Below are 56058 nucleotides of genomic sequence, written 5' to 3'. Positions count from 1 at the left end.
GGACGTCGAGGCTGAGATCAAGGCGCTGGATGTCGATCCGACAGAGATCACCAAGGAGCTGGAAACGCTTGCCTTCGACACAGTCCTCCGGCACCGGAAGATCAAGCACCTGACAACAGGCTACGAGTATTCCTTCAGCCGCAAACTGGACGACCATCTGCTCGGCCGGGAATATGAGCTTTCGATCAACATCATCAGTCCATTCAACGACGATGCCGCCGCTCCAGATGCCGTGCGCATGCGCAACATGGGGCGCGAGGAGCTTGCGATCGTGCTGCAGCCGGATGTGCGGTTCATTCGGGATCTGACCCTCTTCCGGCAGACCGACAAGTTCATCCGGCAGTCGCGCAGCGGGTCACCTCAGCCCGGGCGTGACCGGATTATTCTTGAGAAGGGTGAGCAAAACGGCCGCCGCGCGAAGGATCTGGAACTTCGGCTGCGGAAACTCATGGCCGCCGCTCGGCTCTTCGTCCGGGGTGATGAACTGGACATCGGCGGCGACGATCCCCAGGATCGCGTCGTCAAGGCATTCCAGGCGCTTGTCGACAAGGTCTATGTCAACCTGCCGATGCTGAGGGGCGTGAACTACGTCGAGGCAGACATCGCCAAGGCCGCGAGTCCGACGTCCACTCTGTTTGGCGAAGCTGGTACCGGCCTGACAGAAGCCGAGCAAGATGTGCTGAACCACATTCAGAGCCAGGCACGCAACGGCGTGAAGGTCTCGGCCAAGTATCTGACCGAACGCTTCGGCGCGAAGCCCTATGGCTGGCCGACGGTCGCCACCCTGTGCCTCACCGCGAGCCTTTCCGGCAAAGGCAAGTGCGAGGCCCGCTCGGACGGCACGCCACTGGAAGGGGCCGAACTGGCCCGGGCGCTGAACAATAGCCACATGCTGGGCAATATCCTCCTGACCCCGCAACTGGAGTTCACGGCATCCCAGATCCGTGCGGCCAAGGACCTCTACAAGGAGCTCTTCGGCCTGCCTGCCGACGGTTCCGATGCGCGGGTTCTCGGCGGCGAATGGGCGGAAAGCATCCGCAAGCTGGCGGACGAACTGAGCCGGCTCGTCACCGAAAACTACAAGTACCCGTTCGTGGCGGCGCTGGAGCCCTTGCGGGATCAGGTTGTCGCCATGGTCGGCAAACCCGCTGCCTGGTACATCACCGAACCGGTCAAGCAGGAAGATGCGCTGCTGAATGCCAAGGAGAACATCCTCGACAAGATCCGCAGTTTCATGGGCGGGGCTCAGCGGGAAATCTATGACGACGTTCGCGACTTCCTGCAGGCACAAGAGGCCAACATCAGCTATGTCGATGCCGTGGCCGGGGAAAAGCTGCGTGCCGCTCTGCGCGACCCCGACTGCTACAAGGGCACGGCGATCCAGGCGCTGAAGTCCGACCTTTACGCTCTGAAGGACAAGGTCGAACTCGATGTCCTGAAGGAGCGCAAGGCGGTCATCGCCGCCGTCGATGAATGCGCCGACAAGGTCGCCCAGACGGCCGAGTTCCACGCCCTCACCCCCGAGCATCAGGACAAGATCCGCCGCAGTCTCGCCACGCACAAGGCGGGTCTCGATGCGGTCACTATGATCCCGATCCTGCGCGACCGGGCGAATGGTGCGCGCTCCGGGCTGATGCAGCAGATTCTGGCGGACATCGCGCGGATGACCCAGCCCCCCGCGCCCGCTCCGGCCGACCCCGGCATGAAGGACCGGCCCGCCCCGGCGCCACGGCCGCCGTCCTACGTCAACGCCTCGGACATCAAGGTGGCCTATCCGCGCCCCTACCTCGCCGAGGAAGCTGATGTCGACCAATACGTCAATGAACTGCGCAAGACCCTGATGGCCGAGATCGCCGCGGGCAAGAAGGTGATCGTCTGATGGATACCAACGCCCTCAAGAAATTCGCGCAAGCCGCGCGCAATCTTCTGATCGATCAGGTCACCGCGAAGCTTGCCGTCGTCATCGACCCGGCATCCTCCGCCCGACGCGAGAATCCCGCGGCGATGAAGAAGCTCGACGCCGCCATCGCGCAGACCGGCAAGGCGCAGGTCATCGAACAGGTCGCCTACACCTGGTTCAACCGCTTCACCGCGCTCCGATTCATGGACGTGAACGGCTACACCAATCCGCGCGTCGTCTCGCCCGAGGGCGACGCCACGCGGCCCGAGATCCTGGCCGAGGCGATGGCGGGCAACCTGCCCGAAGGCGCGCCCGCAACCATCGCGGCCCTTCTTGACGGCCGCAGCCCCAGCCGCGACCCGCAGGGCGAGGCCTATCGCCTGCTGCTGGTCCATGCCTGCAACGCATGGCACAAGCCCATGCCCTTCCTGTTCGAGAAGGTGGGCGACTACACCGAACTCCTGATGCCCGAGGATCTGCTCTCGCCGACCTCGATCCTCGCCCGCCTGCGCGACGCCATGCCCGAGGACGACTGCAAGGACGTGGAGATCATCGGCTGGCTCTACCAGTTCTACATCTCCGAGAAGAAGGATCAGGTCTTCGCGGGCCTCAAGAAGAACCAGAAGATCACGGCCGAGAACATCCCGGCTGCCACCCAGCTCTTCACCCCGCACTGGATCGTCCGCTACCTGGTGGAGAACTCGCTGGGGCGGCTGTGGCTGCTGAACCGGCCGGGGTCGAGGCTGGCCGAGCGGATGGACTACTACATCGCGCCGGAAGAGCCCGAGACGGACTTCCTCAAGATCGGCAAGCCCGAGGAGATCAAGGTCTGCGATCCGGCCTGCGGGTCGGGGCACATGCTGACCTATGCCTTCGACCTGCTCTACGCGATCTACGAGGAAGAAGGGTATGAGGCCGACAGGATCCCCGCGCTGATCCTGCAGCACAACCTGACGGGGGTGGAGATTGACGACCGCGCGGGGGCGCTGGCGGCCTTTGCGCTGGCGATGAAGGCGGCGGCGCGGCTGGGGCGGCGGCGGTTCCTGCGGATGGAGGCGAAGCCCGACATCTGCGTGCTGCAGAACGTCACCTTCACCCCGGCCGAGATGCAGGACGTGGCCGCCGTGGTGGGGCGCGACTTGTTCTCGAGCGCGCTGCGCGAGACGCTGGGGCAGTTCGGGCAAGCCAAGAACTTCGGCTCGCTGATCGTGCCGAAGCTGCGCGACCCGGCAGAGACGCTGCGGGTGGGAGAGGCGCGGGATTTCGGCGGCGACCTGCTGCTGAAGGAGGTGCAGGAGCGCGTCGTGGCCGTGCTGCGCATGGCCGAGGCGCTGTCGCCGAAGTATCACGTGGTGGTGGCCAACCCACCATATGCGGGAGCGAGGGGCGTCAATGACAGCTTAGCAGGCTTCCTTAAAGCCAACTACGAACCAGCAAAACACGACATCTTTTCTGCCTTCATCGTTCGAATAAAGGAGATGATTACGCACACGGGCAGTGCAGGTATAATGTGTCCAAATGTTTGGATGTACATTTCTTCATATGAAGAACTTCGCCGAATACTTCTGCGCGATGGGTCTCTACATTGTCTTGTTGAACTTCCACTTTCTGGATTCAAGGGTGCCACAGTGCAAATCTGCGCTTTCGCCTTTGATCGCAAGAAGCCGACTCGCGAGTCAAAGTTCATTCGGCTGGTCGACTTCTCTGGCGGCGATTCAGAAATGGCAAAGTTCACAGCGAACGCCGTAGGTGGCGTTGCCGACCATTACTCTTTCTCCATCAAACAAGAAAGCTTCAGCGCAGTCCCGACGGCGATTTTTGCGTACTGGCTATCCCCGCACTCGCTCAGCCTGTTTGGTTCATCGGAAGAACTCAGAAAGATTGCCGAGCCCCGTCAAGGGCTTGCGACAAGTGACAATGGCCGTTTCCTGCGTGCTTGGCATGAAGTTGAGTCCGAAAAGATATTTCTTGGCGCCACAGGGCAAGACGAAGCCACCGAAAGCAGAAGAAAGTGGTTTCCGTACAATAAAGGTGGAGCCTTTAGGCGATGGTATGGAAATAACGAATTCCTAATTAACTGGGAGGATTCTGGACGAGAGGTCATGGCATATGCTGCTGATCTTTATGGAAGTCCTACAAGAACCATCAAGAATATTCAGTACTATTTCCGAAGTGGAATAACTTGGACTTACATTAACAGTACATACCTTGGAATGCGGCACTCGCCTTCTGGGTTCATATTCGACGTTGCCGGCTCCAGTGTCTTTCCGCCAACGAACTTGCATTGGCCTCTTCTTGGTTACCTTTGCTCTTCGGTGGCAAAGAAATTCATCGATGTCATCAATCCAACGCTTAACATCCAAGCAGGTAGCGTTGGTCGGCTTCCTATTGTTATGGAGGGCCTTTCTGCGGTTGATCCATCTGCTCCGAAATCTGCCGTGGCCGCCTCGAAGCGGGATTGGGACGCCTATGAAACCTCCTGGGATTTCACCACGCTGCCGCTTCTCTCGCCCGACCATCGGGCCGGGACGCTGGAAGCCACCTACGCTCACCTGCGCGCCCACTGGCAGGGCATGACGCGCGAGATGCAGCGGCTGGAGGAAGAGAACAACCGCATCTTCATCGACGCCTATGGTCTGCAGGACGAGCTGACCCCCGAGGTGCCGATCGAAGAGATCACCCTCACCTGCAACCCTGCCTATCGCTATGGCGTGAAGGGCACTGCGGAAGAGCGCGAAAAACGCCTCCTTGCCGACACCATGGCCGAGTTCCTGTCCTACGCCGTGGGCTGCATGTTCGGCCGCTACAGCCTGGATGCGCCGGGCCTGATCCTTGCCAATCAGGGCGAAGGGCTGGCCGATTACCTTTCCCGCGTGCCCGAGCCCAGTTTCCTGCCCGACGAGGACAACGTCATCCCCGTGCTGGATGCCGACTGGTTCGCCGACGACATCGTGGACCGCTTCCGCAAGTTCCTGCGCGTGACCTTCGGCGAGGCGCATTTCCGCGAGAACCTCGCCTTCATCGAGGCGCAGATCGGCGACATCCGTAAGTATTTCACCAAGGGTTTCTACGACGACCACGTGAAGCGCTACAAGAAGCGCCCGATCTACTGGATGTTCTCCAGCCCCAAGGGCACGTTCCAGGCGCTGATCTACATGCACCGCTACCGGCCCGACACCGTCTCGGTCCTGCTGAACGACTACCTGCGCGAGTTCATCCGCAAGCTGGAGGCCGAGCGCGCGCGTCTGGAAAAGCTGTCCGACGACCCCGCCGCCACGCAGACCCAGCGGACAAAGGCACTGAAGGACGTGGGCGTGATCGCCAAGCAGCTCGCCGAGCTGGAGGAATGGGAGCGCGAGGTGATCTTCCCGCTGGCGCAGGCCAAGATCGAGATCGACCTGGATGACGGGGTGAAGCGGAACTACCCGCTGTTCGGCGCGGCCCTGAAGCCGATCAAGGGGCTGGAGGCCGCGGATGAGTGACCGCATCGCCGCCAGCCTGCGGCAGCTGTTCGAGGACAAGCGGCTCGTCTTCTGGTACGACGCCGACCGCGACATGCGGGCGGAGTTCGACGCTGTCGATCTGCCCGGCGTGACCAAGCTGGAGATCGCGAACAACGAGTTCGGGCTGAAGTACCGGATCCTGCGGCAGGAGCCGAAGGGCAAGTTCCTGCTGTTCAAGGACGGGCCCGAGCCCGAGATGACCGACAACTGGCTTCAGGACCTGCAGCTGGCCTCGGCCGTGTTCAAGGCCGACCAGGCGGCGATCTGGCTGGCCGAGCTGGGCCTGCCGCTGCAGTTCGAGAATGTGGTGCGCGCGCATATCGAGTTCTTCCGCGCCAAGGCCCGCGTCGAGGCGCTGAAGCGGCTGATGCAGGCGTCCGACACCCAGACCCAGATGCGCCTGCGCATGCTCGCCGTCTGCGCGGGCGCCGAGGGCGGGCTGGACACGGTGATCGAGGCACTGCTGGGTGAGCTGGCCGCAGGCCGCGACGACGCCCTGCGGCTGATCGAGCGCTCGGGGCTGACGGATTTCCTCTGGAAGCAGGTCGGCCAGGCCTATGGCTACAAGCCGGATGAGCCGGATTTCGAGGACTTCGCCATCACGCTGTTCCAGTCGGCTTATGCGCGCGTTCTGGGGGAGGACGGGGCGCTGAACGGCGAGGCGTTGCTGGTCTTCCGCCGCTGGAAGAACAACCGCCATTGGGCAGATGCCTTCGAGGTGCTGTCGGCCCGGTATCAGGAGCTGCTGAAGATCCCCGCCGATCTCTCGACCCGCGATTTCCGCACCCTGGTGGGCGTCGATCATTTCGAGGAGATCGACCGCCAGATCATCCGCGAGATCGTCCGCGCGATGGCGGCCCAGTCCGTCAGCGCGCCGGAAGTCCTGAACTGGGTACGCGAACGCCGGCAGAGCCACTGGTATCCGATCTACGCGGACATCTATCAAGCCATCGGTTACGCCACCGAGTTCCAGCAGGCGCTCGCAGAAGCGAACTTGGGGATGACCAGCCCGGCCGAGGGTGTGCAGCGCTATGTGACCAGCTGGTATCGGCTCGATCAGCTCTACCGCAAGTTCGTCTACCACATGCAGAAAAGCGGTCAGGCATCCCTCTTGGCCGACCTCTATGCATCTGTCGAGAACCGCTACACGAACAGCTTTGTCCTGGCGCTGAACGATGCCTGGCAGGACCAGATCGCCGGCCTCAGCGAGTGGAAGATCCCGGGCTTCGCATCGCAGAGCGATTTCTATCGAGAGCAGGCAGCAGAGTATCGCCGCAAGGACCAGAAGGTCGCGGTGATCATTTCGGACGCGCTGCGTTTCGAGGTCGGCGAGGAATGCCTGCGCCGGATCCGCGCTCTGGATCGCTTCGACGCCGAGCTCAAGCCCATGATCAGTTCGCTGCCGAGCTACACCCAACTCGGCATGGCGGCCCTCTTGCCGCACAGCACGCTTGCCCTGGCAGAAGACGGTAGCGGCGATGTCCTATCGGATGGGGAGAATACCAAGGGTCTTGCGGCCCGAGAAAAGCTGCTCGCCGCGGGGCGCAAGGGCGACAGCGCGAGGGCGTTGAAATCCGAAGACGTGATGAACATGCGCACCGAGGATGGCAAAGCGCTCTTCCGCGATCACCATATAGTATACGTGTACCACAACCGCATCGACGCCATTGGCGACAAGCTGCAAACGGAGGACAAGCTACCCGAGGCGGCTGAGGATGCCATCGACGACCTGACCAAGCTTGTGCGCAAGCTGACTTCGGCCAATTTCTCGAACATCCTGATCACCGCGGATCACGGGTTTCTCTACCAGCATCGCGCACTCGACGAGAGCGATTTTGCTATCGCCGATCCGCAGGGAACGGAGATCCTCTTCCGCAACCGACGTTTTGTGATTGGTCGTGGCCTCGCCCCGACACCAGGCATGAAGCACTTCGGCGCAGCAGGGCTGGGACTTTCCGGCGGGCTGGATGTCCTGATCCCGAATTCGATCAACCGCATGCGGGTGAAAGGAGCCGGCAGCCGTTTCGTTCATGGCGGCGCCAGCTTGCAGGAGGTGGTCATCCCGGTCATCCGGGTCGGCAAGCAGCGCGAGACGGATGTGGGCCAGGTCGACGTGCAGATCTTCGTCTCGGGCCGCAGCCTGATCTCCTCAGGTCAAACGGCGGTCACGCTCTATCAGACTCAGCCCGTCTCGGAAAAGATGCGGCCTCGGGAACTTCTGGCGGGGATCTACGCGGCCGATGGCACGCTGATCTCCGACGAATACTCGTTGTTTTTCGATTTCCGGTCCGACAATGCCCGCGAGCGGGAAATGCCGCGCAAGTTCCTCCTCTCCCGCGAGGCAGATAGGTTCAACAATCAGGACGTCATTCTGAAACTGCGTGAACGGGTCGGAAAGACCAGCCATTTCCAAGACTATGCCACCCACCGTTTCCAATTGCGGCGTGGCATGACCACCGACTTTGATTTCTGAGGAGCCTGCGGATGAGTGACCTCGACGCCAAGATCAACGAGCATTTCGCGGGCTTCGTGGTCCGAAAGGACCTGGTGAAGGCGGTAAAGGGCAACGCCATCGTCCCGTCCTATGTGTTGGAATATCTACTCGGCCAGTACTGCGCCACGGATGACGAGGCCTCGATCCAGACCGGAATCGAGACCGTGAAGGAGATCCTGCACCGGCACTACGTGCATCGCAACGAGGCGGGCCTGATCCGGTCAAACATCCGGGAGAAAGGACGCGGCAAGGTGATCGACAAGGTGTCGGTCGCGCTTAACGAAAAAACTGACTCCTATGAGGCCAGTTTTGCCAACCTTGGGATCAAGAAGGTCCTGGTGGACAGCGACACGGTCAAGAAGAACCAGAAAATGCTCGTTTCCGGGGTCTGGTCGATCGCAGACCTTGAATATGACCATAAAGAGGAGGCGAACGCGGTCCCATGGGTTCTCGCGGGGCTGAAGGCAATCCAGATGTCCAGTTTCGACTTCGACGCGTACTTGGCCGCGCGGGCGAAGTTCACGACGGATGAGTGGATCGACCTCCTGATACAGACGATCGGGTTCAACCCGGACGCGTTCGGTCGGCGCAGCAAGCTCCTCCAGCTGTTGCGGCTGATCCCTTACGTCGAGCGGAACTACAACCTGATCGAGCTTGGCCCAAAAGGGACCGGCAAGTCGCACATCTTCTCGGAGTTCTCCCCGCACGGGATCCTGATCTCCGGGGGCGAGGTGACCGTCCCGAAGTTGTTCGTGAGCAACGCCAGCGGGAAGATCGGGCTCGTTGGCTACTGGGACACGATCGCCTTCGACGAGTTCGCCGGCCGACAGAAGAAGGTCGACAAGGCGCTCGTCGACATCATGAAGAACTACTTGGCGAACAAGTCCTTCTCGCGCGGCGTAGAGACGCTCGGGGCGGAGGCGTCGATGGCGTTCATCGGGAATACCAAGCACTCCGTCGCGTACATGCTCAAGCACACGGATCTGTTCGAAGAGTTGCCCGAGAAGTATTACGATAGCGCCTTCATCGACCGACTCCACGCCTACCTGCCAGGCTGGGAGATCGACGTGATCCGGGGCGAGATGTTCGCAACCGGCTACGGGTTCATCGTCGACTACCTCGCGGAGGTGCTGCGCCACATGCGCGGGCAGGACCGATCCCTCGACTACCGGGACCTGTTCACGCTGGACGCTTCCATCTCGACCCGGGACCGGGACGGGGTGCAAAAGACTTTCTCCGGCCTGATGAAGCTCCTTTTCCCAAACGGGGGCGCAAGCCCAGAGGAAATCCGGGAGCTGCTGACACTCTCGATAGAGGGGCGAAAACGCGTCAAGGACCAGTTGATGCGGATCGACAGCACCTACCCCGAGGTCGAGTTCAGCTTCGCCGACAAGGCGGGTCGCGTAACGAAGGTACAGACCCTCGAGGAGCGAGAGCACCCGCGATGGTATCACCGCCGAAACGTCGAGGAGGTGGGCGAGGCAGTCATCGAGCCGGATTCGACCCACTTGGGTTCGAGCGCGCCCGCCTTCGCACCAGTGCAGGACGCACCGGAGAGCCGCGATCCGCCCCGACCAGCTGCGCTGGACGTCCCACGCGGCCCCCTGCCCGGTCACGTCACGTTCGCGGAGAACCAGAAGGGAATCAGCTTCGACAAGATTCTCGGCCCATGGCTCGACGGGGCGTCGGTGATCACGCTCACGGACCCCTACATCCGGGTGTATCACCAGATGCGCAACCTAATGGAACTTCTCGAGGTCGTGGCGCTACGCAAGCCGGACGGGGAGGACGTCCAGTTCCGGCTCATCACCGCCCCAGACCCGGACGACATCGAGCGCCAGACGGGCTATCTCGAGCAAATCCGGGACGGGATTGCACCGCTGGGCGTGGAGTTCAGCTGGGCCTTTGACGGGACGAGCACGATCCACGCCCGGCACCTCGTGACAGACTCTGGCTGGAAGATCCTGCTCGACCGGGGACTCGACGTGTTCCAGAGAGCAGACCTGAACAACGGGTTCAGCCCGGCCAACAGGCATCAAAGCTTTCGGCAAGTGAGGGCTTTTGAGGTGACCTACCTGCAAGAGGGAGCCAAGGCCCTGTGATGGTACCGATGATCCGTACGCCAACACCGTGTTGAAGAGCGACGTTTCGAGCAAGGACTCCCAACCGTAATAGGTGCACAATTGTGCCCATTTCCGGGCGCGACAGGGAATGGGGCTTCGTGCCACCGTCAAGGGGCAGCGACTCGCCGCTGTTCATTGACAGCGTGAATCCAAAAAACAGGCCGGGACATGCGCCGCGGTCGAGGCGTCTGGCGTTTCCTGCGGGCCCATGGCCCGGCCTGGTTTTGCTCAAAGCAGCCTTCGCGCGCTCAGTAATCCGTCTCTAGATAGACCCCGGCACAGTCGAAGGCGACGGCCGCCGCCGTGGCGCCGGTGTTCAGGAACAGCCGCGGCGACAGGAATTGCGTGGCGGTGGGAAGGTCGGCCGTGATCTCCTGCTCGAAGACCGCGCCGGAAACCTCGTCCACAACGCGCACCCAGACCGAACCGCCATTGGGTGGCGCGGCGATGAACAGGGTCAACACCCCACCCGTGGCGATGGCGAAACTCGCCCCCATGTCGCTCAGCGTCGGCGCGCCGGTGCCGTCGTTGCGGAGCAGCTGCCAGTTTGCATGCGTGCCGCGCTGGAAGCCGATGCCGATGCAGTTCACTACGGCGGCCAGCGTCAGGGTGGTGGCCAGCGCGGCCGTCGATCCGTAGAGGCCGAAGAAGCCCATGCCCGTTGCCTGCAGGGTCGTGAGGGACAGGCGCGTGACGAAGGTCCAGCCGCCCAAGCCCGCCGCATTGCCGCGCCAGCAGGCCCAGCCTGCGGAACGCTGGTCTGCGACTGAGTCGACGACGGCCGCCGAGGTCAATCGCCAGCGGCGCATCGAGGCGGCGAGGTTCGTGGCGGCGAGCGTTGGATGCGAGACGGTCCCAACCGAGGTGACAGGCAGGCCTTCGCTGGTGATCGTCGTGCCGGTCGACGGCGACCAGTTGGCGATCCGGTTCACCCCGAAATGCGGCTGCAGGGGAAAGTCCCGGCCGGAGGGGCGCATCACGTCGATCCACGGTGCGCCTGCGCGGCTTCGTGCATAGACGGCGGCCTTGCCTGCCGGTGGTGGCGACGGCGCTGCAGCGAGTCCCGGCAGGACCGTGGGCTGCGGCAATTCCACCTGGCCGCTGGTGCGGTCGATCCGGATCGCGTCGAAGAAGGCCGAGCCGTCCGGGCTGACCTTGAAGCTGAAGTCGTCATTGCCCAGGAGGCCGATGAGCGCCCGTGCCGAGAAGCCGGTCTTGAAGGCGAAGGCGGCGTCATTGCCAGCCGCGGCCTTGTTCACCGTCGCCTCAATCCCCGCGCCTGCGTTGTTCAGGAGGACCGCAGGCGTGTTGACCGAGAGGCGGTTGTAGCTGTCGGCCGTGGCCCCGCCGAGACCGAGCAGCTGCGCGGTCAGGTTCGCCTGGGGCATGACGACCTGTGTGACGCTGTTCGCGAAGGTCACCGTGGGCGTGTTGATGACTGTTGTCCCACCGGCCCCGGCGGTGGCCGAGCCGATGTTCACGACCGTCGTCGACCCGGATGCACCGCCGGTGCCGATGTTCAGGGTCTTGGTCGTGCCGCTCGTCGTGGCCCCTGTCCCCATCCCGTAGGTCGCAGTGCCGGTGGACGTGCCGATGGTCGCCGTGGCCCCGGATGTCGTCACCGTTCCCGAGGCCGTCAGCGTTCCCGAGAAGGTCTTGTTGCCGGTGAAGGTCTGGGTCCCGGCAAGGATCGCCAGTTCCGACGAGGTGTTCGGCAGGGTGAAGCTGCGCGTCGTGCCCGTGCTGATCGTCGCCAGCGAGAACGTGGCTTTCTTCGAGGGATCGGCATCGTTCACCAGGCTGAACACGGCGTCCGACACGTCGCGCGGCTCGCCCACGACCTCCCAGGCGCTGCCGGTCCAGACCAGGAACAGGCCCTCGGCCGCGACCCACACGAGCCAACCGGTGCGCGGCACCAGCCGGATCCACGCGCCGTCCACCCAGAAGGCGATGTTCAAGTCCCACCCGGCCCAGAGGCCGGTCGCGCCGGAGGCCACGAGGTGCCGGTTGCCGTCCGCGGGGCTCGCGGGCGGTGTGGTGCGCGTGCGGTCGAGGACCGAGAGTTGCACCATGGCATCGAGCAGGCGCAGCGCCTCGTTGTGCGTGACATGCTTCTGCGCCTGCGCCGCCAGGAGGTAAGGCAGGCCCAGATGGGTCGTGGTGTCGGACATTTGGGTTCCCTTGGGTTGGGATCAGAATTGCAGCGTGAAAGACGCAGGCGTGCCGCGTCCGAGGCGGTTCGAGAGTTGGAAGATGCGGATCTCCAGCGTCTGGCCTGGCCCGAGCGGCGCGCCCCAATCGGCAGTCTGCTGGGCGGCGGTGTAGAGGACGAAAGTCGTGCTGCCGGTCAGCGTGCGCTTGACGGTCGACCCGTCGAGGATCTGCACGTCGTAGCTTTCCAGGTCTTCGGCCAATGGCACCTCGACCTGTTCCCAGGCATCGGCGACCAGCGCGCGGGATCGCCGTGTCCAGCGGATGGTGAGATCGCCCGGGTTGCGCGCGATCCGCCATGGCTGTTCGACATGGGCCGGGGCGAACGGGACGAGGCCCCGCCCGGTCGGGGTGAAGCCCAGCGCGGCGTAGCTGTCATCGGTGACAGCGCGCGCGGCCGGGCCGACCCGCCAGTTCCATGGCAGTCCGAGATCGGCTTCGGCGATGGGAAGGGCGGACAGCGCGGCGTCCAGGACCACAACCCGCGCCCCGGCCAAGGCGGGATTGCCCATGGCATGTTCTGTTCCACGCTGGCCGCGCAGGAGGCGGGTCAGCCGGTAGCGGCCAGGCGCGATCAGTTCGGCCGCACCAGCCTGGACGATCTCCCAGGTCCACGCCGTCGCCTCGACCGCCAGTGCGTTCGCCCCACCGAATAGTACGACGTCCGTCACGCTCTCCAGCGTCCCCGACAGAAGATCGACCACCAGCGCGTTGCCCAAATCGAACCTCGAAGTCGGGCCGGGAAAGAAGTCGAAGGCCAGCGTGCCGATCCGGGCCCGACTGCCGAAGGTCGTCAGGAGGTTGAACCCGTCCGTCGAGGCGCTGCGGAAGACGGCGATCTCGCCGGGCCAGGGGCTGGCATGGGCGGCGATCAGGGGGCGATGGGCGGGCTGATCTTCCGAAACTTGTGGCAGGTCCAGCATCACCACTTCCGGCGTGCCGAAGGCGACGGGGCTTGCGAGCGAGGCTGGGCGAGGATCGCCAGGCGGCAAGTCATAGGCGGCGCGGTCCTGGCGGACGGCCTCGATCCCGCGTGCCTTGGCATCGGCCACCGAGACGAGGCGGAACTCGACCTCGCGACCGTCATGCGCGAGCCGGATTATGTCGGTCGGGTCCAGCGCCAACCGCGACGGTGGCAGGCGGAAGGTCGCACTTTCCCGGCCGATCCAGGCTTCCATCAGCGCGCGGCGGCATCGGCGTTCGGCCTCCTCGGGCGGGATCGCCATCGGGAAGGACTCGGAGGCAATGCGCGTGGTATCGACGGTGATGCGGCGGGCCTCGACGAGGGCCGCGTCATAATCCTCGTCCGCCCGGGCGACCTGCCACTTCAGCGCCTGTGGCAGTTCGGTCTCCTGGCCGCGGGTCAGTTCGAAGGCCTCGCCCTCGCGGGTGGAGACCATATCATCCACTGCAAGGGTGACGTTGGACGCCCGCCCGCGCATGACGAAGCGGATCACGCCCTCGGTCTCGATGGCGTCGAAACCGAAGTGGCGGGCCAAAGTGGAAATCGATGCGCGGGGGCTTTCCAGCGCGCCGATCACATAGCCCTCGACCGCGCCCCAGAGACCCGACACGTCGATCAGGTCTTCCGCCAGCCCAGCGCGCAGGCAGAGATGGCGGACAAGGGCCGCCAGCGACACCGCGCCGAGCCGTCCGGTCAGCCAGTGACCCAGCCGCCAGTTCGGCCCGTCCGTCCAGACGCCGGTCAGTTCGGGGAAGAACGGATAGGGTCGCGCATCCCAGGTCCAGGCGGCGCATTCCGGAACATGGACCATCCGGCCACCGTAGACGGACGACGTCGGGTTGTTCGCCCCTTCGCCCCACCAGAGACAGCTGGCTTCGAGATAGGCGCGCTGGATCGCATCGTCGCGCCAGCCGCGCGAAAAGTAGGGCGTGAAGCTCTCGGACGACTTCGGGTCGAAGAAGACGTTCGGCTGGTTTGTGCCCCGGTCGATGGCGGGGCACCCCAGTTCGGTGAACCAGACGGGCTTTGACTGCGGCACCCATGCCGTGGGCGTGCCGCTTTCCACCCCACCGGGCCGGTTGAAATGCGCGTTTTGCCACCAGGCGGCGAGATCCTTGTAGCGGAACACCCACGGTTTGCCTGCGGCACCGTCGGTGATCGGCGTCCGCAGTTGCGCCGACCGGTCGGCCGCGCTGGCGTAGAACCAGTCGAAGCCCTCGCCGCCCGCGATGTTGGCCTGCAGGTAGGCCCGGTCATGGATCGCGGGCCAGCCCTCGATGGCATCGGCATGGTCGAAGCCGTCGCGCCAATCCGAGAGCGGCATGTAGTTGTCGATGCCGATGAAGTCGATGTTGGCATCCGACCAGAGCGGGTCGAGGTGGAAGAACACGTCACCTGTTCCATCGCCCGGCTGGTGACCGAAATACTCCGACCAGTCCGAGGCGTAGCCGATCCTGGGACCAGCGCCGAGAATGCTGCGGACATCGGCGGCGAGGGATTTGAAGGCGGTGACGGCGGGATAGGCGTTGGCGCTGGAGCGGATCGTGGTGAGGCCGGGCATTTCGGAGCCGATCAGGAAGGCATCGACGCCGCCGGCCGCTTTGCACAGATGCGCGTAGTGCAGGATCATCCGGCGCAGCGACCATTCGCCTACCGGCCCGGTCCAGCTGACATTGGTGCCGGACACGCTGAAGTTCGCGGGCGCCGCCGTGCCGAACAGGGCTGATACCTGCGTGGCGGCTGCGGCAGTCTTGTCCACCGATCCTGCAAAACCCGCTGCCGGGGAACAGGTGATGCGGCCACGCCAGGGGAATGTCGGCTGGCCAGCGGTGGCGGCATTGGCGCTGTAAGGATTGGGCTTCGTGTTGCCGGGTGGCACGTCCATCAGCAGGAAGGGATAGAAGGTGACGCGCAGCCCGCGCGCCTTCATCTCGCGGATGGCCTGCACAACCGCGAAATCCGCAGGCGTGCCACCGTAGACGGGCCGGTCCTCGGCATCGCGGCTCACCAGATGCGCATTGGCCCGCGCTACGCCGTTGACCGTCCAGACCTTGGGACTGGTGGCCTTTGTCGCCACCTCGACGCCGGGCTTGATCGTGCAGTTGCCTGCGCGCAGGTCATTGCCGAACCAGGCGACGACCAGGCTGACGCTTTCGACGGCCGGGGCCATGGCCTGCAGTCGATCGAGGGCCACAATGATGTCAGGCTCATCCGGCAGCGCGTTGAGGTTCTCGGCCGAGGTCGTGCCGCCGAAGCCGCCCGCGCTCTTGCGGATCGTCTCCGTCGCATAGGTGAATTCGCCCGAAGCCGGGATCATCGTTACCGCCTTGACCAGCCCCTCGGCCGTGTCGGGATCGGCCAGCGGCCGGAACACTTCGAAGCTGAGCTGCGGCAGGCGATTGCCGTAGGTAGAAAGCGGCAGTTCCTCGAAGACGACATAGGCCGTGCCGCGATAGGCCGGGGTGTTGGCCGCCCCCATCTTCGCCGCGATGAACGGGTCGGCCGTCTGCGCCTCATCGCCGGGATACCAGCGCAAGGTGATGCCGGTCATGTCGAGCGGTTTGCCGTCTGCCCAGATGCGCCCGATGCCGGTGATCGGGCCTTCGCAAAGGGCGACCGCGAAGCTGGCGTAGTACAGATACTCGGTCGTCCGGACCTTGCCGCCACCACCACCCTTGCCGCCGCCTTGCGTCGTGGTCCTGGTCTCCTCGCGGAAATCGGTGGCCCAGACGATGTTGCCGCCGATCCGCATGCGCCCGTAGAGGCGCGGGATGATCGCGCCCTCGGTGGCCGAGGTGATGCGCAAGCTGTCGAGTCGCTGGCCCTCGATCTTCTGCGCGGGCGCCAGCGAGGACACGATCCAACTGTCGACGACCGACCCGATGGTCGAGCCGATGAAACCGCCGATGGCGGCGCCAGAGAAGCCGAGGATCGCGCCGCCAAAGGCCCCGCCGATGGCGGAGCCGACGGCACCGAGGACAAGCGTCGCCATGGCGGAAATCTCAGCGTGCAGGGAACAGGAAGGCGAAGGCGATGCGCCGTCGCCACGCAGGTGTCAGCGCTTCCTCGATCACGCCGAGGCGTTCGTAGGCGTGGAGGAAGGTGTCGGGACCGGTCAGGATACCCACATGCTTGGCGATGGCGCGGGGCATCATGCGGAACAGGATAAGAGCGCCGGGAGGCGCATCGGCTGCTGCGATTTCCGGCATCATGCGGCCTGCGCCCTCCGCCAGCACCTCCCTCGGCCCGGTCTCGCCCCAATCCCGGCTGTAGGGCGGGATCGGGAAAGGTTCAGGCCCGACGACCTCCCGCCAGATGCCACGCGCGAGGCCGAGGCAATCGCAGCCGACCCCGCGCAGGCTGGCCTGGTCGTGATAGGGCGTGCCGACCCAGGATCGCGCGACAACGATGACGCGGGCAGGATCGGCGGCCGTCAAAGCACCGCTCCCTCATGGCCGCCGTCCTTGGTGGCGTAGCGAAGGACTGCGTCTTGCCCTGGGATGTGCGGGAAGCCCCGGAAGTTCGCGACATTGGCGAACTTCGTCCCGCAGGTCGCGATCCGCTTGTCGCAGCCCGCCCGGATCACGAAGGCATCCGTCGCCGTGATCGGGCGCACCGGCGCCTCCAGCAGGGTCAGGATGGCGACGCCGTCGACGAGGTCATGCGACAACACCTCGACCCGCCGCCCCGCATTCGCGCCGGTCGACCATTCCACCAGGCCGAAGGCGAACCAGCCCGCCACGTAGCTGGCGAGGCCGGAAGCGGTGAAGGCCCGGTCGCGCAGCACATCGATCACCGCGCCGGTGCCCGTGAAGGCCGGGGCCTCGAGGTTCACCCCGCAGCGCGGATCGCCCAGCGCGGCATCGCAACTCGCCTGAAACGTCCGCCCGACCGTCTGTCCGAGGACATGGGCAAGGCTCCGCACCTCCGCCACGAAGGCGAGCCGCCCGCGCCGGATCTGGCCGATGGCCCCGCGCCGCATCAGCACGCGCTGCGAAGGGGCCGACCAGTTCACCCGCCAGACCTCGACCGCCGCGTTGTCCCAGCGGCCGTCGAGGATGTCTGTCTCGGTGATCCGGTCGGAGGACAGCACGCCTTGCGCGTCCTGCGCGTCCACGGAGAGGTCGGACCCCGACCGGACCTCGGACGCGGTCAGCCCGCTTTCCGGTTCGAATTCCGTCCCGTCGAAGGTGAGGGTCCGGTCATGGTCGGTGAAGCCGAAGGTCACGCCATCGGCCCGGGTGATGCGCCAGCACCAAGCGAGGGTCGTCGTGCCCTCGTCGAGATGGGCTTGCAGCGCGGGCGGGAGGGACTTCATGGCCGGTCTCCCCTCGCCGCTGCCGCGCAGAGGGCGGCGATCAGGAAGCCGACGGCACCGCCCACGACCATGCCTGCGAGAAACTCAATCATCGCCGCGGAACCCGCGTTCGATCCGGTCGCGCAGGCCGATGAGGCCAAGGCCGAGCGCTATCAGCGCGGCGGGCGATGCATCGCCGGAGCCAGACAGGAGCGTGATCAGCCGGGCGAGATCGGCCAGCGGGCCGGTGGCGGGCAGCGCGAGGGAGGCGGCGCCGGTCGCGAAGGCGAGCAGCCCCGCCCACCAGGTGAGCGAGGTCGGACGGATGTAACGCATGGGATCAGGCCCTCCGGATCAGGGTGGTGAAATGGCCGACCAGCCGGGCGAGCCAACCGGCAGGTGTACCCGGCTTAGGCTGTGGGACAGACGGCTGCAGCACGTGCTGCGGGCGCAGGAGCGCCAGCGCCTCGGCCTCGGTCAGGCGGCGGACGGGGCGCAAAAAGTCGACACGGCCCCCGCGGTCCACGGACCAGACCGGGATCGTCCCGCCGGGATAGCGGCAGTGGCGGAAGAGGTCGCGCTCGGCCTCGCGGCGCGGGATGATCGCGGCCGGTCGCCGCCAGTTCAGAAACGCGTCGGCGGCTGCAACGCGATTGCCGACGTTGAGCGCTTTCGTCAGCGTGGCTCTGGAGATCGCGCCAGTGTTGTAGTGGAAGGAGACCAGCGCATCGAACTCATGTGGTTCCAGCGGCACCTTCACGGCGCGTCGCACCTCGGCCTCGTAGGCGGCAAGGTCTGCGCGGAAGACCCTGAAGGCCTCGCGGATCCCGGCGTCGAGGTCGGCGGAAATCCCGCGGGGCATCTTCGCCGGATCGGGCGGCCCCGCGGCGGCTGTATGGCCGATGCCGAAGGTCCAGACGGTCTTCACGTCGAGATAGGGTCCGGGCACGATTCCCTCGTGCCGGACGAGGGCCAGAAGGCCCCGGTCTGTCATGTGCATGGGATTACCTGAGGAGCGAGAGGAAGAGGATCAGCGCGGCGATGGCAAGGCCGATGCGCAGGCGGTGGGAGAAAGTCTGTCCTGGATCGCCCGGGTCGCAGCGAAGGGCGCGCGCAAGGCGGAGAAGGTCATTCATCGTCGGCCCCTCCCTTCGCGCCACGCAGACGGGCGAGGACGAGTTCGATGAAGGCAGGGCCGAAGACGCCCACGAGATAGGCGGCCGAGCCTGCCGCCCCGCCCGCGGGGATCGCCTGCGGCGGCAAGGCGAGCCAGGCGGTGACGAGCGCCATCGACAGGCTTCCCATTCCGGCTGCGATCAGCCCGCCGAGCAGGATGTGGCGCAGCGCGTCGCGCAGCCGCATGCGCGTGGTCAGGGCATTGGTCGCGCCGCCCAGCGCGCCCCAGGCGGCGAGGATCACCGCCGTCGAGGCTGCAAGCTCGCGCAGCACCGCCGCCAGAAACCCGGTCTCGTCGTTCATGTGCGGATCTCCAGGAGCGGGATCGAGGTGATCGACCCGAGCCGTTCGAGGTCGAGGGTGACGTCGAGCATGTCGGTGTCGAAGCGAACGGGGACGTCGAATTCGAAGCCCGCGGTGATGGCGACGCCTGCGGAGGGGGCGGTCGTGAAAGTGACAAGGCCGGTAGCGGTGGAGACCGACCAACCGGAGGCTTGCGGCAGGCCGTTCAAGGCAATGGTGACCGTCCCGGCGACGGGCTTGGTGATGGCCCGCGACCAGGACTGCGCGCCGGAGGTGTAGCGCTTGGCCAGCTGGAACTGCGTGGCCGCTCCGTTGCCGGTGCCGATGGGTTGATCGGTCGGCACCGGCGTCTGCGACGGCAAGCAGGACTTGAAGTCTGCCCAGTCCTTGAAGCGGAAGCCGTGGAGGCGGCCGTTGCGCGCCTCGAAGAAGGCGACGACCGCTGCCAGATCGTCGGCGCGGCGGATGCCATAGGCGACATCATAGCGGCGGCGCGAATTGGCCCAGCTGGCGTTGCGTTCCTCGGCCCCGCTGGCCAGCTCGACGATCTGGGTGCGCCGCTCCGGGCCGCCGCGCGCCCCACGGCTGATGTTGTCCGGAAAGCGGACCTCGTGAAATGCCATCACATCCCCCTTCGGCCCAGCGAGACAGCGCGGGCGATGTCACTCGCGACCTGCGTGCGGGATTGCCGAAAGCTCTCGGCGTCGCGGGCGTTGATCGTGACATTGACGGTGGACGCGCCCGACTGGCCGAACCCTGCCGCCTCGCGCCGGGACAGGACCCGCTCCCCGCGTTGCAGGATCGCGGGCACCTCGTCGGGCCGCAGCCCGGCCCAACCGCCGCTGTGCATGCGCGGGGCATTCGCAAAGGCCAGCGCCGGGACCATCCGGCCGGGACCCGGGGCGCCGACCACCCCGCCCGCATGCAGGATGTTCGCGAAAATCCCACCCGCCCCGCCCAGCGCGCCGGAAAGGGCATTGGCGATGGGGCCGAGGATGAAGCGGCGAGCCGCGAGCTTCGCGAGGTCGGCGATCATCGACGTGACCAGGTCGCGGAAGTCGAGCCTGCCGGTCTTCACGAAGTCGCCGATGGCGTTCTCGGCGCTCTGGAAAGCCCCGACCAGCGCGCTGCCGATATCCCCGCCGATTTCGCGCGCCTTGGCGGCGTAGTCGGCAAGTGCGGCCGTGACGGCTTGCCAGCCGGTGAGGGCCTGCTCGGCTCCGGCGGCAGTATCGGCCCCTGCCTGCCGCCCGGCCGCACCGGCGCGACTTGCCGCCCCGCCGGTATCGTCCAGTTCGTCGCCCAGTGCCCCGGCCGCAGCAGCGGCGTCAGCCAGCGCGGTCTCGGCGTCAGCCCCCGTGCCGGACATGGCATCCTTCAGCGCCTGCCAGCTGGCCAGCGGCCGACCGGCGGCATCGGCCAGCATGCCAGCCGCTTCGCGATAGCCATCGGCCCGGGCGCGGGCGTCCTCGGCCAAGGCCCCGAGCCCGAGGTCGGGCGGTTCCAGATAGGTCCGCGCGAGGGCCGCCGAAAAGGCATCCGCCGCCGCAGCCCCTGCGGCCGTTGCCGCGCCCTCGAACGGGTTGCCGATCCGCCCCAGTTCCACCGGATCGAGGATGCCGATCCGCACCCCGCCTTCGCCGGTGGCCCATTCCGGCAGCAACGCCAGGGCCGCGTTCAGGGTCTCGATGAAGCTGTTGATCCGGGTGACGACGCCATTCAGCATCGCCTCGACGCCGGAGATCAGCCCGTTCGCCGCCTGGAAGGCGAAATCGCCGATGGCCCCGGGCAGACTGCCCCAGATTGCGACGGCAGCGTCATAGGCGCCCTGGAAGATCGCCGCCGTGCGGTCGCCGAAGCTGACCACGCCCGCGATGGTTCCCTCGAGGGCCGATAGCCCGGCCGCCTTCAGCCCCTCCCATCCGGCCGCCATACGGGCCAGCGCCGCGTCCAGCGACAGGCCGATGCGGGACCAGACCTCGCTGGCCAGATCGCCCAGCAGCCGGAACGCTTCGCCCACGCCGCCGACCCGGGCCACGAGTTGCGAGAACTGATAGACCAGTTCCCCGGCGCCGACGATCAGCGCCCCGATGCCGGTGCGGATCAGCGCGCCTCGCAGGAACACCAAGGCGGTGGCAAGGCCGCGCACCGACAGGGCCGCCGCAGCCATTCTCGCGACCCAGCGCCCGGCCATGACGGCGGCGAAGGTTGCCGCATAGGACGCCAGACGCCCGAGGTTGTCGAAGAGCGCGGTGATCGCCTGCCCGATGGGACCGGTCGCGCGCGCCATGTCGGCGAGTTTTGTGGCGATGGTCTCGAGCGCCGGGGCGACGGCGACGGTCAGGCGGTTCACGAGGCCGGTCCAGATCAGGCTCAGGCGCGCGATGGCATCGCCCGTCCGCTCGATCTGGGCGGCATCGGCCGCGCTGACCGCCACCCCGAAGTCCTGCACGTCGCGGGCAGCATCGCGCAGCGTGGCGCTGTCGATCCGCAGGAAGGCGAGCGCCGCCCGGTCTCCGAAGAGGTCCGAGGCCACGGCCGCCCGCTCGGCCTCGGGCACGAAGCGGGTCAGCGCGTCCTGGATCGCGACGATGCGCTGGTCGAGCGGCAGCGCCTGCAGTTCCGCCGCCGTCAGGTTCAGCCGCCGGAGCGCGCCGACCGCCGCGCCGGAACCGCTGGCCGCCTCCGACAGGCGGGTGGTCAGCTTCTTCGTCGCCTGCTCGATCTCGCCCATCGAGACGCCTGCCAGTTCCCCGGCCCAGGTCAGGGTCTGGATGCTCTCCACGGTCGTCCGCATCGACTGCGCGAGTTTCGCCTGCGCATCGATGTTGGCCAGCCCCGAGCGAACCATCGCCACGCCAGCCGCAGCCGCAGCTGCGGCGACCGCCGCCAGCGCGATCCCGGCCCGGCGCGCGAAGCTGGCCAGCCGCGTGTTGGCGAGCTCCATCTCGGAGGACAGGCGGCCGAAGCCACGGGATCCGGCCTCACCGATCCCCTCCAGTTCGGCGCGCACCTGGCGGCCGCCCACCGCGGCAAGCCGGACGGAGACGCGTTTCTCGGCCATGGGATCGGGGCTCCGGGTGGAATGGGGTCAGTCGCGGCTCGCCGCGATCTGCTCGTTGACGCGGCGGACCATCACCGCCTCGAGGGCGGGCAGCAGTTCGGCGATGGCGGGTGCAGAGATGCCGAGGGCCGCGCCCAAGGCCAGCGCCGCGCCCATGTCCCAGCCGATCACCGCGCCGGGGATGACGCGCATCTGCCCGCCAAGGCGCTGCGCCAGGTCCCAGACCTGCGCGCCTTCGATGGTCAGCGGCCGGTTCAGCCGTGCGGGGCAGTCGGGACAGGTTGTTCCGCAGGCCGCGCAGTAGCCTTCGCCCCCACCGAAGGACCAGTCGGCGAGGGCGCGGAGGCGTTTTTTTCCGCGTCCAGCAGGAGGGCCTTGGCGACGTAAAGCGTCTGGAACGCCTCGAAGGCGGGCCAGAGGTCGAGAAGCGCGTCGATGGCCTCTGGGCTTGGCTCGATGGGATTGCCATCCGCATCGCCGATCCCCTCCCATTCGAGGATCGCACGCCGCGCCAGCGCCCTGGCCATGGCGAGTGCCGCCTCCTCGGTCGCCGCCCCCTCGGGCAGGTCGGCAATCGAGGGATCGCCCCGCGCGGAGACCATGAGTGCGGTGGTCAGCGGGCGGAGCCGGACACGCACTCCGGGGATGAGGTCGCACCACTGCGGCGCGTTCGAAAGATCGAGGGTCAGCATGACGGGCCTTCTCAATAGGTTGCGACAGTGTTGACGAGGACGGCGGTGCACATCCGGGCGGGGCTGGTGGCCTTGGCCGCCTGCCAGTCGAAAGTGGCCTGAATGCCCTGCGGGCCCGGGATTTCGATCCGGGGGCGCGGCAGGTAGACGGCGTGCGCGGTGAAGGTGAAGCTGGCGTTGGCGCCGAGGTTCCAGGCGAAGACCAGCTCGCAGGGCGTGCCGTCGATGGCCTGCGTGATCAGGGTGGTGTCGGCAAATCGCACCTCCACCCGGCCGGTCAGGGCGGCCATGCCCGGGTCGGCCCCTTCAATCCGGCCATCGTTGCGGATGGTCTCGATCCGGTCGAGGCCGTTGGAATAGGTCACCTCGGCCGAGATGACGTTGCCGAGCGACGTGCCGTTCCGCGTGATCGCCCCGTTGAAATGTCCGAACCGCTGCAGGGCCAGCGACGTGGGCGTGCCAGCGGCTGTTGTGGCCGCGACGTTCTCGCCCTGCGCCACCAGTCGGGCCGTCGCGGTCAGCAGCCCCGACCGCGCCATTTGCCACGACAGCTGATCGCAGACGCAGCCGGTGTACATCGCATAGCGCGGCACCTCGGGCATGGCCGTCTCGATGGCCATGCTCGGCAGCGTCCAGTTGCCGGACTGGAAGGTGTGGGTCTTGGGCGTGGTGCCCGACGTGACCGGCGCGCCGAAAGCCGCCTTCAGCCAGAGGCCGAAGTTCTCGACGTCGATCGGCACGACGACATCGCCGTCTGCGGTGACCGCATCCTTGATCGGGGCCAGCGGGTCGCGCCCCTGGCCCAGCAGTTCCGAGGCGATCAGAGGCTGTTCGGAGCCGAGCGTGGTGCTGGCAAACGGCACCGTTCGATAGCCCGAGGCGGGCGGGGTGCCATAGACGTTCTCGAACGCAAGCGCCATCTGCGCCCGCGCCCCATGGGCTCGTGCCATCGTGTTCTCCTGTGGTGAGTGGGGTCAGCCGAGCGGATCGGTGGTGGAGTGAGGCGGATCAGACAAAGGTCCGGTGGACTTTCGTCCCGCCGAACGCAGGATGGGGCCCGCTGCCGGTATCAGCCGAGCGGATCGGCCGCTGAATAATGCAACACCACCGGGATCACGGCCGCCTTCAGGCTCGCGGCACCCTCCACGGCCAGATCGACCGGACGCGGCGCTTCCGCCTCGACCCAGTCGCAGAGGCCGCCCAGAGTGCGGTCAGCGGCAAGCGCCGCGCCAATGCCAGCGCAGAGGGTGTCGAAGGCGACGTCTCGGGCGGCGCCCTGCACGACCGCCTCGATCTCGGTGCGATGCTGGTAGTGGTAGCGCAGGGGCGACAGCGTCACCTCGGGCTCGCCGGGTTCGCCGTCGCGCAGGATCAGGAGGCCAGCGGCGGGCACGCGCTCGGGCAGCACGTCACCGCGCAGGGCGGTCGCGGGCAGCGCCGAGAGCCGCGCATGCAGCGCGGTGAGGATGGTTTCGCGAGAAGTTGGCATTCGGTGGCCCTTGGCTCAATTGTGACTTCTGCGACAGTCAGCGATATGCTAAAGGTAATACCCATGAATACTCGCCCGGAGCCGTACCCATGAACGCCGTCCGCCCCATCGCCGTGAAGCTCGATCAGGATACTCGTGACCGCCTCAAACGGTTGGCGGATGCAAAGGACCGCTCCACCCATTGGATGCTGCGTGAGGCCGTGGCGCAGTTCGTCGATCGCGAGGAGAAGCGCGAAGCGTTCCGGCAGGCCGGGCTTCAGGCTTGGGAAGAGTTTCAGGCGACCGGCAAACACGTCACGCATGACGAAGCCGATGCCTGGCTTGCCAAACTGGAAGCAGGCGAAGAGGCGGCAGCTCCTGAATGCCACAACTGATCTGGTCGCCAGCCGCGCTGCGGGATGTCGAACGGCTTTACCGCTTCCTTGCCGAGAAGAACCCTGAGGCCGCCCGCCGTGCGGCCAAATCCATCCGCGAGGGCATGAACATCCTGCGCGATCAGCCCGGTGCCGGGCGGCCGGTCGAGGACATGGAACCGGAATTCCGCGAGTGGTTCATTACCTTTGGCGACAGTGGCTATGTGTCGCTTTATCGGTTTGATGGTGAAACGGCGGTGGTCTTGGCGGTGCGCCATCAGCGCGAGGCTGGCTACTGATGGGCGGGTGGTGATCACACCTTGGCCTCCACCCAATTCGCCACAATCCGCCCCGGCACGCCATCTACCGCGCGCTCTGCATCCCGTGTCAGATCCAGCCGCTTCGGCAGCTTGACCTGCGGCACAAGCAAGAAGATCGGTGCCGTCACGACGCCACGGCCGGTTTTCGACTTTGACGCCACGGCGCGGCCCTTCGTATTCAGCCGCCCCTCGGCCACCAGCAAGCTCGGGCCCCTGCGGCGATAGACGAAGCGCAGGCGCAGACCGGTGCGGCGTTCCCATTCGGCGGGCGTGATCCGACCGCCCCGCAAGGATTTGCCTGCAGCAGGTGTGGGGATCGCCAGCCAGAGGCCGTTCTTCGAGCGGATCAGCGGACCTGTGTCATGGGCGCCGACGATGACCGGGGCATTGGACCAGACCACGGTCGCCGCATTCAGGCTGGGTTTGGCCTTGGGGAACTGCTCCGACCGGATGGCGCGGGCAAGCCGGGCCCCGAGCCCCGCGCCGGTGATCTGCAGCCGCCAGGCGGCCTTCAGCCCTGTCCCGGCCTCGCGGATTGCGGCCGAGACCGCGCGTTCGCCCGCCGCGACCTCGGCCGCCATCATCGCGACGATGTCGGGATCGATGTCGAGCTTGAGCTTCATCACGGTCAAACCGGGCGCAAGTCTACGGTCCAGACCAGCCGCTCGCGGTCGCGGACAGGCTCGCCCTGGATGAGGAAGGCGTCGCCGTCGATCTCGATGCGGTCGCCGGGGCGCGGGGCTGGCACCTCGGCCACGCGCAGGTCGATGCGCGTAGTTTCGGACCAGAGCCGGGCATCGCCGAAGTCGGTGACCGCATCGGCGCGACGGGCGACGATGCGCACCAGTTGGGGCGCGCCGCCATCGGCGATATAGACCGCGTCGCGACCGATGTTCGGATCGGCGAAGAGCGCACTGAGCGCGGTGGCGAAGGCGTTCATCAGAAGCTCGCGTTCAGGCGCACCCGGCCGATGGTATCGCCTGCGCCGCCCGCCACTGCGACCACAGCCACGCCGATCAGGGTGTTCGAGGTGGTGGTCTTGGTCGCTTCCTTTGCGGTGTTGTCCCAATAGACCTTGTCGCCCGCGGTCCAGGCTTGCGATGCGACCTTCTTCAGATCGTAGACGCCGGTGAGCGCGGCCTCGACCGCCTCGCCAACGGCGGCGGTGCCAGCGGCGACGCCGAAGATGGAGCCGACAAGCAGCCCATCGCCGGAGGTGACGGCATAGGGCGCGGTCAGGGTGATGGTGTTGCCGGGCTGGACGTAGTTTTTCATCGGGGTGTCCCTTCTGGTGACAGTTGCGCGTGGTGCGAATTTTTCCTACCTTTGCGGCAGGAGGATCGGACATGGCCGGAAAGATCAGCATTTCCATCACCGACGAGCATGCCGCTCTGCTGCAGGAGGCGGTGGGCAGTGGCGCCTATGCCTCGTCGAGCGAAGTGGTCCGCGAGGCGCTGCGCGAGTGGCGGGCGCGGCGGATTGTCGGCGAACTCTGGGACGAAGGCGTCGCCAGCGGACGCGCGGAGGCCGGCACGACCATGACTGACATCAAGCGCGAAGCCCGGAACCGCAGAAGCGCGTCCTGACACGCATGCCGCGGATCTTCTTCGCGCGGGCGGCCCGCGAAGACCTGATCGAGATCTGGGCGCACATCGCCGAGGACGATCCGTCCGCCGCCGACCGCGTGCTCGACCGGCTGGACGAGGTCGCCAGCCACCTCGCGGACAATCCGCAGATGGGCCCGGCCCGGGACGATATCCGCCCCGGGCTGCGCTATCTGGTGAGCGGGTCCTATCTGCTGCTCTACCGGATCGTCGGCGACGACATCGAGATCGTCCGCGCCGTGCACGGACGCCGCGATCTCTACGGCCTCATCTGACCTTACGCGCCGGGGTTCTTGTAGAGACCGCGCCAGTCGATGGCCTTGGCGCCGAAGTCGAGGCGGCACTTGATCTCGACGCCGTCGACGTCGAAGCCGTTGCGGGTCTCGATGTAGGCGCCCTGCTGGCCCTCGAGATAGGCGTATTCGATGGTGTCGATCTGATTGGGCGAGGCCGCCAGATACCAGGAGGTGGCGCTGGCCGCATCGAGACGCGGCTCGCTGATCGGCGAGAGGGTGCGGATCGACTGCGGCACCACCTTGGCGCTGTCCGCAGGCACGAGGTTCTGGGCGACCAGTTGCTCGGCCTTCAGTTCAAGGGCCGCGGGCACGATCAGGAAGGCGGGGCGGATGTTCAACACGGTCTTCTTGTCGAGACCGGTCTGCAGCGCCATCGCCGCCCGCGCCGAGCCGACGCTCGCCACGTCCAGTGCAGCCCCCGTCCCGGCCAGGTTCTTATGGGTGGCATGGAACAGCGCGTTGCCATCGGCCATGGCGGGGTTCGCGGTGATGATGCCCCAGACCACGTCGCTTTCCAGCTGCGCGATGGAGTTGCCGTACATCGCCGGGATCCGTGTGAAGGCGTCGAGGTCGTCGTTGATCAGCACCTGCCGGGTGATGGCGACGACCCGGCCATAGGTCTTGACCTTGTAGCTCTCCTTCGACTCCCCGAGCGTCCCGCGCTTGAACTCGCCGCTTTCGCCCACTTCCAGAAGCTGGGGCGCTTCGCCAAGCTGGACCCGGTGCATCGACTTGAAGTCGGTCGCCAGCACCTGACGGCAGAAGAGCGCGAAGGTCCGGGGATAGGCGTCATAGGCCTGGCGCAGGGTCTTGTTGGTGACGGCCGACAGGATCTCGGGGAAGTCCGAGGTCGAATGCAGCGCCCGGGTCGCGACCTCGTCGCGCGACAGCCCCCGCGTGTTCACCCCGGCATTGCCGAGGCTTTCACGGGCGAGTTCCAGCAGCGTCATACCGCGATACTGGCGCGCGGCGTCTTCCAACGGAAACAGCGTCGGGCTGTAGCGATGCAGCAGCGCGTTCGCCACGGCGTCGCGGCGGGTGATGCGCTCGTCGCGGCCGCCGAGGGGGACCGAGACATGGGGGAAGGTCCGGGTTTCGTCGGACTTGGCGGCGACCTGGTCGAGGATCAGGCGACGGGACTCGTCCACGCTGACACCACGCTTGACCAGATCCTCGGCGAAGTTGCGCTCGAGGTTCAGACGGCCGGTCAGATCGTAGATCGTGGACACCCGGTCGCGCTCGGCCTCGCGGGCGCGGGTTGCGATGGCCTCGCTGTCGGGCGCAGGCGCCGGGTCTGGCATGCGCGCAGTCGTCGGTTCGGGTTGCGCCGGGGCCGCGACAGGCTGCTGGCGGGTCTCGGTGCTGGCGGGGACATCCCCAGCCACGATGGTCGTGCTCTCAGGCATGGATGCCTCCTTTTGCATGCGGGTGTCGACGATCTCGACGGGATAGCTGGCCTGATCGGCCGCACGTACCTGTGCGCGGGGATCGGCGGGAACGGTCACGAAGCTGACCTCGAGCGGGGTCCAGCGTTCGACGATGCGCTGCTCGACCTCACCCTTCGCGGCGGGCTCGACCACCTTCACCCGCTCGATGGAATAGCCGACCGAGACGTTGCGGATGATGCCGTCGCTGATCAGGCCGAACATGCGGTCGGCGGCCTGGTCGAGCCCCTCGCGCGGGAAGCGGATGGTGGCCTTGCCTTCCTTGCCCTCGATCCAGGCGCGTTCGACCACGCCCACCTGCGAGTAGGAGGACCAGACCGAATGGCTGTCGAGCGCCGGGGCCCCGGCGTTGAGGCGCGTGAGGTCCACCGCCCTGTCGCTCACCTCGAGGATCTCGTCGAAGGGCACCGAGGTGTCCCAGCCGGTCCAGCGCCGCCGCCGGACGGCCGCGCCGGTGGTGAAGACCACGTCGACCGAGCGCGCCTCGGAATTGACGGTCGCGGGCAGGATGGGCGCGCGCCGCAGCTGCATCGGCAGGGCGACCGGAGCCGCCATGATCGTGTCGGGCATGGCCCTAGTTCTCCTCTGCGTCGGTTTGGGGTTCGGCCGTGTCAATGGCAGGGTCTTTGGCCGGATCGCCCGCCTGCGCGCTGCCGGTCTTGGTGACGCGGCGCGGATCGCTGTCGAGCACGAGGCCGAGGTCATCGAGCTTGGCGTTGGTCGCGGCGATTTCTGCCAGCACCGCGTCCGGGTTGTGGCCCTGCCGGGCGATGGCCTGCGCCAGCGTCATCGTGCCGGTCCGGATCGCCAGCAGATCGGCCATCGCATCCTTGTAGGGATCGACCGCGTCGAACTTCGGCGGCGACCATTCCACCGGCACGTCCGGCGTCGGGATCTGCCCCGCCGCCCATGCAGCCTCGGTGAACCAGCGCCAGACCGGCGCGCAGAGCATCGGGATGAAGAGCTGCCACTGGACGGCGTCGATCATGCGGCGGAACTCGACGAGCCCCGCCCGGATCGATGAGTAATTGACCTGGCTGAGATCGCCGGTCAGCAGCTCGTAGGGCACCCGGAACCCGGCCGAGATCGTGTGCAGGCTCGCGCGCTTGTACTCACCATAGCCGCCGGTGGCAGCGGGCTGGTTGAACCGGATGTCCTTGCCGCCACGGGCATAGGCGATCAGCCCCGGCTCGAACTGCTCGACCCGGTTACCATCGGCATCAACGACGGAAGGCGCGATGCCCTGCTGCGCCTCGTCATCACCGAAGACGATGGCGGTCACGCAGGCCTCGGTCTTCTTGCGAACGAGTTCGGCCACCTCGTAATCGTCGAGATCGCGCAAACTGCGGATCACCGGCGCGCCCCAGGGAACGCCGCGCGCCTGCGTGCGCTGCTTCTCGTAGACATGGGCGATCTCGGCCGCCGGGACCGGGCGACTCTGCAGACCGTTCTGCAAGGCCCCATAGGCGTCGCCGGGATGCTCCGCGTGGAGCCAGTAGGCCCGGCGCTTGCCGACCGGGTCGAACTCGATCCCCTGCACCAGCCGCCCCGCGCCGAGGGCGCCGGATTTGGTGGCGTCGAGGAAGTCGGCCTCCAGCACCTGCAGTTGCAGCGGCACCGGCAGGCCGTCCGACGATCGACGCAAGCGGCGGCGCACCAGCACCTCGCCCGCCTCGACCATTTCGCGGCAGATCAGTGTCTGCAACCCGTAGAAATCGAGCTGGCCATCGGCGTCGCACTCCGCCGTCCAGTGGGAGAATAGCGCGTCAACTGTTTGGTCTAGCTTGTCGTCGCCGCTGGCGGCGCGCGGCATGATGCCCGCGCCGATGATGTTGTTGACGAGGACGGCCACAGCTTTTGCCGCATGCGGGTTGTTGCGTACGAGATCGCGCATCCGGTCGCGTAGCAGCGCCCCGGCGCCGCCGATCTCGGTGTCGGCCGAGGATCCCGGCGCACGCCAGCCCTCGGTGCGACGCCCGCGCGCCGCGCCATCATAGCCGCGCGTCAGGGTCTCGAAGGCCTGCCGTGCCATCACGCGGCGCGCGGCCATGCGCGGCGCCACGGTTGCGATGGCATGGTCGAACCAGGTCGCCGACATCACCGGTCCCCGCGCGAGAAGCCCGCAAGCCCGGCCACCGGCAGCGGTCGGCCGACGCCTGCAATCGCGCGCTCGATGGTGCGGATTCGCCCCAGCAGGTCCTCGGACGAGCCATAGTCCAAGGACTTGCCATCATAGCTGACCCGCGTCGTGCCGCTGGCATAGGCCCGGCGCAGCGCCGAGAGCTCGGTTTCCGTCCAGTCCGTCATGCTCAAAACCATCCTCCGCGCCGTCCGAGCCAGTCGGAGCGGCGCTTGCCCTGCGGGGCCTGTCCCGGCCGGTTGATCTGCCCGGCGGGATCGGTGTCGGTGGGGGCGGCCCCGAGTTGATCCTCGAGGTCGCGCCATTTCTCCTCAGACCAGCGGTCCGCACCCGCGATCCACGCGGCGGCGCGGGCATAGACCCGGCAATCGAGCGCCTCGTTTCGCTCGCGCAGCTTCTGCCATTCCAGCCGCGCAAAGCCGCGCTTCGTGCGCACCGTCACCAGCTGCTCGGCCACGACCTGCTTCAGCCATTCGTTCTCGACCCAGTGCGGCAGATGCACTGAGCCGGGCGGGAACGCCGCCCCGTCGGCCATCTCCTCCTCGGTGGGCCGCGCCAGCCGCAGGAAACGATAGGTCTCGGCCTTGAAGGTCGACACAGCCACGGTCCAGAGCCGCGCCCCGCGTCGCAGGCGTTTGCCGCCCTCGGTCGCATCGACGAATGTCGGCCCCGACACCGGGCTGGAACGATTGAACCCCTCGACGCCCTTCACCGGCGACACCTGCCCAAACCCCTGCGCCCGCGACCAGGAATAGACCGCCGGAGCCTCGTAGCCCGTGTCGATGGCCAGCCGCGCGATGTGCAGATGCGCGCCGCGTTCGTGCGGCCAGGACCGGTCGAGCAGCGCCGTCAGTTCCGACCAGGCGTCGTGCCGGTCGGGCCCACCCTCGATCACGACATGATCGACGAGCCAGCTTTCCAACCCGCGACCCCAGGCCCAGACGTCGACCTCGATGCGGTCCTTCTGGACGTCGGCCCCGGCCGTGAGGAACAGCCCACCTGCAGGAATCGTGCCCGGTTTCCACGCTTCACGGCGGTCGTAAAGCCGCTGCCAGTCCGGCGCTTCGCCGCTCTCGACCCATGTCTCGCCGAGGATGGTGTTGCGGAATGCCTTGATCGCCTCGTCCGACCCTTGGGCCGCCTCCCAGCCGCGGGCGATGCGAGCCCAGCTGAGCCAGCCCACCGGCGAATAGAGCGCCGAGAGGTGATACCCGACCGTGGTCGGATCGGCGGCAACGGCGGTCGCCCGCCATTCGCCGCCCTCCAGCATCGCCGTCTTGTTGTGTTCGCCGATTGGCGCATCACACACTTCGCAATGATATTCCGCCGTTTCCGGCTTGCCCTTCTGCCAGCGCAGCCGGTCGAACTTCAGCCACTGCATCGCCCCGCAATGCGGGCACGGCACGAAGAACCGCCGCTGGTCGCTGGCTTCGTATTCCCGTTCGATCCGGCTCAGCCCCCGGATGGTGGGCGTCGAGACCAGGAAGACCTTGCGCCGGTGGGCGAAGGTCAGCGAGCGCGCCTCGGCCAGCGTGACCGGGTCACCTTCCTCGTCGGCCGAGGCCGGATAGGCGTCGACCTCGTCGAGGAAGATGTAACGCGCCGGGGTCGAGCGCAGCCCGACTGCCGAGTTCGCCCCGGTCATGATCAGGATGCCGCCCGCGAATTCCTTGGACAGCATCGTGTTGCCCGCGTCGCGGGACCGGGCCGGTTTGACCCGCTCCCGCAGGTCGGGGCTCTCGTCGATCAGCGGATCGATCCGCTGGCGCGAGTTGCGTTTCGCCAATTCCACCGTCGGCTGGACCGCCAGCATCGGGCCCGGTGCCTGGTGGATGGCAAAGCCGATCCAGTTGTTGCCGGCCTCGGTGGCGCCGACCTGTGCGGCCTTCATGAACACGATCCGCTGCGTGGGATCGCCCGGCGACAGCCGATCCATGATCTCGCGCATGTAGGGCGTGCGCCCCGTGCGATACCGCCCGGGTTCGGCCGATGCGCGACCCGACAGCATCCGGTGCTTGTCTGCCCATTGCGACACCGTCAGGTCGGGGTCGGGCGTCAGCCCCGCACCCCAGGTGCGCAGGATTTCCGCCGCGCCATCGAAGTCGGTCAGGCCATCTTCCGGCCCTGCGCTTCCGCTCCGGGCATTCGTCCCTCGCAACGGTCCACTGGGCCCTTGCGTTTCGCTGTCGCGAAACCGGTCCTCATCACCGGAAGTCGGGCCGGACCTCGGCAAGCTCGTCGAGGTGGGCGCGGACATGTTTCTCCAGGACCTTCTGCATCGCGGCTGGCTCGACGCCCAGATCGGCCGCCATCAGCGCCGCCGCACGCGGGGGCCAGTTCACCCATGCGTCCCGTTCCTCCCGCGCCAGGCGGAACACCAGCGACAGCGCCCGGGCCCGCTCGATCAACTCCCCCTTCAGCTTTTGCAGCCGGATGCGCCGTTCCTGCGCCTTCAGCACCTCGTTCGCGGTCTTGGCCTGCAGGAAGGTCGTGCCGCCGCCGACTGCGGGGACTGCCAGACCCTGTTCGCGGAGCGTGTCGCCGACGGCGGCCACCGCCGCCTCGGGAACGGGCTTCAGCTTCAGATCGGGCGGCTTGCGGGTCTTCGAGGGGTCCGTGGTTTCCGCCCGGCGTGCGTCGCTGGCGGTCGCGTTGATGCTGCCGTCGGGATAGAGGACCAGCCGCTCGGCGGCCTTGGCCTTTTGGATCGCACCCCGCGACAGCCCGACATGCGCGGCGTACTGGCGCTCGCTCATGCCCTGCATCTATGGCTCCGATTATCATTCAGATTCATGTGCTTATCGCGTTGATAAGCGTCGCGACCGGAGCGAACGTCCCGTCAGAACGACGATGCAACTCACCATGGAGCCACCAAGATGACCCGCCGCAAGACCGACAATTCCAAGGCCCTCGACGCCTTCATCGCCGCCAAGTCCGAGATCGACGCGATGCTGGAGCGGCTCGCCGCCCTGAGCGCCGACCATTTCAAGACCAGCCCTGACGAGATCCACTGGGGGCACGTCGGCACCCTGAACCACTACCGCGACCGGCTGCGCGAGATCACCGACAGCGCCTTCAAGGAAGGTGAACACGCCGTCTGACCAACCGCAACGCCAGAACCCGCGCCGCGCGCCCAGCGCGGCTTGGGGTCGTAGGAGGGCAGCGGCAGTCGCGGCCCCGAGAACGGAGACGACCCCATGACCCAGATCCAGCTGACCGACACCCAAGCCGTTGTCCTATCGGCGGCCTGCGCGCGCGACGATGGCGCGGTCTTTCCCGTCACCGCCAAGCTGAAGGGCGGCGCTGTCGGGAATGTCTGCAAGAGCCTCCTGAAGCTCGGGCTGATCGAGGAAATCCCCGCCACCGACCTCAACACCGTCTGGCGGCACGACGAGGAGCGCGGCCCGATCACCCTGCGCGCGACGCCGCTGGCACAGAGCACGCTCGGGATCACGGAGGCCGAAACGACCACGACGCCTGCCGAAACGGTCACCGCACCGGTCCAGCGCCGGAAAGGCACCAAGCAGGAAGCGCTGATCGAGATGTTGCGCGCGCCGGGCGGCGCCACCATCGAAGAGATCGCCACCGCGCTCGAATGGGCTGCCCACACGGTCAGGGGGGCCATGGCAGGCCCCCTGAAGAGGAAGCTCGGGCTCGAGGTGACTTCCGAAAAGGTCGAAGGGCGCGGGCGGGTCTACGCCTTGAAGTAGATGCCGCAAACCTCGACGCGCATCGGAAAAGGCGCAATATTCGCTCCTAATTCGATGCGCGTCGGGAGGCCAGTCATGGACATCACCAAGGACATCACCCCGCTGACCGAGTTCAAGCGGGACTCGGCGCGTCTGATCGCGCAGATCAAGGCGACCGGTCGGCCGCAGATCCTGACCGTGAACGGCAAGCCTTCGCTCGTCGTTATGGATGCCGCCGCGTGGCAGGAGATGCAGGACCGGCTCGACTACGCCGAAACTGTCGCCGGGATCCGGAAGGGTCTGACGCAGGCCCGTGCCGGTGAGGGCACGGATGCAGGTCAGTTCTTCGACAATCTCGCCAAGTCGACATGTTGACCCTTTGCCCGTGATGATTGTGCCGAATCCCGCAGAGGATCAGAATGCGTCGCAGATCTGGCTGGGCGACCGCACGCAGGACCTGACGGCGAACACGCTGACCGGCTCGAACGGCCCCGACTTCGAGTTGTTCAGTTCGGAGCGATGGAACAACAGCCTGTCAGCATCTGCGGCTCTCCGCGCCCTTCGAGGATGACAGTAACGTCAAGACCGTAGCTGCGATCCGACATCCCGTCAGAGCACGCCACAGGCACCATGACTCCGGTCATGCGGAGGTTTTCACCCTTTGCCGACACCGACCGTCGCGGATCCCGGAACATGCCTGTCGACAGCACCTGCTCGATCCGCATGACGCTTTCGGGCGCATCCGGTGTCGAGAACACCATGGCATCACCCCTTGGGCGGAACGACCAGAACGGCTCGTTGCCACGGCAATTCAATGTTGGCGGCAGGGCTCCGGGCTCCCAGACATCGACCTGATAGGCAAGGTAGCGAAGTGCTGCCCAGCCGCTGCGCTCACCCGTATTGATCCGCGCCCATCGCCCGGTTTCGTCATAACCCACGACCTCGATATCGCGAGCGTCGTGCGAAAGCGTCCCGATGATTTCGGCGCTGGCACTGGGGGCCGCACGGATGTTCAGCACGTCGTTCGCAGCAACGCCCGTCACATCGAACAACGTCGGCAGGATGTATTCCGGCGTCGCGATGGCCGGTGAGGCCACGGCAAGAAGAAGGCCGAGCACCAGCCCGTTGACGGCTGCACGCATGGGCACGAAGCCGACAGCCTCTGGATCATTCTTCATTGGCTCACCTCATTCGCAGTATCCGGCTTCATGTCGTTGTCGGGTTCCTGGCGGCGGCCAGACGGCCTACGCAATAGGATACAGCGAAACAGCAACTTCGCGTCACTTTTCTGGCTGATACATCCGGGTCCTCATCGCCTCGAAAAGCCGCCGCAGCGCATAGCCCCGCGCGAGCGAGACGCCCACGAAGGCGAGTCCGATGGTCAGATGCTCCGCGAGACCAGTCTCGATCCCGAACCACGGGAACACGACGATCTGTGTGGCGATGGCCAAAACGTAGCCGACCACAACGTTTGCCGCGGCCTCGACCAGCGACATGGTACGCGATTGCTTCATACCGCCACCTCATCCATCGGCCAGCAATTCAGCCGCCAAAGTTCGCAGCGCATGCGCTGCAACCAGGGGGACCACGCCGTTGCCACAGAGGCGAAGCCGGTCCACCCGCTGGGCCAACCCATCAGCGCCTCGACGAACAGCGGGTTCAAGGTTCGGCGCGGCTCGGAGGTATCGCTCCCAGCCATCGGCGTCACCAGGACCTGGCGGCCAAGCAGGCCGTTCACCGGCGTGTTCGCCAATGTCGTCGCCCCGTCCTTGTGATCCCGCGCTGTCGGCGTCATCCACAGCCCCGCCGAATGGGTCAGGTCGGCCGACCTGCGGTTGCCCGCACTCGGCTTGCAGCCATCGTTTTGCACAGAGTGCTCTGACTCCAAACATCCGGCCTCAATCTATCCCTATTAGTCGTGTCTAAAAGGCGGAACAAATCCGTTGTCAGCCTGACATTTCCCTCTAATGTGGGATGCGCAGCCACGGTGTAAAGGAAGCAAGAATGGCGATTGGAATGGCAGCAAAGAAGGGCAGTTTCATCTACGTCTATGACGAGAAGAACCGGCAGCTATTTACTAAGTCGGGCGATCTGCACGGATATACATCTTCGACCGTAACCGTTAAGCAAGGTTCGTTTCTCTATACCTATGATGAAAAAGGACGACAGGTTGGTGTGACCAGCGCGCGTTGAAATCCTCTGAGCTTCCGCCGCCGTGAAGAGGCCTGCCGCAAGCTTGTAGCCCATGCCGACCAATCCGCTGGCGACTTCGGGGAAGCCGAGGCGGAGATGATGGGCGACATTTTCGAGGAACACGAAGGGCGGCTCGACCTCGCCGATGATGCGGGCGACATGCGGCCATAGGTGGCGCGGGTCGTCTGCACCCCGGCGCTTGCCCGCGACGGAGAACGGCTGGCACGGATAGCCCGCAGTGACGATGTCCACCGCGCCGCGCCAAGGGCGGCCGTCGAAGGTTCCAACGTCGTCCCAGACAACAGACTGACCCAGGGACGCGTCTTCCATCCGCGCCACGAGAGTGGCTGCGGCGAAGGTCTCCCGTTCGACATGGCCCACAGCACGATAGCCGGGGATGGCGATGGCAAGCCCGAGGTCGAGGCCGCCTGCGCCGGAGCAGAGGGACAGACCGAAGAGACATGCGTCTGTCGTTCCGGAACCGCGTCCGGCGGAAGGTAAAGCTAGGTCATGCATGTCACGCGGCGGGTTCGGGGAGGGTTTCAGGTTCGGGCGGGGTTTCGGCCAGCCGCTCGGCTTTCACGACCGCGAAGGTCCGGCCATCGCCGTCAAGGATCGCGTCACGGCCGGTGTCGGCCTGCCAGCGTTCGACGGCCACATCGATGTAGGCCGGGCTGATTTCCATCGCGAAGACCCGGCGACCATTGGCCTCGCCCGCCATGATCTGCGACCCGGACCCCGAGAACGGCTCGTAGCAGAGGCCGCCCCGCGCCACATGCTGGCGCATCGGGATGCCGAAGGCGTCGAGCGGTTTCGGCGTTGGGTGGTCAGGCCGCTCGTCCTTGGCGAAGGACGGCATCTCCCACGTCGAGGGCAGCGTCTGCTCGGCCACCTTCGGCGGCCGGTTCGGGCGGCGCCAGCCCATGAAACAGGGCTCGTGCTTCCAGAGGTAGTGGGACCGGGTCAGCACCCCGCGGTCCTTCACCCAGATGATCTGCTGATGGACGAAGGCGCCCGCCTTTTCCCAGCAGGCTTCAAGCATCGCCTGGCGGCGCGAGGCGTGCCAGCAGTACCAGGCGGCATCCTCGGCGATGGCCTCCGCCACGGCGGCGGCGATGAAGCCGTCGTAAAGCTCGGCTCCTTGCGAACTGTCATCCCAGGTCGTGCCGTAGGACGCCGACCAGTCCTTGTTCCGAGTCGGGTGGTTCGAGCCATCGTAATCGACGAGGTACGGCGGGTCGGTCGCGAACAGGATCGCGCGCTCGCCGTTCATCAGGCGGCGCACATCGGCCGCGCTGGTGCTATCGCCGCAAAGCAGGCGGTGGTCGCCAAGGATCCACAGATCGCCGGTGCGCGACGCCGGATTGCGCGGCGGTTCGGGGATGGTCACCGGCGGCACGGAGCCCCCGGTGCCACCTTCTTCGCCGTCCCCCTCCGGCACGAAAGCCAAGAGCTTGTCCAGCTCACCGTCGGAGAAGCCGACCAGCGACAGGTCGAAATCCTCGGCCAACAGATCGTTCAGTTCGGCCGACAGCAGCGCCTCGTCCCAAGTGCCCAGCTCCGTCAGCTTGTTGTCCGCGATCCGATAGGCCCGGCGCTGTGCCTCGGTCAGGTGCCCCAGCACGATCACCGGCGCTTCAGTCAGTCCGAGCTGCGTCGCCGCCAGCACCCGGCCATGGCCCGCGATCAACTCGCCATCCTCGGCCACGAGGCAGGGCACCGTCCAGCCGAACTCGGCCATGCTGGCGGCGATCTTCGCGACCTGGTCCGGCCCGTGCGCCTTCGCATTGCGGGCATAGGGCTGGAGCTTGGCCAGCGGCCAGGTCTCGATCCGCTCGGGGGCGAAGCTCAGCGTCATCGGTGGGTCATTCCTCGGATCAGGGTGGAAACCCCTGGTTTCCGGACTCCGGGGTCCAGACTGGACTCCACACGGGGTCCAGCGGCCACCAGGGGTGTCGAGCATCAAGGGTTTGATCTTGCGATGTTTCAGGCGGGTTCAGGCGGCGGCGGCTTCCGGGTGGCTTCCCAAAAATCCGGCCCTGTCGCTAGCGATGTGCCGCGCTTCGCCCGCCAGCATAGGAATATCGCCCGGAAGGAACCGCCAACTCGCCGGGGCTGGACCCCGACCGGACTCTCGCTGGATACCGGAAGCCAGTGGCCCCCCTGCCCCGCGCGCTCCTCTCCCGAGCATATCAACTTTCTAGCCCGGGAGATGGCTTTCTGTCCCTTCGAAAACTGTCCGGCGGACAATTTTCTATCTGGCGCGCGGGGTTACGCGCCACCGGCCAGTTCGATCACTCGCTGTTTCGACAGGTTGCGGTTGAACCGCCGCTTGTTGAGGGTAAGGGCAATCACGGCAAGGCCGAATTGCCAGTGCTGATGCGCGGCCGACCGGTGCAGCCCTGCGGACCAGCAGATCTCCTTCCACCGCTCGCCATGGGCTTTCATCCAGACGATGCGGCCGTCCATCGGCTCGAGGCAAGCGGTCCAGGTCAGCGTTTCCTCCATCCGGCTGATCGCCTGCGGCGAGGGCAGCACGCGCATGGGCTTGGGCTCCTGCCCCACCTTGTCGGCGAAGCTGTGCAGGACCGCAGGCCAGGTGCTGAAGTAGCCCTGCCTGCGGGGCTCGGGCAGACGCTTCAGGACGAAGGCGGCTTCGGCCAGCCGTTCCTCGACCAGCGCGGGGGTCCAGACGGTCATCGCTGGACCTCCCGCCCGCTGGTGGCCGGGCCATAGAGTTTTTCGCCCAGCTGGCGCACCAGTTCCCGCTCGGGCCAGGTCAGGCGGTGATCGTCGATGGCGACGGCCAGCACCCCCTGCTCGCGCCAGCCATCACGCTTGACCTCATCGGGGTTGCGGCGACGGCCGCCATAGCCTTTCGGTGCAAAACGCATGCCCTTCATTGCAGGCCCCCTTTGGTCTCGAGTGCCCAGAACAGGATCGCGATGGCATCGGCTTCGTTGTCATCGGCGGGGGTGAAACCACGGGCCCGGGCGGCAGCGATCATCGCCGCCTTGTCGGCATTGCCCTTGCCGGTTGCATGGCGCTTGATGGTGCCGACTGGCACGCCTTCGTAGGGCACGCCGCGCAGTTCCGCCCATGCGGTCAGCGTGGCCATCAGCCCGCCATAGACATGGGCGGCATCGGTGGCCGCGTGGCGACGGACCTCTTCGAACCAGATGGATGCGATGGGCCCGGACAGACGGTCCAGCTCTGCGAGCCAGTTGGTGAACCGCAGATAGCGCATGCCACCACCATCGAATCGGCCGGGACGGAAGGAAACGGTGCCGGATGTGATCAGCCCATCGAGGCCATGCAGGGCCCATCCCGTCGTGGTGCCGAGATCGAGGGCCAGAAGGGTGCGACCAGACCGAACGGAGAGTGGCAGATCGGGGATGGCCAGATGGGGTCGGGTGGCGGGTGTCAGGTCAGCCATGGGTGGTCTCCTCTTCTGGTTGGCTGCTCGGTGCAAAACGACATCGTTCGGATGCCTTGGCGGGTCGGGATTGCCTGTGGCGGATCGGGTGATCGGACCCTCGACAGGCCACGCGCGCGAAACCCCTGGGGGTGGGCGAGGGAGAACCCGCCTGCGGCGTTCTCCCCCACCCCCGTAGGGGGTGGTTTCACCCCCTAAACTTGGAACCCGTATCAAGGCACTGACAGAAAACAGGAATTCCAGTTTCGGGAGGTGGGTTTCGGTCGATCCTGCCGAAACTGGTTGCAGCGTAGCCGTTTCGGTATCTGCGCACTCCTGCAGGGGCAGTTTCGGAAGCGGGCCCAAACTGGTCACAACTGGACCCTGCGTGGTCCTGCGTAAGGATGGCGAGGCAGTTTCGGTGAGATGGCCAATCTGGTTCAAACTGGCCTCTGAGCATTGCCGCGCAAAGCAGTTGTCGAGGGTGATCATGGCCGTTCCCCCTCCGGATCGACCCAGATATGCGGGTTCTCGACCTCCAGAAGCGCGCCGGTCTGTGGCGACTTGTAGTGGGTGGGCAGCACGGAAACGCGGACAGGTGTGACGTCGCCGGTCTCCGGATCGACTTCCTTGCCGTCCGTGGGCATGACCATTCCCTCGACGCAGAGGTAGCCGAAGCGCGAGCGTGAGGGCCCAAAGCCATAGGGTGCCGCGTTGCGGACGAACTTGATCTTTCCCTTGGTGGCCTGCACGGCGATCCGGTCACGGATGGCGTCCTTGCCTCCCAGACCGCCCTTGTTTTCGAAGACCTCGGCAAACTGATTTGCGGTATAGAGCCGCCCCTCGGCCGCCTCCTCGAGCAGGATGGACAGGATCACCTCCTGTTTTCGTGCACGCTCGGCGTCGTATTTCGCGCCCACCTCGGCGCGGACCAGGCGCTCGTTCATCGGGTTGATCTCGACCCACTGGCCGCCAACCTTGTCGATCAGCTTCGAGGGCAGCGCCGGGCCATTCCTGAGCTCGATCTCGAGTTTGCGCTCCGGTGCGTCCTCATCCGGCCGGTGCAGGATCAGGCCGGAGGTATAGAAGCCCCGGAGCGCGCTGGCCCCCGACAGGGCGAGGAACGGATCGTCCTTCAGCTGCTGCTTCGACAGCTTTCGCGTGTGGTGGACCAGGATCACCCCACAGGCGGGGTTGATATAGTCCCGCAGCACCTCGACCCGGTCCTTGAGGAAGAACATCATTGCGGTGTTGTCGTTTTCGCCGCCGCTGCCCCCATGTGAATTGGCCGGCCCGCCGTCGAAAAGGTTGCGGATCGGGTCGATGCAGATGATGTCTGGGCCCACATCCGGAAAGGCCGCCTGAATGGCGCGCGCCACGCGCATGCTGCCTTCGGTATCGAGCAGCAGCTTCAGCTTCGGCGTTGCCACGAAGGTGTCGCGCGCGGCGGCCAGAACCCTGGCGGGCAGCGCGATCTGGCCCAACCGCTCGCGCAGGTAGTGATACTGGATCTCGGCCTGCAGGTAGAACACCCGCAGCGGGCGCGGCGGGGTGAAGCCGAGAAACGGCACCCCGGCAGCCATGTGCACGAGCCAGCTGATGGTCAGATCGCTCTTGCCGACCTTCGGCGCACCGCCCAGCACCAGAAGCCCACCCGGCGTCAGCACGCGCGGCGCGATGATGTCCTCGGGCATCGGGCTGGTATCGTCCAGCAGCGAGCCGAGTGTGAAGGTGGGCATCTCGCTCGGCGCGGGGGCTGCGCTGTCGAGGCGGACCAGCGGCGGGCCATTCTTCTGGACGTGCAGATCCCAGAGCCGCTCGGACTCGCGCTGCAGGCGCTCGATCGGCCAGGAGGGCCGCAACATGGCGGCGTTGTAGCCGCAGATCGCCTGCCAGCCCTCCTCCTTCGACATCCGGCCCTCGTGAACCATGCGGAGGAAATGGCCGATTGCGGCCGATGCCCCCTCGAAACGGGACCAGTCGTCCTGACCGCCCTCGCGCACCGGGGTCACCAGCACATCGTCGACGCGGGGCTTGTCCGGCGTGGCGAAATCCGGGGCCAGACTGATGCCGGGTGCAGGAGGCATGTCGGCCACGGCCTCGATGAATTCAGCCAGATCCCGCTCGAGGCCCGCGTTCAGTTCGACGATCCGGACCTGCGTCTTGAGGTTGTTCTTGTAATAGACCGACCCCGCCACCCGGATCGGCTGGTGGGCCGAGCGGAAATGCATGTCGCCCCCAACCTTGGCGGCAATGTCGCCGCGCAGGCGCGTGACGCGGGCGACGTCGCTGCCCTCGGCGGGCTCGGTGAGTTTCCACCATACATGGGCCTTGCGTTGCCCCTCGGCCGTGACACCGCCGCTTTCCACGACCATGGTCGGAGGCCCGAGGTGGCGCTCCAGATGGGCGCGCTTGGCCGCGATGTCACCGCTGTCGATGTCCACGACCACGGTCTGCATCTGCAGGATTTCCGCCGCCTTGGCATGGCCGACTGCGGCGACCGTGCCGGGGATGACATAGACTGCGGCCCCCTCGCGCGACGCCCATGTGGCGAAGGTGGCCATCTTCCCGGCCGCAGCGGCATTGGCATCCAGCCAGATGTTGTGCGGGCGGCCGTCGATGCCCTGCCCCTTGTCAATGAAACTGCGCACCGGGATCAGCCCGTCGCAGTAGCCGAAGACCACCTCCATGAACTGGGTGATCTGCTCGGGGTCCGGCTCGTCGCCGAAGACATCGGCCATCGGGGCGGCATCGTTGAAATCGCGCCAAGGGTTGAAATGGACCAGATTCCCCATCGATGCGTCGGGCGGTGCGGAGCGGTCTTCGTGACCGGCGGTCATGGGCGTATCCTCAAGTGTCTGGGGTGGATCGGGCGGCTCGACGGGCGCGTTGCTCATCCGGGCAGTCCCCAGCAGCGCGCGGCCCATGGGCAGAAGCGGCATTCGAAGAAGTCACGATTGGTGGCGACGCGAGGCAAAAGCTCGCCCGCGTCGGTCGCCTGGAGGATCCGGACGCCCCGGTCCGACATGCGCTGCGCGAGCCCTGCGTCGAAGGGCACCAGTTCGTGGTGCAGTTCGGCGGTGTCCTTGTTGATCGCTGTGAACAGCGCCGGATTGGCCGAGATGCCGGGGACGGTCCCTTCCATGTAGGCCTGGTAGAGCGCGATCTGCGCGGCATAGACTGGCTTGGCGACAGCGACCCCGTCCTTGACGCAGGCCCGCCAGTTCTTGGCGTTCATGGTCTTGCATTCCCAGAGCGCGGGAACGCCGATGCCAAGCGGCGCGGGCGCCGTGGCGATGATCCCGTCGACATGCCCCCGGATGCGCCCGCCCGCGACGGAAAAGCCGAACTGCTCGCCACCCGGGATGCGCTCGCGCATCCCGTCATCCATCAATCTGGCGGCTTCGCCGCCGGGGCGATTGCCCTTGCGGGTGTAGAGGTCGAGCCCGACCGCGCGCAGCCAGCGGATGGCCAGTTCCTCGAGCTGGTGGCCGATCTCGAAGATCCGCAGCGTCTGGCCGCCGAAATCCGCGCCTTCATCCTTGGGCGCGCCCGCGAATTCGAACTGCAGGGCCCGCTCGCAAGCATGACCCAGCCGGGATGCGCCGAGATAGGTTCGGGAAGGCGTCGCCTCGCGCTCAGCGATCAGCGCGGCATCGATGGCGGCGTTGACGCGTTCGGCGATTCCTTGGCGGCGGTTATAGTCCAGCATGCGAACCCTCCCCATAGCTGCGGTGAGCCAGCCCGTGGCAGGTCGAGCAGAGCCATTCGACGGCAAGCGGCTTGGAATAGTCGTGATGATGTGCTTCGAGATCGGTCACGCAGTGGCAGCGCTGGCACCAGATCGGCACGATGATCCGGCATGACTTGACGGCACGCCCGACGATGCGGTGGGCGCGATCTTTCTCGGTGTGGCGCGCCCGATAGCGGCGCTGCGCCTCCCGGTGTTTTTCAGGATCCCTGAAATTCTGTGCGTAGGCGCGTTGGTATTCCCGACGGCAGTCGCGACACCAGCTTTGCAGGCCATCAGGGCTGCGGCGACGAAGGCCGAACTCGCATGCGTTGCGCGCGAAGCCGCACTTTGAACAGACCTTGGTCAAAACGGCACCTCCGAAGTGGCGGCGATGCGCGACATCTCGGCGCCGTAACCTTCCAGCACCTCCTCGATCAGCGCGGTCACGTCGGTCTCGGACAGGTCGCAGAGGCGTTTCTGCCAACCGATCGCATCCATGGTCTGGCCCAGACGCTTCATCACCAGCGCGATTGCCAGACGTTCTTCCTCAGTGGTTCCCTGCATGGTCAGTCCCTTTCGATGGCGGGCCGCGAACCATGCCTGGCAGGGCATCGAGCAGAACCAGCGATGGGCGCGGGGGCGTGGTTTGGCGGGGTTGAAGAAGCCGAAGCCTCGCGCGGGGCGCAGGCAGACGGCGCAAGGTTGCGGGCGCGGGTGCCAATGGCGCGACGGTTCAGGCGGGGGTGCAATTTGCCCAGCATGGGTCACGCCGCCCTCCCGATACAGGGGCTGGCGCGGCCGACGAGCTGGCGGATTTCGCGCTTGTTGAAGCCGAAGGTCATCAGCGCCGAGGCGCGATAGCGGGTCAGGCCATAGTCCTGGCGGAACTCGGGCGGCAGGTATTGCAACTGCTTTTCGGTCGCCGCCTGCTTCAGCCAGCCCTTCGATTTGAAGGCGCTCTCGTCGGTCTCGTATTCGTTCAGCCAGTCATCGGCCTGCGCAAGGCAGACCGTCCGCTCGCCCACGCCCAGAAGCCGGGGTGCACGCCCCTTCGCACCGCCCACCGCGTGCCAGCGACCGTCGAGAAAGAAGATCCCGCCCCAGGCGTTGAAGCCGTTGGCCATCAGCGCGGCGTCATCGCCGAAGAGATCGACCCATGCGAAACTTGAACGCTTCAAAAGGTCGATCTCGGACATGATGAAGCCCGAGAGCGGGACGGCATCCGGGCCTTCGCCTTGCTCCTCGACGTCTTGCGCGAACACCTCGCCGCAGAGCGGGCATTCCATTGCGGCAAGCGGGATTTCCGCCTCACAAGCCGGGCAGGTCTTCGTCGGCGCCTCACCGGTCTCGGCTTTTCCGTCCAGATCGACATCCTGTTCCAGCGTGCCGTGGATCAGGCTCGACGTCCCGAAATCCAGCACGATGCAGTCGGTCTTGACGACACCAGGATGTTCCTCGGGGTCGACCGTGCGCAGGCCGCGCCCGACCATCTGGATCATGGTCGATTTGTAGGAACTGGGGCGCAGCAGCACGACGCAGGAGGTGGGCGGATGATCCCAGCCCTCGGTCAGCACGGCCACATTGACGATGACGCGAATCTCGCCCGAGGCATAGGCGGCGAGGATGCGGCGGCGCGTGCCGACATCGAGATCACCATGGATGACAGCCGCCGAAACACCTGCGCCGTTGAAGGCGGCGGCGACGTTTTCGGCATGGGCGACGGTGGAACAGAAGACCACGGTCGGCCGCTCGCTTGCCTTTTCCTGCCAGTGCCGCACGACCTCATCCGTCACCGGCGCGCGGTTCATGATCTGCGCGACTTCGGTCATGTCGTAGTCGGCAGCGCTCTTGCGCACGGCGCGCAGCTGTTCCTGCACGCCCACGTCGATGACGAAGGTGCGGGGTGGGACGAGGTGGCCCGAGGCGATCAGTTCGCCCAGCCGCACCTGGTCGCCGACATTGTCGAAGATCTCGCGGAGCCCTTTGCGGTCTCCCCGGTTGGGCGTAGCGGTGACGCCGAAGATACGGCAGGCAGGATTGGCACCCCGGACATGGTCGATGATCCGCCGATAGCTGTCGGCCACTGCGTGATGCGCCTCGTCGATGACCAGAAGGTCGAGCGCGGGCATCGCCGCCAGATTGGCGGGCCGCGAGAGGGTCGGCACCATGGCGAAGGTCGCCCGCCCTGCCCAGCTCTTGGCCTCGGCATCGACGACGGAGGTGGTGATGTCAGGCGCAACCCGGCCGAACTTCGCCCGGTTCTGTGCGGTCAATTCGTCGCGATGGGCCAGGATGCAGGCCTTGGCATCACTGCCCTCGAGGGACTTCGCGACAACCGCCGACAGGGCGATGGTCTTGCCGAAACCCGTCGAGGCGATGCTAAGGGTGTTGCCGTGATCGCAGAGCGCAGCGAGGCTGCGCTCCACGAACAGGCTCTGACGGGGGCGAAGGCGCATGGGTCAGGCCCTCACTGTGCCCAGGAGGGACGACCGGGCACCGGTGACGCGGGCTGCGCCTGGACCGGCTGTTGCGGCGCGGGTTGCGCGGGCGGGTGGTAGCCAGGCTGCGCGGCGAGCCCCATAGCTCCGGCGTAATCCCGATGGTCCGGCGTCACCGCGCTGCGGATTTCGTTCTTGTCATCACCGCTGGCATCGGTGCCGACGTCGATCCGGGCAAGGAACTCGATCCCGTCCAGATCCCCAAGGCCGTTGATCCGCCGCGCCGCCTGCGCTTGCGGGGACTGGTCCTTGTCGGAAATCCCGCGCGCCGAGTTCAGCATGCCGCGGATCATGCTGCGGCCCATGTTGGCCCAATCCGGACCCTTCGGGCTGTAGAGCCCGATCAGCGTGAAGATCTTGCGCCGGGCGTACTGGCCCTCGGTCACCGTGAACTCACCGTTCAGGTACACAGCGCCGGTCGAGCCGCGCGTGGCATAGCCCCCGGTCCAGCCCTGCGAGGCATCATCGAAACCACCGGGGCGGATCGTCAGCCGCACCTTCGCCAGCGTGCCCTTGGGGATGAGGTTGGTGTTGGACTGGGCGTCGTTGAAGTCGTTCCAGGAACCCATAGGGTGTCTCCTTTGCGGATCAGGATTGCGGATGGGGGTGATCGGCCGCGCCGCTCACGCGGGCGGCGTGAAGGTCAGGCGCCTTTGTGCGGGCGTGCCGGGCGCACGGATCTTGTCCATCAGGCGGCCGAGATGCGGCTCTTCCACCGGGCCAAGCCGACCGGAACGGTCCTTGGCCGGGAAGCCCCAGGGGTTGATGGTGTGGCAGACGAAGGCGCGGTAGGGATCGCCGCCATCGGCCTTGAGCTCGGCCATGGTGATCACTTCGTCGACGATCCCCGGCAGCTCGAGCCCGGTCTTCGAGCCGTCGATCTGCGGCTGGAAGATGCGCCGGTTGAAGTCGTCGAACTTCTCGTCGAGGATCCCGACGAACCAGACGTTGCGGCCCCGGGTGTGCTGGAGGTGGGTCAGCCAGGCGATCATCTCGCGCCCGTGCAAACCGTAGGCCCCGCGCACGTCAGGCTTGCCGGTCTTTTCCGAGACCGCCTCGGGCTGGCCCTTGCACCATTGAAAGCAGAGCCGCCCGGCGACAGTGATCGAGTCGACGAAGATGGTGTCGTAGCGGTGGAGCGCGGCGGGATCGCCGAACTTCTGGCAGACGGCGGCATGATGCGCGGGGCTGCAGGGCTGTTCGTCGCGCAGGGCCGGATTGGGCCCGCCGATGAAGACCGCGAAATCCCGGCACTCGGCCCATGTGCGCGGCCGGATGCTGTCGCCCGGCCAGCCCTCGATGGCCAGATCGCCCGCTTCGAGGTCGATGAACAGCGTGCGCGCCGGGTCGAGCGTCCAGAGCAGGCTGGTCTTGCCGATGCCGGACTTTCCGAAGATGCAGCCCTTGATGCCGCGCGGCTCGGCCAACCGCTGATCGGCGGTGATGATCGGCAGGCTCACGCGCGATCCTCCTGGGGCAGCAGGTCGATCTTCAGCGTGCCGGTCTTGACGGTGCGGGCGGGCTCGAAGCCCTGGCGGATCGCCTCGGGCCAGGCGACATAGGCACGTTCGGGCACCTTGAAGCTGATCTCGACATATTCGGCCGGATCCTCACCTGCGGCGCGGATGCGCTCGACCATCGCCGCGAGCTTGGCCTGGTCCCATTCGACGCGCTTCGGCAGGTCGGCGACCACCGTGAAATCGCCATCGACGAGGCGGACGGTGCCGGTGTCCTTGCCGCAGGCGCGGCGTGCCTCGGCGGCGCGGGCGGCATAGCGGACCTCGAGCGCGGTGGAGAACCGCGCGGTGACGGCTTTCATCTGCTTGGCGGCAGCGTCGATCTCGCGCTGCAGCGCGGCCAGAAGCTCGACGGGAAGCTGGGCAATCTCGCCTGCGGGCAGATTGATCAACTGATCAATGCTGGGGGTGTTCTGCGGGAACGTCATGGGGGTCTCCGTGATAGGGGATAGGGTCAGGCGGCATCGAGAAGGCGCATGGAAAGGGCGGGACCGGCCTCGCGCGGCCTGGCGCGGGCGATGGCGATGTAGGCGAACTGGTCGGGTCCGATCCGGGCCTGCACGAGGTGGACAAGACCCTGCTCGGCGGCGCGCAGGGCGGCCGATGCCACCAGGCGCAGGGCGCGCTGCTGTTCAGCGGGCAGCTTCGAGATGACGGAGGTCGCGTCGACCGCGAGAAAGCCGCGATGGTAGACCAGCGTCTCGCCGGGTGCGGCTTGCGCGATCCAGGCCGAAAGCCCGACCTCGTCGAGCGCCGGTCCGCCTGTGCCGAAGATCGACACGACGCCGGTGGCGCGGAGGATGGAATGCCGGGCCATCATGCCGCGCCCCGATCCGCAGTGCTGCGGCGCTGGCGGGCCTGCTCGTAGGCCAGCACATCCTCGAGCCGGTAGACCACGCGGCCGCCGATCTTCAGGAACGCCGGGCCTTCGCCGGTCCAGCGCCAGCGTTCAAGGGTGCGCGCCGAAATGCTCCAGCGTGCGGCAAGTTCGGTCTGGTTCAGGCAGGTTCTCGTCTGCATCGTCCTCTCCCGGTGTGTCGTCGGGAGGAAGATGCACGGCGCGATGTGGGGATGTCGTCGGGATCAGAGTGGGATACGTCGGGGGATCAGCCGGACTGTTTCAATCATGGGGTGAATCGCGTGCCGGTGGGATCGCCATCCCCCTCCATCCCCCGGCGCGTCCCTCAGCAGGGATCCGGTGGGGGCGCGGGGAAGCCGACTCAGACGCCTGCGAGCCGATAGGCCCCGCGGCCGTTCGACTCGATGAGCAGCGGCCAGTCCTTCTTGGACTTGAAGACGTCAGCCATCTTGAGGCTTCTCGACCCGGCCTGTGAGAGCACCGCCTTGCCACTTTGCCACGGATCGCCCCGCAGTGCCGCCGCATGCAGGATCCGCACGACCTGCGCCTGGATCGGACCCAGCCGGAACTCCCGGCCATTGCAGCGGACGCTCTGGTAATCAGCAGAGGCGTGGAACCCGCCAGAAGGCTTCGTGCCAGAGGCGCCGCCGAATCCTGTCGCCGCCTCAAAACGGTCACGTTCTTCGCGCCTTAGCACCAGATCCGGCTTGCGGATCGTCAGGCTCTCGCGCGATCCATAGAAACAGGCGTAGTCCGCCTTCGCTGTCCGGAACCGAGTTATGCTGACTTCACCAAGGCGGAAAAGCTGGAACACGTCTTGGACGTGCAGGTCCAGCAGCCCGTTGAACGAGGACCGCGCGGTGGGGATCGAGAAGCGCTGGCCATCGTCGGTTTCCTCGAAGTCGCCGAACTCGATGGGCAGGTTGAGGATGCGGACCGAGAGCCGCAGCTGGTCGTTCTCGGCCAGATAGACCAGATCGACCTCGGGCATCGACCAGCGGGCGAGGACTTCCGGCAGGGTGAAATACGCCTTCTCGATCTCCATCCGTGCCCCCGATTCCAGTGCAATCTGTTTGGCTTTTGTTCTAGTCGCTTGACGATCCCAATTCAATCCTGTCATATCCCATCTTATCCACAATCCGTTGGGGACAACATGATCGAGACCCATACCCTGGCCGACCGCCTGCGAGCCCGCGCCGATCAGCTGGGCCTGGCACCGGCCCATGTTGCAGAGATGGCCGGGGTCAACCGCTCCTTCGTCTATGACATCCTGCGCGGACGATCCGTGCGCCCGAGCATCGACCGGCTGGCCGATGTTGCCCGTGTGCTGAAGGTGGACAGGGAGTGGTTGATCCACGGCATCGGCGAGATCGAGGGCCCCTCCCCGTTCACCGAGAACCCCGAAGATACCTTCGTGGCGATCGCGCATGCCACGCCACGTCCCGCCATGGGCGGTGGCGCGGTGGTGACCGAAGATGGCGACACGCCGGGCCGCGCCTACCACTTCCGCCAGTCGTGGATCCGCCACAAGCTGAAGGCCAGCCCTTCACAACTCCGGATCATGCATGTCGAAGGCGACAGCATGGCCCCCACGCTGCAGGACGGCGATGCCGTGCTGGTCGACATGACGCGCCAGCTGCCCAACCCGCCCGGCATCTTCGTCCTCGACGACGGCATGGGCTTGGTGGCCAAGCGCCTCGAGCACATCCCCAACAGCGACCCGCCCGCCGTGCGGGTGATCTCGGACAACCCGCTCTACCCCGCCTACGAGCGCACGGCCGACGAGATCCGCATCATCGGCCGCATCCGCTGGTTCGCACGAGAGATATGAGGATGGAGGTGCTGCTCCCGCCCGACTCCAGAAACGAAAAAGCGCCCGCGAGATCTCTCTCCGGGCGCACCTCTGCGATGATTGGAACTTGCGTCAAGGGAGGCAGGCTTGTCAACGAAGTTTTCTATGCATGTTCAAGGGAGTGCGCGAAAAACAAGATCTCAACTTTGTTCTGCGGCAACTCTCAAGGTTGCCATCGCAGTGAGGCTTGGCTAGCCTCCAATTCAATTGGTGGAACGTCATGCTTACCCCCTATTTCTGCCCGATTTCAAAGGCATGCGATTGCAGGGTGATCTAGCGCAGAAGCCTGGGGGCTTTCCCCGCAAGAGGTGCCGAGCGCCAGTACAGGGGGATACGATGGACATGACGGGCGCTATTGTCTCGGAGGGCTTCGGCTTGCTGCTGCCTCTCTGGCCGGACCTGCATGCCCTGGCGTCCGAGGCAGAGCAGAATGCCGACAAGCTCCCTGATTTTTCGACCATCCGCCTACGCAGCTTTTCGGAGGCCATGGTTTGCCACCTTTTCCGGCACCATGGCTTGCCACTTAACGACGACGAGAAGCAGTTCGACCGTTTGCAACTGCTGCAGCATAATGATCTGCTGGATAGGCGGGTTCTAGGGCTCCTGCACACCATCCGGAAACTCGGAAACATCGCCGCGCACGGAAAGCGTCCTGTATCGGCAGCTGAAGCCCGCGACCTGGTCGATGACGCCCTTTCTCTGACCGCTTGGTTCTGCTTTGAAATGCGCCCAGATATCGACTGGCAAGCACGGGGACGTGCCGCGCCGATAACGCCAACGGCACATCACGAGACCTCGCAGGACATGTCTCCGGCCGTCGGCGGGGAGAAAGCCGCTGGCCGAGCCACCCTTCTCAGGCCACCGCAGACGCGGATCTCGTTACGGGACATGTTCGAAGAGGAACTCACGGCTGACCAGCAGAGGTGTATCTCGGCGCTCGATGACTTCCTCGCCGACGACACCCAGCGGGTGTTTCTGCTTAAAGGGTATGCGGGAACGGGAAAAACCTTCCTTGCCGCCGGTCTGACAGAGTTTTTACTTGCCCAAGGGCGGACGTTCTCGCTTGCAGCGCCGACAGGGCGGGCGGCCAAAGTCATTGCCAAAAAAACGGGGCAGTCGGCGCGAACGATCCACAGCCTGATCTACGACTATAGCGACATGACCGAGCAGACCGAAGATGACGACGACGGTTCGGCCACCTTCAAGATGATTGCCAAGGTCCGGAACAATGATGACCCGGTCGATTCTGTGGCCATCATCGACGAAGCGTCGCTCGTATCGAACGTGTATTCCGAAAGTGAATTCTTCCGGTCTGGCAGCGGGCATCTGTTGCGGGATCTGATCGCGCATGTGGGGTCAACGCATTCAGGTAACGCCCGAAAGATCATCTTCATCGGCGATCCGGCGCAGCTGCCTCCGGTCGGCATGTCGACCTCTCCTGCCCTGGACGCGGATTACCTGCGTGAGACCTTCGGGCTTGATGCAGCCAGCTACGAATTGACCGAAATCGTCCGCCAGAAAGCTGACAGCGCGGTAATCCGCAACGTCATGCCCCTGCGCGAAGGCGTCATCAGTGGACGCTTCAGCAGCCTTACTTTCTCTTTCGACGATGACGTGATCCAACTGCCCAAGGACAGCGTCACGCCTCTCTACATCAAGATCCGCGAAGGACGCGGCCCCCAGGCGCCGATCATCGTTACCCACTCGAATACCGAAGCCGCCAATTTCAACCGCGCAATCCGGTCCGTACTGTTTCCGGGGAAGGCGTCCGTCGCCGCAGGGGACAGCGTAATCGTAGCGGCCAACGGCTTTTGCGGTCCGCATTACGTCGCCAATGGTGAAATTCTGCGGATCGACTCGGTTGAAACTACGGTCGAGCGACGGTCGGTGCAGTTGCTCCAGAGGCTCGGCAACAGCAACGTTTCGGAACCCATTAATGTTGCGCTAAATTTCCGAGAGGTCATTGTTGCCTTGCCGCAATCGGAGGGTGACGATCTCGTCTTGAAGGCAAAGATACTCGACGATTTTCTGCACGGCGACGACGCCAGCCTGGCATCTACGCAGCAGCGCGCCCTGTACGTCGATTTTCTCAAGCGCCACAAGCATATCGACCGGAAGAAAGATCGTGATGCGTTCCAGTTGGCGCTGCGTTCGGATCCGTATTTCAACGCTCTTCGCCTCAGGTTTGGCTATGCCATTACCTGCCACAAGGCGCAGGGCGGCGAGTGGAGCGATGTGATCGTCAGTTGCGCAACCCCGCAGAACCCGCGCTCTTCTGACTATTTTCGCTGGCTCTACACGGCCATGACCCGGACCAGCAGCAAGCTATATCTTGTCGATCCGCCGGAGATCAGGCTGAAAGTAGCGGGCACCGGCTGGGTTACGCCGTCTTCCTCAGAACCTGGCCCACAAAGCCCGGAGGCCGGCCCTCCCGACCAGCGAGCGATGGCCCCTGAACCAGATGGAAGGGCCCCCTCCCTCGCTATATCGCCACAATCCCTGTTTCGCACATGGCTTCAAACGGAAATCCGCAACAGGCTGACTGACACTGGGATCGAGATCGAGGACGTCGCTCACCACCAGTATCGAGAAGCGTATTTCTTCAAGCGAGGCGCAGACGCTGTTCGCATAGACATCGGCTACAAGGGCAACTGGACTGTCTCTGGCGTGACCTGCCCGAGGCCTGACGGCTTCGCCGAGGAAATCATGGCCCGCATCGCTGGATTGTCGGGCCAGAAACCAGGAACTGGCACTTCGAGTTCGGCCAGCGCGGGCACTCCTGACCGACCGTTCTTGCGGGATTTCCATGACCGATTGATCGCCGCGCTGGCGAAGAAGGGCATCACCGCGGTCAACCTGAAGGAGCAGCAATGGAGCCAGCGCTACGTTATCGCGCGGGGCTCGGACTCGGTCACGGTCGACATCTTCTACAACGGCAAGAACCAGCTGACGCGGTTCATGCCAATCAATCCATCCCCTAACCCGACACCATCACTCATCTCGCTGCAAGATGATGTCGGAACCATTCTGACCGTCGAGGTTCACCCATGAGCATCGTTAGCAGGAGCCGCAGCAACAGGGGTTTGAGTGGTGGAAGTTGGAACCATCGCTCCAAAGAGGTCACCGAACTCAGGAAAGGTGGCCAACTCGATGCAGCTTTCGCTCTCTCGGTGGAGCGCATCGCAGATTCCGAGGCTGACGACTATGACCGTGCCGCCTATGCATGGTGCCTCATTGCACTCGTTAAACAGCACGCAGGCGATGGAAAACAACAGAAGCTGTCCGAATATCTGGACCAACTACGGCGTTTCGAAGTCCCGGTCTCGGACGAGATGCTGGCAGAACATCGTGAGAAGGCTCTGTCGCTCGTGGACCCCGACCGCCGCGCCATAGAGTCCGCACGCAATCTGAGCAAGCAAGGCAAGCACGAGGATGCCTCAAGGATCTACGCCGACCTCGATGCGAACGGAAAACTGGCACCAGAGGATCGGAAGGCGTGGGGTTGGGAACTCTTCCGCCTGATCAAAGGCGAACTTGAAGGGTCGCAGGACGATAAACTGTCTCCGCCAGTCGTTCAGCGCGTGAAGAGAAACCTGAACACCTATCTGAAGCTGACGATCGGCGGCCCCGACCTCCTGCACAGCCTGATGCTGCGTCAGGCGTTGCGGCTGACGAAGGGCGAACAGCTCAAGCTGCTCCCGTTTCTTCGCCTCTGGAACCCGGATCAGTTCAACGACGAGGACTTTGACCGGCAGCTGGGAAAGGACGGTAAGACCTACCCGTCCCTCGTTGAGCAGGTGATCCAGACTGCGTCGGCCGAGGCCGCCCAGAGCGACCGTGCGGAAGACCGCCATTTCATGCTGCCGCATGTGCAGGCCGCGATGAAGCGCTTCCCGGATAACATCTGGCTCAAGTTCAATCTCACGAAACTCTTGCGGGGCATGGGGCGCATCGAAGAAGCGCTGAAGCTGGCCGTCGAATTTGCGCGCGAGAAGGCTTCTGAATACTGGGCTTGGGAGCTGATCGGTGACTTGGTGCCAAACGATATCGACCTGCGGCGCTCGTGCTACGCCAAGGCCCTGAGCTGTTCACAGGACGATGACTTTGTAGGAAAGGTCCGCCTCAAGTTCGCCGCCCTGCTGGAAGAAAACTACCCTTCCGAAGCCCGCTTCGAGGCAGAGCGGATGATTGCGCACCGCGCCCGTGCCGGATACGCGATTCCCCGCGACGCACAGAGTCTTGTGGAAAGACTTGCAGCGGTCACCCCAAACACGACTGATCGCGCCTTCTATGGCAGGTTGAGCGATGCGGCGGAAGCTCTGCTCTTCTCACACCTCCCATGGACCGATGCTTGCCTCGGGGACGTTTTCACGGTCGAGGGGCGAGATGGTCAGAAGCCTCGAAAGCGCCGCAGAATCTATGTGAAGGGAAATCCTGTCGCAATCGAACTGAGCCTGCCCGACAACCATGCCGACCTTCGTGGACTGACCGAAGGCGCGCCGATCAGGGTGCAGTACGAGGTCTCGAAGTCAGAGCCAGGCCGCGCAACGATCCACCGCGTTGGCCGCCGTCCAGACGGCGCGCCCATGGACATATTGTCGTTCCAAGTTGGTGTTATTGATCACATCAACCGTGAGAAATCGCTGATTCATGTGGTCGTCACTCGCAACATGGATGGCACTTGCCCGATTTCGCTGTTCCCCGGTCAAGCCAAAGTCGGCGATGCCGTCGCAGTTCGCCTAGCCCAGCACGATTCCAAGACCGGCGTGCGCACGCGGATTGTCCAGATCACGTCGACGAACCAAGCGCCTCCTCCGGACGTTTGTCGCCCGTTCCGCGATGCAACGAACGTAACACCGAGTGGCTTGGGGTTCACCCGCGGAGACATTTTCATACCGCCTCACATGATCACCGCTGAGGGGATCGAAGCGGGTGATCTGGTGGAGGGCATCGCTATTGCAAGTTTCGACAAGAAGCGCGGGAAATGGGGAATGAAGGCGATCCAGGCGAAGACGATTGCGCGGGATCACTACGACTTCGGAGGCGATGACGATGACCTGGAATAATCGGGGCTAGAACTGATCTGAATGTGTTCATTTGCAACCCAGGCACGGGCATCTCCCCGGCATGGGCGTGCCATCAGCACCGATACAACGGACAAAAGCCACGAGGGAGACGCGAGTTGACGGCCCAAATGCCAGAGAAGATTGTCTACCAGGGCGCAAATCTGGAATTGTGCACCGAACCTCTGGAAGATTATTTCGCTAAAGGCGGCATCAGACCGGCACTCAAACGCTCCACCACCGCCTTGTGGCGGCGGTACGTGGGAAGTTGGGAGATCGTCGATGATCTCCTGTATCTCACCCACCTGGATGGACGCCTCGTAGACGGAACCAAGATCACGGTATCAATGATCTTTCCCGGATTCCCGGAAAAGGTGTTCGCGCAATGGTATTCCGGCACGCTACGCATCCCGCAAGGCGAACTGCTGGACTATGTGCACATGGGCTATGGCAGCATCTACGATTGGGACTTGCTGTTGGAAGTTCAGTGCGGAGTGGTGGTGTCTAAATCGGTGCGCTTTAACGAAGTCGAGGCAACCGATGACGATGACTGGCTGCCCTTCTGAGCTTGCCCAACCATGGTGCCAGATCGCGGTGCGATGGAATCGCTCTCATCGAAGAATTGCTAGGATTTCGAAGGACTTCGCGCCCTCTTGCTTCCACAGTGCTTCCACGGTGGGTGGAAACGCAAACGCCGCCCTGGAGGGCGGCGCTTAAGCGTTTGATAACGCGCGTATATTTTGGTTGCGGGGGCAGGATTTGAACCTGCGGCCTTCAGGTTATGAGCCTGACGAGCTACCGGGCTGCTCCACCCCGCGCCGGGATATCTTTTTGTGTTTTGATTTGTATTGTTCGTTTTGAGAGT

General features: G+C 65.5%; 56 protein-coding genes and 1 tRNA gene (1 of these 57 only partly in view). 15 read left to right on the top strand and 42 right to left on the bottom strand.

Features of this window, described 5'->3' with window-relative positions; translation table 11 throughout:
* The 4 genes in view from brxC to brxL are tightly spaced (at most 11 nt apart) and all read left to right on the top strand, a layout consistent with a single transcriptional unit that may run on beyond the window.
* Positions 1-1879: the 3' portion of a BREX system P-loop protein BrxC gene (brxC, locus tag FQU74_RS00760; protein WP_146284416.1), read on the top strand. Its footprint begins 1643 nt before the window's first position; the window shows 1879 of its 3522 coding nt (coding positions 1644-3522); its start codon lies beyond the left edge, outside the window; it ends in the stop codon at positions 1877-1879.
* Positions 1879-5382 carry a BREX-1 system adenine-specific DNA-methyltransferase PglX gene (gene pglX, locus FQU74_RS00755; protein WP_146284414.1) on the top strand — a complete coding sequence of 1168 codons (3504 nt, stop codon included), beginning with the start codon at positions 1879-1881 and terminating at the stop codon, positions 5380-5382. The genes brxC and pglX overlap by 1 nt, the downstream gene beginning before the upstream one ends.
* Entirely contained in the window at positions 5375-7876 is a 2502-nt protein-coding gene (gene pglZ, locus FQU74_RS00750; protein ID WP_146284412.1) for a BREX-1 system phosphatase PglZ type A, read from the top strand. Before pglX ends, pglZ begins: the two co-directional genes overlap by 8 nt.
* Positions 7877-7887: 11 nt before the next feature.
* Positions 7888-9999: a BREX system Lon protease-like protein BrxL gene (gene brxL / locus FQU74_RS00745; protein ID WP_146284410.1), complete on the top strand. Its 2112-nt coding sequence runs from the start codon at positions 7888-7890 to the stop codon at positions 9997-9999.
* 269 nt (positions 10000-10268) lie between these two features.
* Here brxL and FQU74_RS00740 read toward each other — a convergent pair whose 3' ends face one another.
* The 14 genes from FQU74_RS00740 to FQU74_RS00685 form a co-directional block, all read right to left on the bottom strand.
* On the bottom strand, positions 10269-12191 hold the full coding sequence (locus tag FQU74_RS00740; protein WP_146284408.1) for a DUF2793 domain-containing protein: 1923 nt from the start codon (positions 12189-12191) through the stop codon (positions 10269-10271).
* A 21-nt stretch (positions 12192-12212) separates the two neighbouring features.
* Complete coding sequence (locus FQU74_RS00735; protein WP_146284406.1) at positions 12213-16187, bottom strand: baseplate multidomain protein megatron; 3975 nt, start codon at positions 16185-16187, stop codon at positions 12213-12215.
* Between the two features lie 10 nt (positions 16188-16197).
* A complete protein-coding gene (locus FQU74_RS00730; protein WP_146284404.1) occupies positions 16198-16632 on the bottom strand; it encodes an NlpC/P60 family protein in 435 nt (144 codons plus the stop codon).
* Positions 16629-17513, bottom strand: a complete 885-nt coding sequence (locus FQU74_RS00725; RefSeq protein WP_146284402.1) for a DUF2163 domain-containing protein — start codon at positions 17511-17513, stop codon at positions 16629-16631. Before FQU74_RS00725 ends, FQU74_RS00730 begins: the two co-directional genes overlap by 4 nt.
* Before the next feature lie 84 nt (positions 17514-17597).
* Complete coding sequence (locus FQU74_RS00720; protein WP_146284400.1) at positions 17598-17828, bottom strand: hypothetical protein; 231 nt, start codon at positions 17826-17828, stop codon at positions 17598-17600.
* A gap of 4 nt (positions 17829-17832) precedes the next feature.
* The gene (locus FQU74_RS00715; protein WP_229704464.1) at positions 17833-18486 is read right to left on the bottom strand and encodes a lysozyme; all 654 of its coding nucleotides are present in this window, start codon (positions 18484-18486) and stop codon (positions 17833-17835) included.
* 10 nt (positions 18487-18496) lie between these two features.
* Positions 18497-18628 carry a hypothetical protein gene (locus FQU74_RS19675; protein WP_268236796.1) on the bottom strand — a complete coding sequence of 44 codons (132 nt, stop codon included), beginning with the start codon at positions 18626-18628 and terminating at the stop codon, positions 18497-18499.
* Positions 18621-18971, bottom strand: a complete 351-nt coding sequence (locus FQU74_RS00710; RefSeq protein WP_146284397.1) for a hypothetical protein — start codon at positions 18969-18971, stop codon at positions 18621-18623. Before FQU74_RS00710 ends, FQU74_RS19675 begins: the two co-directional genes overlap by 8 nt.
* Positions 18968-19594 carry a DUF2460 domain-containing protein gene (locus FQU74_RS00705; RefSeq protein ID WP_146284395.1) on the bottom strand — a complete coding sequence of 209 codons (627 nt, stop codon included), beginning with the start codon at positions 19592-19594 and terminating at the stop codon, positions 18968-18970. Before FQU74_RS00705 ends, FQU74_RS00710 begins: the two co-directional genes overlap by 4 nt.
* A complete protein-coding gene (locus FQU74_RS00700) occupies positions 19594-22035 on the bottom strand; it encodes a phage tail tape measure C-terminal domain-containing protein (RefSeq protein WP_146284393.1) in 2442 nt (813 codons plus the stop codon). The genes FQU74_RS00705 and FQU74_RS00700 overlap by 1 nt, the downstream gene beginning before the upstream one ends.
* 27 nt (positions 22036-22062) lie before the next feature.
* Positions 22063-22227, bottom strand: coding sequence for a DUF7697 family protein (locus FQU74_RS19375; RefSeq protein WP_170246178.1), 165 nt, complete (start codon positions 22225-22227; stop codon positions 22063-22065).
* A gap of 62 nt (positions 22228-22289) precedes the next feature.
* Complete coding sequence (locus tag FQU74_RS00695) at positions 22290-22727, bottom strand: hypothetical protein (RefSeq protein ID WP_146284391.1); 438 nt, start codon at positions 22725-22727, stop codon at positions 22290-22292.
* Positions 22728-22738: 11 nt separating this feature from the next.
* A complete protein-coding gene (locus tag FQU74_RS00690; RefSeq protein WP_146284389.1) occupies positions 22739-23677 on the bottom strand; it encodes a phage tail tube protein in 939 nt (312 codons plus the stop codon).
* Between the two features lie 119 nt (positions 23678-23796).
* Positions 23797-24216 (bottom strand): acyl-CoA transferase, encoded by a 420-nt coding sequence (locus FQU74_RS00685; protein WP_146284387.1) that lies wholly within the window; start codon positions 24214-24216, stop codon positions 23797-23799.
* A gap of 89 nt (positions 24217-24305) precedes the next feature.
* On the opposite strand from FQU74_RS00685, the gene FQU74_RS00680 reads away from it, so the two are divergent.
* Positions 24306-24590, top strand: coding sequence for a CopG family ribbon-helix-helix protein (locus FQU74_RS00680; protein WP_146284386.1), 285 nt, complete (start codon positions 24306-24308; stop codon positions 24588-24590).
* Positions 24578-24868, top strand: coding sequence for a type II toxin-antitoxin system RelE/ParE family toxin (locus tag FQU74_RS00675; protein ID WP_146284384.1), 291 nt, complete (start codon positions 24578-24580; stop codon positions 24866-24868). The genes FQU74_RS00680 and FQU74_RS00675 overlap by 13 nt, the downstream gene beginning before the upstream one ends.
* Before the next feature lie 14 nt (positions 24869-24882).
* Here FQU74_RS00675 and FQU74_RS00670 read toward each other — a convergent pair whose 3' ends face one another.
* Genes FQU74_RS00670 through FQU74_RS00660 form a run of 3 tightly spaced genes read right to left on the bottom strand, consistent with a single transcriptional unit; the run spans position 24883 to position 26164 of the window.
* Positions 24883-25512: a DUF6441 family protein gene (locus FQU74_RS00670; protein WP_146284382.1), complete on the bottom strand. Its 630-nt coding sequence runs from the start codon at positions 25510-25512 to the stop codon at positions 24883-24885.
* A 5-nt stretch (positions 25513-25517) separates the two neighbouring features.
* Positions 25518-25829, bottom strand: a complete 312-nt coding sequence (locus FQU74_RS00665; protein ID WP_146284380.1) for a head-tail joining protein — start codon at positions 25827-25829, stop codon at positions 25518-25520.
* Positions 25829-26164 (bottom strand): DUF2190 family protein, encoded by a 336-nt coding sequence (locus FQU74_RS00660; RefSeq protein WP_146284378.1) that lies wholly within the window; start codon positions 26162-26164, stop codon positions 25829-25831. The genes FQU74_RS00665 and FQU74_RS00660 overlap by 1 nt, the downstream gene beginning before the upstream one ends.
* Before the next feature lie 71 nt (positions 26165-26235).
* On the opposite strand from FQU74_RS00660, the gene FQU74_RS00655 reads away from it, so the two are divergent.
* Together FQU74_RS00655 and FQU74_RS00650 are read left to right on the top strand one after the other, a co-directional pair.
* Positions 26236-26475, top strand: a complete 240-nt coding sequence (locus tag FQU74_RS00655; RefSeq protein WP_146284376.1) for a ribbon-helix-helix domain-containing protein — start codon at positions 26236-26238, stop codon at positions 26473-26475.
* Positions 26476-26480: 5 nt separating this feature from the next.
* Complete coding sequence (locus FQU74_RS00650; protein ID WP_146284374.1) at positions 26481-26768, top strand: type II toxin-antitoxin system RelE/ParE family toxin; 288 nt, start codon at positions 26481-26483, stop codon at positions 26766-26768.
* A 2-nt stretch (positions 26769-26770) separates the two neighbouring features.
* Here the strand turns inward: FQU74_RS00650 and FQU74_RS00645 are convergent, their stop codons facing one another.
* Genes FQU74_RS00645 through FQU74_RS00625 form a run of 5 tightly spaced genes read right to left on the bottom strand, consistent with a single transcriptional unit; the run spans position 26771 to position 33139 of the window.
* Positions 26771-28804, bottom strand: coding sequence for a prohead protease/major capsid protein fusion protein (locus tag FQU74_RS00645; protein WP_229704465.1), 2034 nt, complete (start codon positions 28802-28804; stop codon positions 26771-26773).
* Between the two features lie 4 nt (positions 28805-28808).
* Positions 28809-30332: a phage portal protein gene (locus FQU74_RS00640; RefSeq protein ID WP_146284372.1), complete on the bottom strand. Its 1524-nt coding sequence runs from the start codon at positions 30330-30332 to the stop codon at positions 28809-28811.
* Complete coding sequence (locus tag FQU74_RS00635) at positions 30332-30541, bottom strand: phage head-tail joining protein (protein WP_146284370.1); 210 nt, start codon at positions 30539-30541, stop codon at positions 30332-30334. The genes FQU74_RS00640 and FQU74_RS00635 overlap by 1 nt, the downstream gene beginning before the upstream one ends.
* A gap of 2 nt (positions 30542-30543) precedes the next feature.
* Entirely contained in the window at positions 30544-32532 is a 1989-nt protein-coding gene (locus tag FQU74_RS00630) for a phage terminase large subunit family protein (protein WP_206664974.1), read from the bottom strand.
* Positions 32533-32578: 46 nt separating this feature from the next.
* Positions 32579-33139, bottom strand: coding sequence for a hypothetical protein (locus FQU74_RS00625; protein WP_146284369.1), 561 nt, complete (start codon positions 33137-33139; stop codon positions 32579-32581).
* Positions 33140-33250: 111 nt separating this feature from the next.
* On the opposite strand from FQU74_RS00625, the gene FQU74_RS00620 reads away from it, so the two are divergent.
* The 3 genes from FQU74_RS00620 (at position 33251) to FQU74_RS00610 (ending at position 34438) form a co-directional block, all read left to right on the top strand.
* The gene (locus FQU74_RS00620) at positions 33251-33475 is read left to right on the top strand and encodes a hypothetical protein (protein ID WP_146284367.1); all 225 of its coding nucleotides are present in this window, start codon (positions 33251-33253) and stop codon (positions 33473-33475) included.
* A 96-nt stretch (positions 33476-33571) separates the two neighbouring features.
* Positions 33572-34084, top strand: a complete 513-nt coding sequence (locus tag FQU74_RS00615; RefSeq protein WP_146284365.1) for a DUF3489 domain-containing protein — start codon at positions 33572-33574, stop codon at positions 34082-34084.
* Positions 34085-34159: 75 nt separating this feature from the next.
* Positions 34160-34438, top strand: coding sequence for a type II toxin-antitoxin system Phd/YefM family antitoxin (locus tag FQU74_RS00610; protein WP_146284363.1), 279 nt, complete (start codon positions 34160-34162; stop codon positions 34436-34438).
* Positions 34439-34569: 131 nt separating this feature from the next.
* On the opposite strand, the gene FQU74_RS00605 is transcribed toward FQU74_RS00610, so the two are convergent.
* From FQU74_RS00605 to FQU74_RS00510, 19 genes are all read right to left on the bottom strand, one after another.
* Positions 34570-35241, bottom strand: a complete 672-nt coding sequence (locus tag FQU74_RS00605; protein WP_229704466.1) for a COG3650 family protein — start codon at positions 35239-35241, stop codon at positions 34570-34572.
* Between the two features lie 102 nt (positions 35242-35343).
* Positions 35344-35577 (bottom strand): DUF7220 family protein, encoded by a 234-nt coding sequence (locus FQU74_RS00600; RefSeq protein ID WP_146284361.1) that lies wholly within the window; start codon positions 35575-35577, stop codon positions 35344-35346.
* Complete coding sequence (locus tag FQU74_RS00595) at positions 35574-35858, bottom strand: hypothetical protein (protein ID WP_188781613.1); 285 nt, start codon at positions 35856-35858, stop codon at positions 35574-35576. The genes FQU74_RS00600 and FQU74_RS00595 overlap by 4 nt, the downstream gene beginning before the upstream one ends.
* Positions 35859-36133: 275 nt before the next feature.
* Positions 36134-36772, bottom strand: a complete 639-nt coding sequence (locus tag FQU74_RS00585; protein ID WP_229704467.1) for a DNA cytosine methyltransferase — start codon at positions 36770-36772, stop codon at positions 36134-36136.
* A gap of 1 nt (position 36773) precedes the next feature.
* Positions 36774-38114, bottom strand: a complete 1341-nt coding sequence (locus tag FQU74_RS00580) for a site-specific DNA-methyltransferase (protein ID WP_146284357.1) — start codon at positions 38112-38114, stop codon at positions 36774-36776.
* 413 nt (positions 38115-38527) lie between these two features.
* Complete coding sequence (locus FQU74_RS00575; RefSeq protein WP_146284355.1) at positions 38528-38956, bottom strand: DUF6362 family protein; 429 nt, start codon at positions 38954-38956, stop codon at positions 38528-38530.
* The gene (locus tag FQU74_RS00570) at positions 38953-39159 is read right to left on the bottom strand and encodes a hypothetical protein (protein ID WP_444542689.1); all 207 of its coding nucleotides are present in this window, start codon (positions 39157-39159) and stop codon (positions 38953-38955) included. Before FQU74_RS00570 ends, FQU74_RS00575 begins: the two co-directional genes overlap by 4 nt.
* Positions 39156-39692 (bottom strand): hypothetical protein, encoded by a 537-nt coding sequence (locus FQU74_RS00565; protein WP_146284353.1) that lies wholly within the window; start codon positions 39690-39692, stop codon positions 39156-39158. The genes FQU74_RS00570 and FQU74_RS00565 overlap by 4 nt, the downstream gene beginning before the upstream one ends.
* Before the next feature lie 467 nt (positions 39693-40159).
* On the bottom strand, positions 40160-42613 hold the full coding sequence (locus tag FQU74_RS00560; RefSeq protein ID WP_229704468.1) for an AAA family ATPase: 2454 nt from the start codon (positions 42611-42613) through the stop codon (positions 40160-40162).
* Positions 42565-43383, bottom strand: a complete 819-nt coding sequence (locus tag FQU74_RS00555; RefSeq protein WP_146284351.1) for a hypothetical protein — start codon at positions 43381-43383, stop codon at positions 42565-42567. Before FQU74_RS00555 ends, FQU74_RS00560 begins: the two co-directional genes overlap by 49 nt.
* Complete coding sequence (locus FQU74_RS00550; RefSeq protein ID WP_146284349.1) at positions 43370-43771, bottom strand: hypothetical protein; 402 nt, start codon at positions 43769-43771, stop codon at positions 43370-43372. Before FQU74_RS00550 ends, FQU74_RS00555 begins: the two co-directional genes overlap by 14 nt.
* Positions 43768-43968, bottom strand: a complete 201-nt coding sequence (locus tag FQU74_RS00545) for a DUF6511 domain-containing protein (protein ID WP_068767673.1) — start codon at positions 43966-43968, stop codon at positions 43768-43770. The genes FQU74_RS00550 and FQU74_RS00545 overlap by 4 nt, the downstream gene beginning before the upstream one ends.
* Before the next feature lie 200 nt (positions 43969-44168).
* The gene (locus FQU74_RS00540; protein WP_146284347.1) at positions 44169-45860 is read right to left on the bottom strand and encodes a DEAD/DEAH box helicase; all 1692 of its coding nucleotides are present in this window, start codon (positions 45858-45860) and stop codon (positions 44169-44171) included.
* An 11-nt stretch (positions 45861-45871) separates the two neighbouring features.
* Positions 45872-46471, bottom strand: a complete 600-nt coding sequence (locus tag FQU74_RS00535; RefSeq protein WP_146284345.1) for a hypothetical protein — start codon at positions 46469-46471, stop codon at positions 45872-45874.
* A 54-nt stretch (positions 46472-46525) separates the two neighbouring features.
* A complete protein-coding gene (locus FQU74_RS00530; protein ID WP_146284343.1) occupies positions 46526-47362 on the bottom strand; it encodes an ATP-binding protein in 837 nt (278 codons plus the stop codon).
* A complete protein-coding gene (locus tag FQU74_RS00525; protein WP_146284341.1) occupies positions 47359-47847 on the bottom strand; it encodes a hypothetical protein in 489 nt (162 codons plus the stop codon). Before FQU74_RS00525 ends, FQU74_RS00530 begins: the two co-directional genes overlap by 4 nt.
* A 26-nt stretch (positions 47848-47873) precedes the next feature.
* Positions 47874-48239, bottom strand: coding sequence for a hypothetical protein (locus FQU74_RS00520; RefSeq protein ID WP_229704469.1), 366 nt, complete (start codon positions 48237-48239; stop codon positions 47874-47876).
* A complete protein-coding gene (locus tag FQU74_RS00515) occupies positions 48236-48439 on the bottom strand; it encodes a helix-turn-helix transcriptional regulator (protein ID WP_071166986.1) in 204 nt (67 codons plus the stop codon). The genes FQU74_RS00520 and FQU74_RS00515 overlap by 4 nt, the downstream gene beginning before the upstream one ends.
* A 200-nt stretch (positions 48440-48639) precedes the next feature.
* On the bottom strand, positions 48640-49323 hold the full coding sequence (locus FQU74_RS00510) for a hypothetical protein (RefSeq protein ID WP_170246177.1): 684 nt from the start codon (positions 49321-49323) through the stop codon (positions 48640-48642).
* A gap of 108 nt (positions 49324-49431) precedes the next feature.
* On the opposite strand from FQU74_RS00510, the gene FQU74_RS00505 reads away from it, so the two are divergent.
* The 4 genes from FQU74_RS00505 (at position 49432) to FQU74_RS00490 (ending at position 55759) form a co-directional block, all read left to right on the top strand.
* On the top strand, positions 49432-50109 hold the full coding sequence (locus FQU74_RS00505) for a LexA family transcriptional regulator (protein ID WP_146284338.1): 678 nt from the start codon (positions 49432-49434) through the stop codon (positions 50107-50109).
* A 357-nt stretch (positions 50110-50466) separates the two neighbouring features.
* A complete protein-coding gene (locus tag FQU74_RS00500) occupies positions 50467-53181 on the top strand; it encodes an ATP-dependent DNA helicase (protein WP_206664973.1) in 2715 nt (904 codons plus the stop codon).
* Positions 53178-55196, top strand: coding sequence for a DUF7017 domain-containing protein (locus FQU74_RS00495; RefSeq protein WP_206664972.1), 2019 nt, complete (start codon positions 53178-53180; stop codon positions 55194-55196). Before FQU74_RS00500 ends, FQU74_RS00495 begins: the two co-directional genes overlap by 4 nt.
* 116 nt (positions 55197-55312) lie before the next feature.
* Positions 55313-55759: a hypothetical protein gene (locus FQU74_RS00490; protein WP_146284336.1), complete on the top strand. Its 447-nt coding sequence runs from the start codon at positions 55313-55315 to the stop codon at positions 55757-55759.
* A gap of 175 nt (positions 55760-55934) precedes the next feature.
* Here FQU74_RS00490 and FQU74_RS00485 read toward each other — a convergent pair.
* Positions 55935-56011: transfer RNA gene (locus FQU74_RS00485), tRNA-Met, on the bottom strand.
* Between the last annotated feature and the right edge of the window lie 47 nt (positions 56012-56058).

This window comes from Gemmobacter aquaticus, from assembly GCF_007859075.1.
Taxonomy (GTDB): Bacteria; Pseudomonadota; Alphaproteobacteria; order Rhodobacterales; family Rhodobacteraceae; genus Gemmobacter; species Gemmobacter aquaticus.
Note: the sequence above shows the minus strand (reverse complement) of the source record. Positions and strands in the feature narration are given on the sequence as shown.

Coding starts and splice junctions, on each gene's coding strand:
- FQU74_RS00545 (WP_068767673.1), bottom strand. CDS start 43,968: ATGCAGGGAACCACTGAGGAAGAACGTCTGGCAATCGCGCTGGTGATG.
- FQU74_RS00720 (WP_146284400.1), bottom strand. CDS start 17,828: ATGCGTTACATCCGTCCGACCTCGCTCACCTGGTGGGCGGGGCTGCTC.
- FQU74_RS00740 (WP_146284408.1), bottom strand. CDS start 12,191: ATGTCCGACACCACGACCCATCTGGGCCTGCCTTACCTCCTGGCGGCG.
- FQU74_RS00685 (WP_146284387.1), bottom strand. CDS start 24,216: ATGCCAACTTCTCGCGAAACCATCCTCACCGCGCTGCATGCGCGGCTC.
- FQU74_RS00520 (WP_229704469.1), bottom strand. CDS start 48,239: ATGATGGCCCGGCATTCCATCCTCCGCGCCACCGGCGTCGTGTCGATC.
- pglZ (WP_146284412.1), top strand. CDS start 5,375: ATGAGTGACCGCATCGCCGCCAGCCTGCGGCAGCTGTTCGAGGACAAG.
- FQU74_RS00515 (WP_071166986.1), bottom strand. CDS start 48,439: ATGCAGACGAGAACCTGCCTGAACCAGACCGAACTTGCCGCACGCTGG.
- FQU74_RS19675 (WP_268236796.1), bottom strand. CDS start 18,628: ATGAATGACCTTCTCCGCCTTGCGCGCGCCCTTCGCTGCGACCCGGGC.
- FQU74_RS00565 (WP_146284353.1), bottom strand. CDS start 39,692: ATGGCTGACCTGACACCCGCCACCCGACCCCATCTGGCCATCCCCGAT.
- FQU74_RS00580 (WP_146284357.1), bottom strand. CDS start 38,114: ATGACGCTGAGCTTCGCCCCCGAGCGGATCGAGACCTGGCCGCTGGCC.
- FQU74_RS00665 (WP_146284380.1), bottom strand. CDS start 25,829: ATGAACGCCTTCGCCACCGCGCTCAGTGCGCTCTTCGCCGATCCGAAC.
- pglX (WP_146284414.1), top strand. CDS start 1,879: ATGGATACCAACGCCCTCAAGAAATTCGCGCAAGCCGCGCGCAATCTT.
- FQU74_RS00640 (WP_146284372.1), bottom strand. CDS start 30,332: ATGTCGGCGACCTGGTTCGACCATGCCATCGCAACCGTGGCGCCGCGC.
- FQU74_RS00585 (WP_229704467.1), bottom strand. CDS start 36,772: ATGCATGACCTAGCTTTACCTTCCGCCGGACGCGGTTCCGGAACGACA.
- FQU74_RS00605 (WP_229704466.1), bottom strand. CDS start 35,241: ATGAAGAATGATCCAGAGGCTGTCGGCTTCGTGCCCATGCGTGCAGCC.
- FQU74_RS00610 (WP_146284363.1), top strand. CDS start 34,160: ATGGACATCACCAAGGACATCACCCCGCTGACCGAGTTCAAGCGGGAC.
- FQU74_RS00625 (WP_146284369.1), bottom strand. CDS start 33,139: ATGCAGGGCATGAGCGAGCGCCAGTACGCCGCGCATGTCGGGCTGTCG.
- FQU74_RS00725 (WP_146284402.1), bottom strand. CDS start 17,513: ATGAAGTCCCTCCCGCCCGCGCTGCAAGCCCATCTCGACGAGGGCACG.
- FQU74_RS00680 (WP_146284386.1), top strand. CDS start 24,306: ATGAACGCCGTCCGCCCCATCGCCGTGAAGCTCGATCAGGATACTCGT.
- FQU74_RS00700 (WP_146284393.1), bottom strand. CDS start 22,035: ATGGCCGAGAAACGCGTCTCCGTCCGGCTTGCCGCGGTGGGCGGCCGC.
- FQU74_RS00600 (WP_146284361.1), bottom strand. CDS start 35,577: ATGAAGCAATCGCGTACCATGTCGCTGGTCGAGGCCGCGGCAAACGTT.
- FQU74_RS00715 (WP_229704464.1), bottom strand. CDS start 18,486: ATGACAGACCGGGGCCTTCTGGCCCTCGTCCGGCACGAGGGAATCGTG.
- FQU74_RS00595 (WP_188781613.1), bottom strand. CDS start 35,858: ATGACGCCGACAGCGCGGGATCACAAGGACGGGGCGACGACATTGGCG.
- FQU74_RS00650 (WP_146284374.1), top strand. CDS start 26,481: ATGCCGCGGATCTTCTTCGCGCGGGCGGCCCGCGAAGACCTGATCGAG.
- FQU74_RS00645 (WP_229704465.1), bottom strand. CDS start 28,804: ATGCCCGACACGATCATGGCGGCTCCGGTCGCCCTGCCGATGCAGCTG.
- FQU74_RS19375 (WP_170246178.1), bottom strand. CDS start 22,227: ATGCGCGTCATCCCCGGCGCGGTGATCGGCTGGGACATGGGCGCGGCG.
- FQU74_RS00635 (WP_146284370.1), bottom strand. CDS start 30,541: ATGACGGACTGGACGGAAACCGAGCTCTCGGCGCTGCGCCGGGCCTAT.
- FQU74_RS00505 (WP_146284338.1), top strand. CDS start 49,432: ATGATCGAGACCCATACCCTGGCCGACCGCCTGCGAGCCCGCGCCGAT.
- FQU74_RS00690 (WP_146284389.1), bottom strand. CDS start 23,677: ATGGCACGAGCCCATGGGGCGCGGGCGCAGATGGCGCTTGCGTTCGAG.
- FQU74_RS00705 (WP_146284395.1), bottom strand. CDS start 19,594: ATGGCATTTCACGAGGTCCGCTTTCCGGACAACATCAGCCGTGGGGCG.
- FQU74_RS00555 (WP_146284351.1), bottom strand. CDS start 43,383: ATGCTGGACTATAACCGCCGCCAAGGAATCGCCGAACGCGTCAACGCC.
- FQU74_RS00675 (WP_146284384.1), top strand. CDS start 24,578: ATGCCACAACTGATCTGGTCGCCAGCCGCGCTGCGGGATGTCGAACGG.
- FQU74_RS00510 (WP_170246177.1), bottom strand. CDS start 49,323: ATGGAGATCGAGAAGGCGTATTTCACCCTGCCGGAAGTCCTCGCCCGC.
- FQU74_RS00540 (WP_146284347.1), bottom strand. CDS start 45,860: ATGCGCCTTCGCCCCCGTCAGAGCCTGTTCGTGGAGCGCAGCCTCGCT.
- FQU74_RS00525 (WP_146284341.1), bottom strand. CDS start 47,847: ATGACGTTCCCGCAGAACACCCCCAGCATTGATCAGTTGATCAATCTG.
- FQU74_RS00710 (WP_146284397.1), bottom strand. CDS start 18,971: ATGAACGACGAGACCGGGTTTCTGGCGGCGGTGCTGCGCGAGCTTGCA.
- FQU74_RS00615 (WP_146284365.1), top strand. CDS start 33,572: ATGACCCAGATCCAGCTGACCGACACCCAAGCCGTTGTCCTATCGGCG.
- FQU74_RS00670 (WP_146284382.1), bottom strand. CDS start 25,512: ATGAAGCTCAAGCTCGACATCGATCCCGACATCGTCGCGATGATGGCG.
- FQU74_RS00660 (WP_146284378.1), bottom strand. CDS start 26,164: ATGAAAAACTACGTCCAGCCCGGCAACACCATCACCCTGACCGCGCCC.
- FQU74_RS00535 (WP_146284345.1), bottom strand. CDS start 46,471: ATGGGTTCCTGGAACGACTTCAACGACGCCCAGTCCAACACCAACCTC.
- FQU74_RS00560 (WP_229704468.1), bottom strand. CDS start 42,613: ATGCCGCTTCTGCCCATGGGCCGCGCGCTGCTGGGGACTGCCCGGATG.
- FQU74_RS00570 (WP_444542689.1), bottom strand. CDS start 39,159: ATGAAGGGCATGCGTTTTGCACCGAAAGGCTATGGCGGCCGTCGCCGC.
- FQU74_RS00620 (WP_146284367.1), top strand. CDS start 33,251: ATGACCCGCCGCAAGACCGACAATTCCAAGGCCCTCGACGCCTTCATC.
- FQU74_RS00695 (WP_146284391.1), bottom strand. CDS start 22,727: ATGCTGACCCTCGATCTTTCGAACGCGCCGCAGTGGTGCGACCTCATC.
- FQU74_RS00655 (WP_146284376.1), top strand. CDS start 26,236: ATGGCCGGAAAGATCAGCATTTCCATCACCGACGAGCATGCCGCTCTG.
- FQU74_RS00500 (WP_206664973.1), top strand. CDS start 50,467: ATGGACATGACGGGCGCTATTGTCTCGGAGGGCTTCGGCTTGCTGCTG.
- FQU74_RS00575 (WP_146284355.1), bottom strand. CDS start 38,956: ATGACCGTCTGGACCCCCGCGCTGGTCGAGGAACGGCTGGCCGAAGCC.
- brxL (WP_146284410.1), top strand. CDS start 7,888: ATGAGTGACCTCGACGCCAAGATCAACGAGCATTTCGCGGGCTTCGTG.
- FQU74_RS00735 (WP_146284406.1), bottom strand. CDS start 16,187: ATGGCGACGCTTGTCCTCGGTGCCGTCGGCTCCGCCATCGGCGGGGCC.
- FQU74_RS00495 (WP_206664972.1), top strand. CDS start 53,178: ATGAGCATCGTTAGCAGGAGCCGCAGCAACAGGGGTTTGAGTGGTGGA.